Source organism: Duganella flavida (assembly GCF_009857445.1).
In the GTDB taxonomy this organism is placed as follows: domain Bacteria; phylum Pseudomonadota; class Gammaproteobacteria; order Burkholderiales; family Burkholderiaceae_D; genus Rugamonas; species Rugamonas flavida.
In genome coordinates this window covers 173,015-230,454 of the sequence record NZ_WWCN01000001.1, presented here as the reverse complement: position 1 = coordinate 230,454, position 57,440 = coordinate 173,015, and the positions used below count along the sequence as shown (strand labels likewise).

The 57,440-nt window shown below is 61.5% G+C and carries 53 protein-coding genes (2 of these 53 running past the window's edge); 39 read left to right on the top strand and 14 right to left on the bottom strand.

The features are described 5' to 3' along the window. Positions 1-1,086 carry the 5' portion of a threonine ammonia-lyase, biosynthetic gene (gene ilvA, locus GTP46_RS00970; protein WP_161004777.1) on the bottom strand. Its footprint begins 450 nt before the window's first position, so only the first 1,086 of its 1,536 coding nucleotides appear in the window; its start codon is at positions 1,084-1,086; the stop codon falls past the left edge of the window. Between the two features lie 236 nt (positions 1,087-1,322). On the opposite strand from ilvA, the gene GTP46_RS00965 reads away from it, so the two are divergent. From GTP46_RS00965 to GTP46_RS00950, 4 genes are all read left to right on the top strand, one after another. Then, positions 1,323-1,814, top strand: coding sequence for a YqaA family protein (locus tag GTP46_RS00965; protein WP_161004776.1), 492 nt, complete (start codon positions 1,323-1,325; stop codon positions 1,812-1,814). 223 nt (positions 1,815-2,037) lie between these two features. After that, entirely contained in the window at positions 2,038-6,048 is a 4,011-nt protein-coding gene (locus GTP46_RS00960; protein ID WP_161004775.1) for a DUF3683 domain-containing protein, read from the top strand. Positions 6,049-6,050: 2 nt separating this feature from the next. Further along, a complete protein-coding gene (locus GTP46_RS00955) occupies positions 6,051-6,482 on the top strand; it encodes an HIT family protein (protein WP_161004774.1) in 432 nt (143 codons plus the stop codon). Further along, the gene (locus GTP46_RS00950) at positions 6,479-6,922 is read left to right on the top strand and encodes a gamma-butyrobetaine hydroxylase family protein (RefSeq protein WP_161004773.1); all 444 of its coding nucleotides are present in this window, start codon (positions 6,479-6,481) and stop codon (positions 6,920-6,922) included. The genes GTP46_RS00955 and GTP46_RS00950 overlap by 4 nt, the downstream gene beginning before the upstream one ends. Here GTP46_RS00950 and GTP46_RS00945 read toward each other — a convergent pair. The 3 genes from GTP46_RS00945 to GTP46_RS00935 all read right to left on the bottom strand — a co-directional run bounded on the left by GTP46_RS00945 (position 6,919) and on the right by GTP46_RS00935 (position 9,618). Further along, positions 6,919-7,209, bottom strand: a complete 291-nt coding sequence (locus GTP46_RS00945) for a hypothetical protein (protein ID WP_161004772.1) — start codon at positions 7,207-7,209, stop codon at positions 6,919-6,921. The two genes, GTP46_RS00950 and GTP46_RS00945, sit on opposite strands and share 4 nt — an antisense overlap. Positions 7,210-7,651: 442 nt before the next feature. Then, positions 7,652-8,557 carry a sulfonate ABC transporter substrate-binding protein gene (locus GTP46_RS00940; RefSeq protein WP_371869528.1) on the bottom strand — a complete coding sequence of 302 codons (906 nt, stop codon included), beginning with the start codon at positions 8,555-8,557 and terminating at the stop codon, positions 7,652-7,654. An 8-nt stretch (positions 8,558-8,565) separates the two neighbouring features. Continuing rightward, positions 8,566-9,618 carry a LacI family DNA-binding transcriptional regulator gene (locus GTP46_RS00935; RefSeq protein ID WP_161004770.1) on the bottom strand — a complete coding sequence of 351 codons (1,053 nt, stop codon included), beginning with the start codon at positions 9,616-9,618 and terminating at the stop codon, positions 8,566-8,568. Positions 9,619-9,827: 209 nt separating this feature from the next. Between GTP46_RS00935 and GTP46_RS00930 the strand changes: the two genes are divergently transcribed. The 8 genes from GTP46_RS00930 to GTP46_RS00895 all read left to right on the top strand — a co-directional run bounded on the left by GTP46_RS00930 (position 9,828) and on the right by GTP46_RS00895 (position 19,127). Next, positions 9,828-12,053, top strand: coding sequence for a TonB-dependent receptor (locus GTP46_RS00930; RefSeq protein ID WP_161004769.1), 2,226 nt, complete (start codon positions 9,828-9,830; stop codon positions 12,051-12,053). Between the two features lie 3 nt (positions 12,054-12,056). Next, positions 12,057-13,331, top strand: a complete 1,275-nt coding sequence (locus tag GTP46_RS00925; RefSeq protein WP_161004768.1) for an LLM class flavin-dependent oxidoreductase — start codon at positions 12,057-12,059, stop codon at positions 13,329-13,331. A gap of 8 nt (positions 13,332-13,339) precedes the next feature. After that, positions 13,340-14,572: an alpha/beta hydrolase family protein gene (locus tag GTP46_RS00920; protein ID WP_161004767.1), complete on the top strand. Its 1,233-nt coding sequence runs from the start codon at positions 13,340-13,342 to the stop codon at positions 14,570-14,572. A gap of 44 nt (positions 14,573-14,616) precedes the next feature. Then, entirely contained in the window at positions 14,617-15,351 is a 735-nt protein-coding gene (ubiE, locus tag GTP46_RS00915) for a bifunctional demethylmenaquinone methyltransferase/2-methoxy-6-polyprenyl-1,4-benzoquinol methylase UbiE (protein ID WP_092279984.1), read from the top strand. Positions 15,352-15,365: 14 nt separating this feature from the next. After that, positions 15,366-16,283, top strand: coding sequence for a Tim44 domain-containing protein (locus GTP46_RS00910; protein ID WP_161004766.1), 918 nt, complete (start codon positions 15,366-15,368; stop codon positions 16,281-16,283). Positions 16,284-16,357: 74 nt separating this feature from the next. After that, positions 16,358-16,978 carry a ubiquinone biosynthesis accessory factor UbiJ gene (locus GTP46_RS00905; protein WP_161004765.1) on the top strand — a complete coding sequence of 207 codons (621 nt, stop codon included), beginning with the start codon at positions 16,358-16,360 and terminating at the stop codon, positions 16,976-16,978. Beyond that, positions 16,975-18,537, top strand: a complete 1,563-nt coding sequence (ubiB, locus tag GTP46_RS00900; RefSeq protein WP_161004995.1) for a ubiquinone biosynthesis regulatory protein kinase UbiB — start codon at positions 16,975-16,977, stop codon at positions 18,535-18,537. The genes GTP46_RS00905 and ubiB overlap by 4 nt, the downstream gene beginning before the upstream one ends. Then, positions 18,534-19,127 carry a methyltransferase domain-containing protein gene (locus tag GTP46_RS00895; RefSeq protein WP_161004764.1) on the top strand — a complete coding sequence of 198 codons (594 nt, stop codon included), beginning with the start codon at positions 18,534-18,536 and terminating at the stop codon, positions 19,125-19,127. The genes ubiB and GTP46_RS00895 overlap by 4 nt, the downstream gene beginning before the upstream one ends. Here the strand turns inward: GTP46_RS00895 and GTP46_RS00890 are convergent. Then, positions 19,122-19,505: a hypothetical protein gene (locus GTP46_RS00890; RefSeq protein ID WP_161004763.1), complete on the bottom strand. Its 384-nt coding sequence runs from the start codon at positions 19,503-19,505 to the stop codon at positions 19,122-19,124. The two genes, GTP46_RS00895 and GTP46_RS00890, sit on opposite strands and share 6 nt — an antisense overlap. Before the next feature lie 21 nt (positions 19,506-19,526). Then, on the bottom strand, positions 19,527-19,733 hold the full coding sequence (locus GTP46_RS00885; RefSeq protein WP_161004762.1) for a hypothetical protein: 207 nt from the start codon (positions 19,731-19,733) through the stop codon (positions 19,527-19,529). A gap of 241 nt (positions 19,734-19,974) precedes the next feature. On the opposite strand from GTP46_RS00885, the gene GTP46_RS00880 reads away from it, so the two are divergent. The 6 genes from GTP46_RS00880 (at position 19,975) to GTP46_RS00855 (ending at position 26,280) form a co-directional block, all read left to right on the top strand. After that, entirely contained in the window at positions 19,975-20,265 is a 291-nt protein-coding gene (locus GTP46_RS00880) for an FmdB family zinc ribbon protein (RefSeq protein WP_161004761.1), read from the top strand. 28 nt (positions 20,266-20,293) lie between these two features. Continuing rightward, the gene (locus GTP46_RS00875; protein ID WP_161004760.1) at positions 20,294-20,923 is read left to right on the top strand and encodes a DUF502 domain-containing protein; all 630 of its coding nucleotides are present in this window, start codon (positions 20,294-20,296) and stop codon (positions 20,921-20,923) included. A gap of 42 nt (positions 20,924-20,965) precedes the next feature. Then, on the top strand, positions 20,966-22,774 hold the full coding sequence (aspS, locus tag GTP46_RS00870; RefSeq protein WP_161004759.1) for an aspartate--tRNA ligase: 1,809 nt from the start codon (positions 20,966-20,968) through the stop codon (positions 22,772-22,774). 43 nt (positions 22,775-22,817) lie between these two features. Next, the gene (nudB, locus tag GTP46_RS00865) at positions 22,818-23,276 is read left to right on the top strand and encodes a dihydroneopterin triphosphate diphosphatase (RefSeq protein WP_161004994.1); all 459 of its coding nucleotides are present in this window, start codon (positions 22,818-22,820) and stop codon (positions 23,274-23,276) included. 184 nt (positions 23,277-23,460) lie between these two features. Continuing rightward, positions 23,461-25,404 (top strand): M10 family metallopeptidase C-terminal domain-containing protein, encoded by a 1,944-nt coding sequence (locus GTP46_RS00860; protein ID WP_161004758.1) that lies wholly within the window; start codon positions 23,461-23,463, stop codon positions 25,402-25,404. Positions 25,405-25,464: 60 nt separating this feature from the next. Beyond that, the gene (locus GTP46_RS00855; RefSeq protein ID WP_161004757.1) at positions 25,465-26,280 is read left to right on the top strand and encodes an endonuclease/exonuclease/phosphatase family protein; all 816 of its coding nucleotides are present in this window, start codon (positions 25,465-25,467) and stop codon (positions 26,278-26,280) included. On the opposite strand, the gene GTP46_RS00850 is transcribed toward GTP46_RS00855, so the two are convergent. Further along, complete coding sequence (locus GTP46_RS00850) at positions 26,281-27,087, bottom strand: substrate-binding periplasmic protein (RefSeq protein ID WP_161004756.1); 807 nt, start codon at positions 27,085-27,087, stop codon at positions 26,281-26,283. It lies immediately after the preceding gene. An 88-nt stretch (positions 27,088-27,175) separates the two neighbouring features. Here GTP46_RS00850 and clsB point away from each other — a divergent pair, with 88 nt between their 5' ends. The 10 genes from clsB (at position 27,176) to GTP46_RS00800 (ending at position 37,190) form a co-directional block, all read left to right on the top strand. After that, complete coding sequence (gene clsB / locus GTP46_RS00845; protein WP_161004755.1) at positions 27,176-28,339, top strand: cardiolipin synthase ClsB; 1,164 nt, start codon at positions 27,176-27,178, stop codon at positions 28,337-28,339. Continuing rightward, positions 28,336-28,707, top strand: coding sequence for an RNA-binding S4 domain-containing protein (locus tag GTP46_RS00840; RefSeq protein WP_161004754.1), 372 nt, complete (start codon positions 28,336-28,338; stop codon positions 28,705-28,707). The genes clsB and GTP46_RS00840 overlap by 4 nt, the downstream gene beginning before the upstream one ends. Positions 28,708-28,913: 206 nt before the next feature. Further along, complete coding sequence (locus GTP46_RS00835) at positions 28,914-29,537, top strand: TetR/AcrR family transcriptional regulator (protein ID WP_161004753.1); 624 nt, start codon at positions 28,914-28,916, stop codon at positions 29,535-29,537. A gap of 39 nt (positions 29,538-29,576) precedes the next feature. Next, a complete protein-coding gene (locus tag GTP46_RS00830; RefSeq protein WP_161004752.1) occupies positions 29,577-31,367 on the top strand; it encodes an acyl-CoA dehydrogenase C-terminal domain-containing protein in 1,791 nt (596 codons plus the stop codon). Positions 31,368-31,385: 18 nt separating this feature from the next. Next, positions 31,386-33,788, top strand: a complete 2,403-nt coding sequence (locus GTP46_RS00825; RefSeq protein WP_161004751.1) for a 3-hydroxyacyl-CoA dehydrogenase/enoyl-CoA hydratase family protein — start codon at positions 31,386-31,388, stop codon at positions 33,786-33,788. A 60-nt stretch (positions 33,789-33,848) separates the two neighbouring features. Beyond that, positions 33,849-34,295, top strand: a complete 447-nt coding sequence (locus GTP46_RS00820) for a PaaI family thioesterase (RefSeq protein ID WP_371869508.1) — start codon at positions 33,849-33,851, stop codon at positions 34,293-34,295. Positions 34,296-34,337: 42 nt separating this feature from the next. Next, a complete protein-coding gene (locus GTP46_RS00815; RefSeq protein ID WP_161004750.1) occupies positions 34,338-35,534 on the top strand; it encodes an acetyl-CoA C-acyltransferase in 1,197 nt (398 codons plus the stop codon). A gap of 67 nt (positions 35,535-35,601) precedes the next feature. Beyond that, positions 35,602-36,375 (top strand): enoyl-CoA hydratase, encoded by a 774-nt coding sequence (locus tag GTP46_RS00810; protein WP_161004749.1) that lies wholly within the window; start codon positions 35,602-35,604, stop codon positions 36,373-36,375. 193 nt (positions 36,376-36,568) lie between these two features. Next, a complete protein-coding gene (locus GTP46_RS00805; protein WP_161004748.1) occupies positions 36,569-36,847 on the top strand; it encodes a type II toxin-antitoxin system RelE/ParE family toxin in 279 nt (92 codons plus the stop codon). A gap of 13 nt (positions 36,848-36,860) precedes the next feature. Continuing rightward, positions 36,861-37,190: a HigA family addiction module antitoxin gene (locus GTP46_RS00800; protein WP_161004747.1), complete on the top strand. Its 330-nt coding sequence runs from the start codon at positions 36,861-36,863 to the stop codon at positions 37,188-37,190. Here GTP46_RS00800 and GTP46_RS00795 read toward each other — a convergent pair. The 3 genes from GTP46_RS00795 to GTP46_RS00785 all read right to left on the bottom strand — a co-directional run bounded on the left by GTP46_RS00795 (position 37,117) and on the right by GTP46_RS00785 (position 39,198). Beyond that, positions 37,117-37,515 carry a VOC family protein gene (locus tag GTP46_RS00795; protein ID WP_161004746.1) on the bottom strand — a complete coding sequence of 133 codons (399 nt, stop codon included), beginning with the start codon at positions 37,513-37,515 and terminating at the stop codon, positions 37,117-37,119. The genes GTP46_RS00800 and GTP46_RS00795 overlap by 74 nt on opposite strands. A 70-nt stretch (positions 37,516-37,585) precedes the next feature. Beyond that, complete coding sequence (locus GTP46_RS00790; RefSeq protein ID WP_161004745.1) at positions 37,586-38,257, bottom strand: GntR family transcriptional regulator; 672 nt, start codon at positions 38,255-38,257, stop codon at positions 37,586-37,588. Beyond that, on the bottom strand, positions 38,254-39,198 hold the full coding sequence (locus GTP46_RS00785) for a dihydrodipicolinate synthase family protein (RefSeq protein ID WP_161004744.1): 945 nt from the start codon (positions 39,196-39,198) through the stop codon (positions 38,254-38,256). The genes GTP46_RS00790 and GTP46_RS00785 overlap by 4 nt, the downstream gene beginning before the upstream one ends. A 134-nt stretch (positions 39,199-39,332) precedes the next feature. Here GTP46_RS00785 and GTP46_RS00780 point away from each other — a divergent pair, with 134 nt between their 5' ends. Next, the gene (locus GTP46_RS00780) at positions 39,333-40,865 is read left to right on the top strand and encodes a right-handed parallel beta-helix repeat-containing protein (protein WP_161004743.1); all 1,533 of its coding nucleotides are present in this window, start codon (positions 39,333-39,335) and stop codon (positions 40,863-40,865) included. Here the strand turns inward: GTP46_RS00780 and GTP46_RS00775 are convergent. Further along, entirely contained in the window at positions 40,840-42,066 is a 1,227-nt protein-coding gene (locus GTP46_RS00775) for an MFS transporter (RefSeq protein ID WP_161004742.1), read from the bottom strand. The two genes, GTP46_RS00780 and GTP46_RS00775, sit on opposite strands and share 26 nt — an antisense overlap. Positions 42,067-42,226: 160 nt before the next feature. Here GTP46_RS00775 and GTP46_RS00770 point away from each other — a divergent pair, with 160 nt between their 5' ends. The 4 genes from GTP46_RS00770 to GTP46_RS00755 all read left to right on the top strand — a co-directional run bounded on the left by GTP46_RS00770 (position 42,227) and on the right by GTP46_RS00755 (position 47,306). After that, positions 42,227-42,841, top strand: coding sequence for a PEP-CTERM sorting domain-containing protein (locus GTP46_RS00770; RefSeq protein WP_229258748.1), 615 nt, complete (start codon positions 42,227-42,229; stop codon positions 42,839-42,841). Positions 42,842-42,936: 95 nt separating this feature from the next. Further along, complete coding sequence (locus GTP46_RS00765; RefSeq protein ID WP_161004740.1) at positions 42,937-45,054, top strand: DUF3500 domain-containing protein; 2,118 nt, start codon at positions 42,937-42,939, stop codon at positions 45,052-45,054. Next, positions 45,038-46,126 (top strand): HupE/UreJ family protein, encoded by a 1,089-nt coding sequence (locus GTP46_RS00760; RefSeq protein ID WP_161004739.1) that lies wholly within the window; start codon positions 45,038-45,040, stop codon positions 46,124-46,126. Before GTP46_RS00765 ends, GTP46_RS00760 begins: the two co-directional genes overlap by 17 nt. A 70-nt stretch (positions 46,127-46,196) precedes the next feature. Continuing rightward, positions 46,197-47,306 (top strand): catalase family protein, encoded by a 1,110-nt coding sequence (locus GTP46_RS00755; protein WP_161004738.1) that lies wholly within the window; start codon positions 46,197-46,199, stop codon positions 47,304-47,306. 1 nt (position 47,307) lies between these two features. Here the strand turns inward: GTP46_RS00755 and GTP46_RS00750 are convergent, their stop codons facing one another. Continuing rightward, entirely contained in the window at positions 47,308-48,054 is a 747-nt protein-coding gene (locus tag GTP46_RS00750) for a substrate-binding periplasmic protein (protein ID WP_229258747.1), read from the bottom strand. 162 nt (positions 48,055-48,216) lie between these two features. Here GTP46_RS00750 and GTP46_RS00745 point away from each other — a divergent pair, with 162 nt between their 5' ends. The 3 genes from GTP46_RS00745 to pnuC all read left to right on the top strand — a co-directional run bounded on the left by GTP46_RS00745 (position 48,217) and on the right by pnuC (position 52,048). Next, complete coding sequence (locus tag GTP46_RS00745) at positions 48,217-50,184, top strand: hybrid sensor histidine kinase/response regulator (protein WP_161004736.1); 1,968 nt, start codon at positions 48,217-48,219, stop codon at positions 50,182-50,184. Positions 50,185-50,253: 69 nt separating this feature from the next. Next, positions 50,254-51,462 (top strand): M48 family metalloprotease, encoded by a 1,209-nt coding sequence (locus GTP46_RS00740; protein ID WP_161004735.1) that lies wholly within the window; start codon positions 50,254-50,256, stop codon positions 51,460-51,462. 13 nt (positions 51,463-51,475) lie between these two features. Next, positions 51,476-52,048 carry a nicotinamide riboside transporter PnuC gene (pnuC, locus tag GTP46_RS00735; protein WP_161004734.1) on the top strand — a complete coding sequence of 191 codons (573 nt, stop codon included), beginning with the start codon at positions 51,476-51,478 and terminating at the stop codon, positions 52,046-52,048. Here pnuC and GTP46_RS00730 read toward each other — a convergent pair. Further along, entirely contained in the window at positions 52,045-52,833 is a 789-nt protein-coding gene (locus tag GTP46_RS00730; RefSeq protein WP_161004733.1) for a response regulator transcription factor, read from the bottom strand. The genes pnuC and GTP46_RS00730 overlap by 4 nt on opposite strands. A gap of 181 nt (positions 52,834-53,014) precedes the next feature. Between GTP46_RS00730 and GTP46_RS00725 the strand changes: the two genes are divergently transcribed. From GTP46_RS00725 to GTP46_RS00715, 3 genes are all read left to right on the top strand, one after another. Next, positions 53,015-53,743 (top strand): fimbrial biogenesis chaperone, encoded by a 729-nt coding sequence (locus tag GTP46_RS00725; protein WP_161004732.1) that lies wholly within the window; start codon positions 53,015-53,017, stop codon positions 53,741-53,743. Positions 53,744-53,866: 123 nt separating this feature from the next. Next, positions 53,867-56,212, top strand: coding sequence for a fimbria/pilus outer membrane usher protein (locus tag GTP46_RS00720; protein ID WP_229258746.1), 2,346 nt, complete (start codon positions 53,867-53,869; stop codon positions 56,210-56,212). Next, positions 56,209-57,216, top strand: coding sequence for a Csu type fimbrial protein (locus GTP46_RS00715; protein WP_161004730.1), 1,008 nt, complete (start codon positions 56,209-56,211; stop codon positions 57,214-57,216). The genes GTP46_RS00720 and GTP46_RS00715 overlap by 4 nt, the downstream gene beginning before the upstream one ends. Before the next feature lie 10 nt (positions 57,217-57,226). Here GTP46_RS00715 and GTP46_RS00710 read toward each other — a convergent pair whose 3' ends face one another. Continuing rightward, positions 57,227-57,440, bottom strand: partial view of a hypothetical protein gene (locus GTP46_RS00710; RefSeq protein WP_161004729.1) — the 3' portion only. The gene runs 101 nt beyond the window's last position; the window shows 214 of its 315 coding nt (coding positions 102-315); the start codon falls outside the window, past its right edge — the gene reads right to left on this strand; its stop codon occupies positions 57,227-57,229.

Genomic DNA, 57,440 nt, shown 5'->3' with positions numbered 1-57,440 from the left:
GACGTTGCGCCCGCCGACCAGTTGGCACAAGCGCTTGAAGCTGCCGCGCTGCTCCGGCAAGGTGACGGCAAACAGCGCCTCGCGTGCTTCGCCCAGCTCGGCGCGCTCGGCCACAAAGCGCAAGCGATCAAAGTTCATATTGGCGCCGCAGGCGATGGTGATCAAGGTCTCGTTCTTGATCGGTTCCTTGGTCAGCGCGGCACGTTCGACATACGCCTTGGCGCCAGCAATGGCCAGTGCGCCGGCCGGCTCCAGGATGCTGCGTGTATCGGTGAACACATCCTTGATGGCGGCGCTGATGGCGTCGGTGTCGACGATGATGATGTCGTCGACGTACTGCTGCGTCAGACGGAAGGTTTCCTCGCCCACCAGACGCACCGCGGTGCCGTCCGAGAACAGGCCCACATCGGTGAGCGTCACGCGCTCGCCGGCTTTGATACTGCGCGCCATGGCATCCGAGTCGATGGTTTGCACGCCGATGATCTTAATGTCGGGACGGATCGCCTTGACGTAGGCGGCCACACCGGAAATCAGGCCACCGCCGCCGATGGCGACAAAGATAGCGTGGATCGGGCCCGAGTGCTGGCGCAGGATTTCCATGCCGATGGTGCCTTGGCCGGCGATCACGTCGGGATCGTCGAACGGGTGTACGAAGGTCAGCGCCTGTTCCTTTTCCAGCGTCAGCGCGTGGGTATAGGCATCGGTGTACGACTCGCCGTGCAGCACCACTTCGACGTTGGGACCGCCGCGCGCCTTGACGGCGTCGATCTTGACCTGCGGCGTGGTGGTCGGCATGACAATCAGTGCGCGGCAACCGAGTTTGGCAGCCGACAAGGCGACGCCTTGCGCATGGTTGCCGGCCGAGGCGCAAATCACGCCGCGCTTGCGTTGCGCGTCGCTCAAGTGGGCCATCTTGTTATAGGCGCCGCGAATCTTGAAGCTGAACACGCTCTGCATGTCCTCGCGCTTGAAATAAATTCGGTTCTCGAAGCGCTGCGACAGGGTCGGCGCCAGTTCCAGCGGGGTTTCATCAGCCACGTCGTAGACGCGGGCGGTCAGTACTTTCTTCAGATAGTCGGTAGTCATAGTCTGCAAACAAGTTAAACCCGGGGTCAGTTCTGCCAATCGGACACGTTCTCTGCCGTAGCAAACGCTACGGCAGAGAACGTGTCCGATTGGCAGAACTGACCCCGCTGTTAGGAGGGTGCGATGCTAACTAGCCGGCTGGTGACCGGGTGGAGCAGGGAGACACTGATTCTGGCGGGTGTGCCGGATCGGGCTGACTCATTATAATGGCAGCTTTCCTCTTGCGCCCACTTCCGATGATCGAATCCGCAATTAGCTGGTTGCTGCTGGTGCTGGCCGCACCCAAGGTGGGGCTGACCTCGATCTTCATCATCAGCCTGGTGTCGGCCACATTGATCCCGCTCGGCTCGGAGCCGGCGGTGTTTGCCGTGATCAAAGCCAACCCGGCCATGTTCTGGAGCGCCATCGTTGTCGCCACCATCGGCAACACGCTGGGCGGCGTCATCGATTACTACATGGGCTGGCAGGCCAAGCAGAGTTTTTCCAAGGAGCGCCAGAGCCGCTGGTTCCACTGGCTGGAGCGCTACGGCGCCAAGACCATGCTGCTGGCCTGGCTGCCCGGCATCGGCGATCCCTTGTGCACGCTGGGTGGCTGGCTGCGCCTGCCGTTCTGGCCCAGCGTGGCGTATATGGCCATCGGCAAGTGCTTGCGCTACCTCACCATGACCTCGCTGCTGTTGTACGTGCCGGACGGAGTGTGGCATCGGATCGGGGAATTACTGAGCTAATTTGGTGCATTTGATCATATTGCCGCATAAGCTTATGCGTAAATTTCATTCAGTCTGTTGATGATAATTGGCATGAAATTGCCCGGTGGCCGGTGGTTTTTCGAATTTTTGGCGTGTTTTTGGCTTTTGCAGAGTCCCTCGGTCATTTAAGGCTGTTCCCGCGTGGTGCGCCGCAATAGGCTAGAATGACCTCCCCGGGTTCTGTCTACAGTCCAATCGCATAATGAACGCCCCTGCACAAATCCAAGCTTTGCTGGCGGAAACGCCCCACGGTCCGGAGGCCACGCGCCTGCGGGAAATTCCTTATAACTACACGTCGTTTTCCGATCGCGAGATCGTCATCCGGCTGCTAGGCGAGGAATCGTGGTCGCTGCTGGATGCGCTGCGCGGCGCGCGCCAGACCGGCCGTTCGGCGCGCATGCTGTACGAGGTGCTGGGTGATATCTGGGCCGTGCGCCGCAATCCATATTTGCAGGATGACCTGCTGGATAACCCGAAGCGCCGCCAGGAACTGATCAACGCGCTGCATCACCGTCTGGCGGAAGTGGACAAGCGCCGCCTCAGCGTCGACGACGCTGAAAAAGACGAAGCCTCGCGCCAGCGCAGTGCCAACGTGGCCAAGCTGCTGCAAGCGGCCGGCAAGGCTGTGGCCGATTTCGGCGAAGAATTCAAACAGGTGTACGACCTGCGCAAACGCACCTTCAAAGTGCTGGGCCGCTACACCGACAAGCACAACATCTGCTTCGACGGCATGAAGCGCATCAGCCACGTGACCGATGCGACCGACTGGCGCGTCGAGTATCCATTCGTGGTGCTGACGCCGGACAGCGAAGAAGAAATGGCCGGCCTGGTCAAAGGCTGTATCGAACTCGGTCTGACCATCATCCCGCGCGGCGGCGGTACCGGCTACACCGGCGGCGCGATTCCGCTGACGCCGATGTCGGCCGTCATCAACACCGAGAAGCTGCTGAACATGGGCGCGGTAGAGATGAAAGTGCTGCCGGGCCTGGACAAGGAATACGCCACCATCTACACCGGCGCCGGCGTCATCACCAACAAAGTTTCCGAGGCCGCCGAGAAGGCCGGCTTCGTGTTCGCGGTTGACCCGACCTCGGCCCACGCCTCCTGCATCGGCGGCAATATCGCCATGAACGCAGGCGGCAAGAAGGCCGTGCTGTGGGGCACAGCGCTGGACAACCTGGCCTCGTGGCGCATGGTTGACCCGCAGGGCGATTGGCTGGAAGTCACGCGCCTCGATCACAATCTGTCGAAAATCCACGATACGCCACTGGCCCGCTTCAAGCTGGAATGGACCCATCCGACCGCGAAGGGCGAAGCCAAGGGCGCGCCGTTCAAGACTGAGATTCTGGAAATCGCCGGCCGAGTGTTCCGCAAGGAAGGCCTGGGCAAGGACGTGACCGACAAATTCCTGGCCGGCCTGCCGGGCATCCAGAAAGAGGGCACGGACGGCCTGATTACTTCGGGCCGCTGGATCCTGCACAAGATGCCGAAGTTCACCCGTACCGTCTGCCTGGAGTTCTTCGGCCAGGCGCGCGATGCGATTCCGTCGATTGTCGAAATCAAGGATTACCTCGACGGCCTGCCAGCCAAGGGCGAACAGTTCTCGACTTTGCGCCTCGCCGGCCTGGAGCACCTGGACGAGCGCTATCTGCGCGCCGTCGGCTACGCCACCAAATCGAAACGCGGCGTGCTGCCGAAGATGGCGCTGTTCGGCGACATCGTCGGCGATGATGAAAACGCCGTGGCCCAAGCCGCGTCGGAAGTGGTGCGCCTGGCGAACACCCGCGTGGGCGAAGGCTTCATCGCCGTCAGCCCGGAGACCCGCAAGAAATTCTGGCTGGACCGCGCCCGTACCGCCGCCATCGCCAAGCACACCAACGCCTTCAAGATCAACGAAGACGTGGTGATCCCGCTGAACCGCATGGGCGAGTACACCGACGGCATCGAGCGCATCAACATCGAGCTGTCGATCAAGAACAAGCTGCAACTGGTGGAAGAGCTGCGGGACTTCTTCGCCGCCGGCAATCTGCCGATCGGCAAGAGCGACGATGCCGACGACAGCGTCGGTGACGCCGAGATGCTGGGCGACCGCCAGCAGCAAGCGGAAGCGCTGCTGTCGCAAGTGCACGCGCGCTGGACTTATCTGTTGGCCGAGCTGGACAAGCCGCTGGCGTCCATCACCGCCGAGTTGGCCACGCACGGCATGGACCGCCTGTTGCCAGTCTTCGACGAGCGCCTGAAAACCCAGCCGGACGCCACCCTGTTCGACGTGGTTCAGGACCGCACCATCCGCGTCACGTGGAAGCAGGAAATCCGTGCGCAGCTGCGCCAGATTTTCAACGGCGCCGCCTACAAGCTGATCCTCGACGAAGCCACCGCCATCCACAAGCGCGTGCTGCGCGGACGCGTGTTCGTGGCGCTGCACATGCACGCCGGCGATGGCAACGTGCACACCAACTTGCCGGTCAACTCGGATCATTACGAGATGCTGCAACTGGCGCACAAGGCCGTGGCACGCATCATGACTTTGGCCCGTTCGCTGAACGGCGTCATCTCGGGCGAGCACGGCATCGGCATCACCAAGCTGGAGTTCTTGCAGGAAGACGAAATCGCGCCATTCCGCGAGTACAAGCTGCGCGTCGACCCGGAAGGCCGCTTCAACAAGGGCAAGCTGCTGAACCTGGACGGCATGGAAGCCGACCTGCGCAACGCCTACACGCCGTCGTTCGGCCTGATGGGCCACGAATCGCTGATCATGCAGCAGAGCGATATTGGCGAGATTGCCAACAGCGTCAAAGACTGCCTGCGCTGCGGTAAGTGTAAACCTGTGTGCTCGACCCACGTGCCGCGCGCCAACCTGCTGTACTCGCCACGTGACAAGATCCTGGCAACGTCGTCGCTGATCGAAGCCTTCCTGTACGAAGAGCAGACCCGCCGCGGCATCTCGATCAAGCACTGGGAAGAATTTGAAGACGTGGCTGACCACTGCACGGTCTGTCACAAATGCGTGACGCCATGTCCGGTCAATATCGACTTCGGTGATGTGTCGATGAACATGCGCAACCTGCTACGCAAGATGGACAAGAAGACCTTCAATCCGGGCAAGGCGGCGGCCATGTTCTACCTGAACGCCACCGATCCGGCCACCATCAACGCCACCCGCGCGGCGATGATCGGTATCGGCTACAAGGCGCAGCGCCTGGGTAATGACTTGCTGAAGAAATTCGCCAAGAAGCAAACCAAGGCGCCGCCACCGAGCGTCGGCAAGCCAGCGGTGCGCGAGCAGGTGATCCACTTCATCAACAAGAAGATGCCGGGCAACCTGCCGAAGAAAACCGCGCGCGCGTTGCTGGATATTGAGGACGACAAAGTCATCCCGATCATCCGCAATCCGAAAACCACCAATGCCGATACGGAAGCCGTGTTCTACTTCCCGGGCTGTGGTTCGGAGCGCCTGTTCTCGCAAGTGGGCCTGGCAACCCAGGCCATGCTGTGGGAAGTGGGCGTGCAGACCGTGCTGCCGCCGGGCTATCTGTGCTGCGGTTATCCGCAACGCGGCTCGGGCCAGTACGACAAGGCCGACAAGATGATGACCGATAACCGCGTGCTGTTCCACCGCATGGCGAATACGCTCAACTATCTGGACATCAAGACGGTGCTGGTCTCGTGCGGTACTTGCTACGACCAACTGGCGACCTATGAGTTCGACAAGATTTTCCCAGGCTGCCGCATCATGGATATTCACGAATATCTGAATGAGAAGGGCGTCAAGCTGGAAGGCGTGACCGGTACCCGTTATATGTACCACGAGCCTTGCCACACGCCGATGAAGCTGCAGGAGGCGACCAAGACCGTCAACTCGCTGATCCAGACGCACGACAACGTCAAGATCGAGAAGAACGACCGCTGCTGCGGCGACTCGGGCACGCTGATGGTGGCGCGTCCGGACATCTCGACGCAGGTGCGCTTCCGCAAGGAAGAGGAAGTCATCAAGGGCGCGGACAAGCTGCGCGCGGACGGCTTCGACGGCGAAGTGAAGATCCTGACCAGCTGCCCGGCCTGCCTGGGCGGCGTCTCGCGCTACAGCGAAGATGCTGGCACCACCGCTGACTACATCGTGGTGGAAATCGCCAAGCACCTGCTGGGCGAAAACTGGATGCCGGACTATGTGAAGCGCGCCAACGACGGCGGCATTGAACGCGTGCTGGTGTAAGTATGGCCTGCGATCTGTGTAACCTGCTTGCAGCACCAGGGGCTTCATTAGTCTGGGGCAATCACCAGCTGTCGGTGGTCGCTGTGGACGAAGCCGAGTATCCGGGCTTCACGCGCGTGGTGTGGAATGGCCACGTGAAAGAGATGACCGATTTGCCGGTGGCCGACCGGGTGCGCGTGATGGACGTGGTGTGGGCTGTCGAGTCCGCGCAGCGCGAGGTGATGGCGCCGGAAAAAATCAATCTCGCGAGTTTTGGTAATATGACGCCGCACGTGCATTGGCACGTTATCCCGCGTTACCGCGACGATGCGCATTTCCCCAACCCGACCTGGGCTGTGGCACAGCGTGCATCGTCGGCGGAAGTGCTGGCGGCGCGACGAGCGCTGCTGCCGGCACTGCACGCAGCCATCGTCGAGAAAGTGAAAGCATTATGAGCAGCAAACCTGTCCCTACCGGCCTGACGGTACACAACAAATCCCGCGTGCTGGACGTTGAGTTCAACGACGGTGCGTCGTTTTCGATTCCATTTGAATTGCTGCGCGTGTATTCGCCGTCGGCGGAGGTGATGGGGCATGGTCCGGGGCAGGAAGTGCTGCAAGTCGGCAAACGTGAAGTCGGCATTGCCGGCATTGAGCCGGTGGGCAATTACGCCGTGCAGCCGACCTTCAGCGACGGCCACAATACCGGTATCTTCACGTGGGAATACCTGTACAAGCTGGGCAGCCAGAAAGATGCGCTGTGGGCGACCTATATGGATCGCCTGCACGCCTCTGGCTTCGAAGGCGACAGCGGCCGCGAAACCGGTGTCTCCCTGACCGGCCCATCCACGCACCAGCACGGCGGCGGTTGTGGCAGCGGCGGCTGCAAGCACTAATCCGTCAGGTGGTCGCGCCATCCGTACAGAGTCCGCGCCCGGGCCCACGGCGATAGCAGACGCAGTTTTTTCACGTCGAATTTGTATGGTTTATCGGCGTCCGGCGGAAGCGGCGCTGTCTTCATATTTGCGAAGAACCAAGCGAAACGGGGATCCTTACGACGTCGCTCACTTTCCTCGCGCTCACGAATGGTCGACGCGTGCATCTCATCTATCTCCGCCTTGCTTACCGGATCTACTTCGGGTATTTCGATATCGCTGGGAATTTCTACGCCAAAGAGTTTCATAGCTATTCTCCATTAGTCCAAAAGGCGTTGCTAGTTCGGGGAGCAGGTGCTCGCTATCATTCACTAGCATTCGTAGCAGACTCTGCTTTCGAGTATTGGCTATATTGTTGCAGTCCCAAGTTAATAAAACATCGTAATGATAGAAAGCTGCGCAAGCAATATGATTTGCTTGCTGCTTTGCATTGGCGGTTAGACCGCCGCCGCAAATTAAAAGTTCCTGAGAGCTCTCAACTTTTCGGTGCCTAGGCAGGGGAAACAGATGCTGAATGAAATGTAGACGTCGCATGGCACATAGTGGATCTCCGTTTGTGATTTCGTCATGGACGTAGTCGGATACGAACGTGGTGGCGGGATCGCAGCGGGTGTGCCACCAGAGCTGAGTTAGCTGCTGGCCAGCGTAGGCGGCTTAACCAGCGGGGCTTTTAGGTAGATCAATCGTGCTTCACTTGGGCTGCCAGGTCCACACGCGGCTGGCGATGTTGACGGCTTTCGGGATCAGTTTCTGTTGATAGAACAGGTCGGCCACGCGCTGCTGGTTGGCGACGATGTCGGGTGTCACTGGCGTGGCGCCGTAGCGGGTGCGCTGCATCCAGGTGGCGACGATATCGGCTGGCACGCCGGTTTGCTGCGTCAGCAGGGTGCTCACTTCTTTCTGATGCTCGCTGGCCCATTTACCGGTCAGCTTGACCTGCTCCAGCAAAGCCGATACCAGCTGCGGCGATTGCTCCGCGAATTTGCGCGAGGCTAGGTAAAAGCCGTTCGCTTGCGGCAGTGCGGTGTAGTCGCTCAGCACGCGCACCTGATAGGCCTTCTGCGCTGAGGCGAAGTAGGGATCCCACACCACCCACGCGTCAATTCCGCCACCCACAAACGCAGCACGCGCATCCGATGGCGACAGGTAGACCGGCGTGATATCGCTGAACTTCAAGCCTGCTTTCTGCAATGCGGACGCCAGCAGGAAGTGCGAGCCGGAGCCCTTCTGGAACGCCACGCGCTTGCCTTTCAAATCCGCCACGGTGCGAATCGGCGAATCCTTAGGCACGAACAGCGCTTCACTGCTGATCGGCGCCGGCTCCGCGCCGACGTACAGCAAATCCACGCCGCCCGCTTGCGCAAACACCGGCGGCGGTGCACCAGTGCTGCCAAAATCGATGCTGCCCGCGTTCAGCGCCTCCAGCATCTGCGGGCCGGCAGGGAATTCAATCCATTTGATCTGATGGCCCGGCAGCGACAAGCCCTGCGTCTTCATCATGCTGAGCAAGCCCGCGCTCTTTTGAAAGCCGATCTTGATTTCTGCGGCCGACGACAGCAGCGGCACGGCCAGCAACAAGCAAATCCATTTCTTCATCATCTTCCTTATGCGCTCTCGCGCTCTATCAATTCGCAGGCCAGCAGATTCAAACGCGTATCCTGTGTCGATGCGGGCAGCACGCCCAGTTGTTCAAGTATCCGCAGCGCGGCGATCTCGCCGATCTCGCGTCCTGGTGGACGGATGGTGGTCAGGCTAGGCAGCAGCAGTTGCGAAAAAGCGTAGTCGCCAAAGCCCACCATAGCGCACTGCTGCGGAATCTTTAAGCCCGCGCGCTGCCCAGCCAGCAGACCACCCGCCGCCAGGTTGTCGTTAGCGAAGATGATGGCCTCCACCGGCTTGGCACGTTTGGCAGGCGCGATCGCCAGCGACTCAACGGCCTCGCGGCCGGCGTCGAACGGCGCTTCCGCTTTCGGCACGTAGATCAGCGGCTCAAGGCCATGCTCGCGCATCACCGCCTCATAGCCATCGCTGCGATCGACCGCACTCAAGTCGCCGGCAAGGCTGTTCTGCACGAAGGCGATACGGCGATAGCCCTTGGCGTACAAATAGCGCGCCGCCTGCTCGCCGACGGCGTTGTTCGAATAGCCGACCTGTATCGGCTTGCGGCGCGGCTGGTAGTCCCACGTCTCCACCACGGGAATGCCGGCGGTGGACAGCAGCTTCTCGGTGGCGCGATTGTGGAAGCGGCCCACCACTGCCAGCGCCGCAGGTTTCCAGCCGAGGAAGGCGCGCACCGCGCTTTCTTCTTTCGTCGCGGAGAAGTAGCTGGACGCCAGCAGCAGCTGGTAGCCGTGGCGGTTCAAAGTGTCGCTAAAAGTTTGGATGGTGTTGGCGAAAATCGGCCCAGAGATATTCGGAATCACCATGCCCACCACACGTCCGTGTGCGGAAGCGAGGCCGCTGGCGGCGAGGTTGGGTACATAGCCCAGCTCCTTTACCGCCGCTGCAATGCGTGCGCTACGCTCGGCCGCAACTCGTCCCGGCTCAGTGAAATAGCGCGACACTGTAATCGAGCCGACGCCTGCCAGCCGCGCTACATCATGGACGGTGGCGCGGCCTGATCCCCGGCGTTTTCGTGGTGCTGTTGGTTCGCTCATCTACGCATATTCCGAAAAAACACATCGAAGGTTTTTTTAATTCTTTGACTTCAAACCTGCCCGCCGCGACACTAAAAAAAGGGTACCGGTACCACTGAATTGTAGCGAACGACCTGCTGGACACTAAGCTGGTTCTTCGATGATGAAAGTAGGTTTTCCGTATAAAGGCATGCGGCGCTTGGAGCGCTTTCAAATCAAGGGATCAGGAAATGAAGAGTAATGTGAAATTTTTCGGTGCGCTGACCATCGGCGCTTTACTGGTAAACACCGCTTATGCAGAAGCAGAATCGACGCCAATCAAGGAACGCGATGACAGCGCCTCCGTGCCTAGCGTGACCGTTAGCGCCACGCGCCGCAACGCTTCGCTGCAATCCGTGCCAGTCGCTGTATCGGTGCTGGATGGCGAGGCGCTGACGCAGGCCAACCGTACCAGCATCGACACCATCGTGCAGGAAGTGCCAAGCGTGACCTTCCGCCAGCAGGGCGGTAACAAGGATACGACCATCTTTGTGCGTGGTATCGGTACCATCTCCACCTCGCCCGGCGTGGAGCCGACTGTGTCGACCGTGATCGACGGCGTGGTGTATGCGCGTCCCGGCCAGGCCACGCTGGATCTGCTGGATATCGAGCACATTGAAATCCTGCGCGGCCCGCAAGGCACACTGTTTGGCAAGAACGCTTCGTCCGGCGTGTTGAATGTGATTGGCCGCAAATCGTCGCAAGAGACCAGCGGCTTCGTGGACGCTGCTTACTATGAAGGCAACGAGAAGCGCGTGCGTGCCGGCGTGTCGGGCGCAATCCAGCCTGGCGTGGTGGCGGCTTCGATCACCGGCTTGTCTGCGGACTTCAACGGCAATGTCGACAATGTGCACGCCGGCGGCAGTAAGCTGAATGGCTACGATCGCAAAGGCGTGCGCGCCCGCGTCGATATCACGCCGACCAAGGATCTGGATATCGCGTTGATCGCGGATTATCTGCGATCGAATTCCTCGCCGACCTTCACCGCCTACAAATCGACGGCGGCAGCCTTCAACGCCGGCATCGCACCGGTGGTGGCCGGCCCGGAAAACCGCCAGGTCAACGCTGATATCCCGGCTGATATCCACGACAAGAACAAAGGCCTGTCGGCACAAGTCGACTACCGCTTTAATGGCTATACGCTGACCTCCATCACTGCGGTGCGCGATTGGGACAACACCCAGTACACCAGCACCTCGGCCATCGGTAACGCGGCTGAAGTAGCGCGCATCACGTCCGCTTTCCCGGCCACGCGCGACATCGGCACGGTGGACTTCAGTCAGGCGTCGCAAGAACTGCGCCTCGCCTCGCCAAAAGGTGAGTTTGCAGAGTACGTGGTGGGCGGCTTTTACCTGCACGGCAAGGACCGTGAAACCTACCAGCGCATCGTCAACAACGGCGCAGCCATCAACTCCGGCCGCGCGGACTACGGCGTGAAGAGCGATAGCTACTCGCTGTTCGGCGAGAGCACGCTGAACTTCTCGCCAGTGTGGCGCGCCATCGCCGGTGCACGCTGGACCAAGGATGACCTGTCCTACGACCATGCGCGTACTTCCACGCAGACCGTGGCTTTCGCCGGCGTGCAGCCTGCCGTGCAAAACACCGGCTCCACCAGCGAAGACGGCTACTCGGGCCGCGTCGGTCTGCAATACGACATCTCGCGGGACGTGAATACTTACGCCACTTACTCGCGCGGCTACAAGGGCCCGGCCTACAACGTGTTCTTCAACATGCTGAATCGCGACACGCTGGCGCTGAAGCCTGAGACCTCGGATTCGTTTGAACTGGGCCTGAAAGCCAGTGCCTTCGATCGCAAGCTGACCGCCAACCTGGCCGTGTTCAACACCAAGTACAAGAACTACCAGGCCAACTTCTACGACACCGTAGCCGGCGCCGTGGTTACGCGCCTGATCAACGCGGGTGATGTATCGACCAAAGGTGTGGAGCTGGACCTGAATGCGCGTCCAACCCGCGAACTGACGTTGACCGCATCGCTGGCTTACACCGATGCCACCATCGACAACTTCAACTGCCCACCGGCTGCTGCCGCGTCGTGCAACCTGAATGGCAAGCCGCTGCCGTTCTCGCCGAAGTGGAAGTCCTTCACCCGCGCCAACTACGCGCTGCCGCTGCAGAACGGCTTGATCGTCGACCTGTCGGCCGACTACAGCTGGCAGGCCAAAACCCAGTTCGACTTGTTCCAGTCGGCTGATGCGATTCAAGGTGCATATGGCGTAATCAATGCGGGCATTGCGCTGTCGTCGCCGGTGGCTGGCTGGCGTATTGCGCTGGTGGGCAAGAACCTGGCCAACAAGTCCTACGCCACCAACCTGGTCGCTTCGACCGGTTACGTCACCCGCGCCGTGCCGCGTGATGATGAGCGCTACTTCGGTATCACCGCACGCAAGGAGTTCTGACGCATGGGATCAAACCCGAAGCAGTTGAGTATCGCCGCATTCATGATGCGTTATGGCCACCACGTTGCGGCGTGGCGGCATCCGGAGACGGACTTGTTGTCGAATCCTTTCAAGGTGTTTCGCGATCAGGTGCGTAGTGCGGAACGTGCGTGTCTGGATGCGGTGTTCTTTGCCGATAGCGTGGCGCTGACTGGTGCGCCGTCGCTGGAGCCTCTGACTTTGCTGTCGGCGTTGGCTGCGTCGACCGAGCGGATAGGCCTGATCGGCACCGCCACCACGACCTACAACGAGCCATACACGGTGGCACGGCAGTTTGCCTCGCTGGATCTGTTGTCGGATGGGCGGGCAGGTTGGAACCTGGTCACCTCGGACAACGCCGCAGAAGCGGCCAACTTCGGCCGCGACCAGCACGTGGCGCATGCGGACCGCTACGCGCGGGCGCGCGAATTTCATCAAGTTGTCACAGGACTGTGGAATAGTTGGGACCCCGATGCACTGGAGGTCGAGAAGAGCGGCGCGCTGCCTTACGATCCGGCCAAGCTGCGCAAGCTGAATCACCGCGGTGAGCATTTCGCGGTGGCTGGCCCGTTGAATGTGGCGCGCAGTCCGCAGGGACGTCCGGTGGTGGTGCAGGCCGGCGGTTCTGAGACCGGGCGCGATCTGGCGGCGGGTACGGCGGAAGTGGTATTCACCGCGCAGCCTGCGCTGGCCAAGGCGCAGGCCTTCTACAGCGATATCAAGCGGCGCGTGGTGGAGAAGGGCCGCAAGCCGGAATCGGTGAAGGTGATGCCCGGATTGTTTGCGGTGGTTGGACGTACGCAGGAGGAGGCGGATGCCAAATTCGCCCAACTGCAAGCGCTGATAGAGCCAAAGGCCGGCCTGGCGCTGTTGGGCCGCATGATCGGCAACTTCGATTTGTCGGGCTATCCGCTGGATGGCCCGCTGCCGGAACTGCCGCCGACGCAGGACGGCCAGCGCAGTCGCCAGCAATTGCTGACCGATCTGGCGCAGGGCGAGAATTTGACGATACGCCAGCTCTATGAGCGCATCGCCGGTGGCCGTGGTCACTTCACGGTGGTCGGTACGGCGGAGAAGGTGGCGGATCAGATGCAGGAATGGTTCGAGCAGGGCGCGGCGGATGGTTTCAACTTCATGTCGCCAGCGCTGCCGGGCGGTTTGGATGATTTCCTCGCGCTGGTGATTCCTGAGTTGCAGCGTCGTGGCTTGTTCCGCACGTCGTACACGGGCAGCACCTTGCGCGAGCACTTGGGCTTATAGGAGAAGGTATGTTAGGCAGGATGTTGGTATTGGTTGCGGCGTTGACCGTGGCGCAGGTTGGTGGCGCGCAGGAGTATTTTGGTGATACGCGTCCGGATGCGCCGGAGCTGTCGGCGCGTGGCACGTTGCAGGTGGGCGTGCGCACGCTGGTGGTGGAGCACAAGGACCAATTCGATATCCTGCACTACAGCGCCGAGCAGCAAGATCCGCGCTACAGCCGCAAGCTGAAGCTGGAGGTGTGGTATCCAGCCAAACTGGCGGCGGACCAGAAAGAACATACTGTTTATACCGATGTCCTGGGATCCGGCCCGAATGATCCGAAGCGTCCCAATACGCCTTTCCAGTTCAATGGCCGCGCCGCCCGCGACGCCGCGCCAACGAGCGGCCGCTATCCGCTGGTGATCGTCTCGCATGGCTATCCTGGCTCGCGGCTGCAAATGTCCTACCTGACCGAGAACCTCGCATCGAAAGGTTATGTCGTAGTCGCCATCGACCATCTCGAATCCACGCGCGCCGACAAGGCGGCCTTCCCCAGCACACTGCTGAATCGCCGCCTTGACGACTTGTTCGTGCTGAACACCGTTGCCGCGTGGGCCAAGCCCGGCAGCGGCAACTTCCTCGCCGGCGTGGTCGATGCAGACAACACCGCGCTAGTCGGCTATTCGATGGGCGGCTACGGCGCGTTGAACACGGTCGGTGCAGGCATCAGTGCGGCGGCGGTGGCTTACGTCCCTGGCGGTAAGCTGGCCGTCAACCAGCAGGGCAACGCACAATACGAATCGGCACGGGACCCGCGCATCAAGGCCGTGGTGGCGTTCGCACCGTGGGGCGGTGCGCATCACGTATGGGACGATGCCGGACTGGCCAGCGTACGCACGCCGCTGCTGTTTATCTCTGGCGATCAGGATGACGTGGCCGGCTATCAGGATGGCGTAAAGCAGCTGTTCGAGAAAACCACCCACGCTGACCGCTACCTGTTGACCTACGTCGGCGGCCGCCACAACTCGGCCCCCAATCCGCCATCGCCAGCCCACTGGAGCAACCCGGACGACTTCCAGTCCTACTCCGAGCCGGTGTGGGATAGCCGCCGCATCAACAACATCAATCAGCACTTCGTGACGGCCTTCCTTGGAATCAAGCTCAAATCCCAGCCGCTGCAAGATTACCTGGAAGGCAACTGGAAGGGTTTTCCCGAGCGCGCCCAGTTGGGACTCGAGTGGCGACACCTTAAGGAACTATAAAGAGTGTCTTGTATAATGCTGGCAAATTAACAGGCCTGCATATCATGACCAACACCACTCACTTCGGTTACAAGACTGTCGCGGAAGAAGATAAAGTCCGCGAGGTTGCCAAGGTTTTCCACTCCGTCGCCGCCAAGTACGACATCATGAACGACGTTATGTCGGCTGGCCTGCACCGTTTGTGGAAGACTTTCACCATCGCCAACGCGGCCGTACGTCCGGGCTTCAAGTGCCTCGACATCGCCGGCGGCACGGGCGATCTGGCCAAGGTGTTTGCCAAGCAGGCTGGCCCGACCGGCGAGGTCTGGCTGACCGACATCAACGAATCCATGCTGCGCGTGGGCCGCGACCGCCTCTTGAATCGCGGCCTGCTGACCCCCACCTTATTGTGTGATGCAGAAAAGCTGCCATTCCCGGACAACTACTTCGACCGCGTCAGCGTGGCTTTCGGCTTGCGTAACATGACCCACAAGGACCAGGCGCTGAAAGAAATGCGCCGCGTGCTGAAGCCGGGCGGCAAGCTGCTGGTGCTGGAATTCTCGAAAGTGGCGGCGCCGCTGCAAAAGCCGTACGACATTTATTCGTTCAAGATTTTGCCGTGGATGGGCGAGAAGATCGCCAACGACGCCGAGAGCTACCGCTATCTGGCCGAATCGATCCGCATGCACCCGGACCAGGAAACGCTGAAAACCATGATGGAAGAAGCGGGCCTGGAACGTGTCACGTACTACAACCTGACGGCAGGTGTGGCCGCTTTGCACACCGGTATCAAAATGTAATGACTGGAATGACGATGAACCTGAAGAAAATCCTGGTCGGCGCAGTAATCGCCGTTTCCGCCCTGTCGATGTTAACGGAGGCGATTGCGCGTCCTGCCGGCGGTGGCCGTTCGTTTGGCCGCCAGTCGCAAAACGTCAGCCGCATGCCGGCTCAGCCAGCGCCGCAACCGGCGCCGCGCCAGGCTGCGCCAGCACCGGCTCCTGCGCCGATGCCGCCGGCTGCCGCACCGAAAAAGCCTAGCATGTGGAAGGGCATCCTCGGCGGCGCGCTGCTGGGCCTTGGCCTGGGCGCACTGTTCTCGCACTTCGGCATGGGCGGCGCGCTGGCTAGCGCACTGGGCTCGATCCTGATGCTGGTGCTGCTGGCTGGTGTGGTGTTCTTCATCATTCGTCTGATCCGTGGCAAATCGCAGCCTGCGGCACAGCCAGCTGCGTTCGGTGGCAACAATGTGTACTCGATGCCGCAATCTTCGCCAGTTTCGGTGACGCCGGAAATCGGTTCGGGCCTGCAGCCTGCCGCAGCTCCGGCTCCGGCGCCAGCAGCGCACACCCAGTGGGGCGTGCCGGCTGACTTCGAGCAGTCCAGCTTCCTGCGCGTAGCCAAGAGTAACTTCATCCGTCTGCAAGCCGCTTGGGACAAGGGCGATGTGGCCGATATCCGCGAATTCACCACGCCGGAAGTGTTTGCCGAGATGAAGATGCAGATCAGCGAGCGCACCGTAGCCGACTTCACCGACGTGGTCGAAATCGACGCCGCGCTGCTGGGCATTGAAACCAGCGACAGCGATTACCTGGCGAGCGTCAAGTTCACCGGCATGATCAAGCCGGCGCCAGACGCACTGGCCGAGCCGTTCCATGAAGTGTGGAACCTGGTCAAGCCGGTCAACGGTTCCAGCGGCTGGCTGCTGGCGGGTATCCAGCAACTGGCGTAACCATGCCAAGCAAGCAAAGCTGGTAAGATCAAGGCCGCCCGTCATCGGGCGGTTTTGTTTTGAGCGACAGGAATATGATTTCATTCAATCCAGGCAGTTTCTCCGCGGCGCCGGCCAGCGCCGCCATCAATCACTTGCTGGCGCAGGAACCGTGGGCGCGCCAGGAGTTGCTGCGCCACGCCGGCAAGATCGCCTGCATCGACGCCGGCTCGGTCGCGCTGCGCCTGCGCGTGACGGCCGATGGCTATCTGGAAGCCGCGCCGGCTGAGGAAGCAGCGCGCGTCACCATCCGCGTCAAACTGTCGGACCTGCCGCTGATCGCACAAAACCGCGAACGCGCCTTCTCCTACGTGCAGATTGAAGGCGACGCTGAATTCGCCAACGCCATTTCCAGCCTCAGCAAAACGCTGCGCTGGGAAGCTGAGCACGACCTTGAAAAAGTGATCGGCCTGATTGCTGCTGTGCGCGCCGTGTCGGGCGCCAAGTCAGTTTTTGAGGCCATCAAAACCGGCCATCAGAAACTGGCCGAAAACGTCGCCGAATTCCTGCTCGATGAGAAGCAGGTGCTGGTGCGGCCGCAAACGGTGGAAGCTTACTCGGCCGAAGTCACGCGCCTGCGCGACGACGTTGAGCGCGCTGCCAAGCGCCTCGTGAAGTTGGAACAAAAGCTGGAACAGAAACTGGGATCCCAATAATGCTGAAATTCTTGCGCCTGCTGAAAATCCTGCGGGTCTCGGTGCGCTACGGCCTCGATGAAATTGCCATCTCCGGTTTGAAGAAACCGCGCATCGCCAAGCTGATTGACACGGTATTTTTCTGGCGCGACCTGTCCGCGCCGCGCGGCGAGCGCCTGCGCATGGCGTTGGAAGAGCTGGGCCCGATCTTCGTCAAATTCGGCCAGGTGCTGTCGACCCGGCGCGACCTGATTCCGGGCGATCTGGTGGAAGAGCTGGCGCGCCTGCAGGACCGCGTGCCGCCGTTCGATACTGAGCTGGCCATCAAACAAATCCGCAAATCGCTGGGTGCGCATCCGGACGAATTGTTTGCCACCTTTGAGCGCACGCCGGTAGCCTCGGCCTCGATCGCGCAGGTGCACTTTGCCACCTTGCGCGATGGCCGCCAGGTCGCCGTCAAAGTGCTGCGCCCTGGCATGAAGAAATCCATCGATGACGACGTCGCGCTGATGCACGTCGCGGCCGAATGGATCGGCAATTTGTGGGCCGACAGCAAGCGCCTGAAACCGAAAGAGGTGGTTGCCGAATTCGACAAATACCTGCACGACGAACTGGACCTGATGCGCGAGGCCGCCAACGCCAGCCAGCTGCGCCGCAACTTCGCCGATTCGCACCTGCTGCTGGTGCCTGAAATGCACTGGGATTACTGCTCGTCCAGCGTGATCGTGATGGAACGCATGCACGGCATTCCGGTATCGCAGATCGATCGCCTGGAGCAGGCTGGCGTGGACTTGAAAAAGTTGTCCAGCGATGGCGTGGAAATCTTCTTCACGCAGGTGTTCCGCGATGGCTTCTTCCATGCTGATATGCACCCAGGGAATATCCTGGTGTCGGTCGAGCCGGAGACCTTTGGCCGCTACATCGCGCTGGACTTCGGCATCGTCGGCACGCTCAACGATTTCGACAAGGACTACTTGTCGCAGAACTTCCTGGCCTTTTTCCGCCGCGACTACAAGCGCGTGGCCGAGGCCCACATCGAGTCCGGCTGGGCGCCGAAAGAAACCCGCGTCGATGAGCTGGAATCGGCGGTGCGCGCCTGCTGCGAGCCGATCTTCGACCGTCCGCTGAAAGACATCTCGTTCGGCCAGATCCTGCTGCGCCTGTTCCAGACTTCGCGCCGCTTCAACGTCGAAGTGCAGCCGCAATTGGTGCTGCTGCAGAAGACGCTGCTGAATATCGAAGGCCTGGGCCGCCAGCTTGATCCCGACCTCGACCTGTGGAAGACCGCCAAGCCCTATCTGGAAAACTGGATGGCCGAGCAGGTCGGCGTGAAGGGCTTCATGCAGCGCCTGAAAGCTGAAGCGCCGCGCTACGCCCATTTGTTCCCGCAACTGCCGCGCCTGGTGCATCAGGCCTTGGAGCGGCACGCTGAGAAGCCGTCCGATAACACCGAGCTGATCAAGGTGCTGATCAACGAACAGCAGCGCACCAATCGCCTGCTGAGTCTGGTCATCTACTTTGCCGGCGCGTTTGCGCTGGGCGTGGCCGGCTTCCAGTGCTACCTGCGCTGGCATCCGTGACCGATTTCCAGCAACGCGATCCCAGCTCGCCCGCGTTCTGGGATGAGCGCTTCGAGCGCAATTTTACGCCGTGGGACAAGGGCGGCGTGCCGCAAGCCTTGCGCGATTTCGCTGCCGCCAACGGGCCGCTGGTCACACTGATACCCGGCTGCGGTTCGGCCTACGAACTGGCCTTGCTGGCCGAACTGGGCTGGAACGCCACCGCCATCGACTTTTCCCCCGCCGCCGTGGCGCAGGGGAAGGCGGCCGCCGGCCCGCATGCTGCGCGTGTGGTGGAGGCGGACTTCTTTCACTGGCAGCCGGCCGCGCCGCTGCAACTGATCTATGAACGGGCGTTTTTGTGCGCCATGCCGCGCGCCATGTGGCCGCAGGTGGCGGCGCGCTGGGCGCAGCTGCTGGCGCCGGGAGCGCTGCTGGCAGGATTTTTCTTCTTTGACGATGCGCCGAAAGGGCCGCCGTTCGGCATCAGCCGCGCGCAGCTGGACAGCCTGCTGCAAGCTGATTTTGCCTGCATCGTGGATGACGCGGTCGGCGACTCGATCCCGGTGTTTGCGGGCAAGGAGCGCTGGATGGTGTGGCGCCGGTTATAGGCTGGAGTCGGGGCGCTCGGTCAGTTCCGGCATGATTTTGTCGTCATCGTCACGGCCGTAGGGCGCGAACAGCAGCAATAGCGCGCCGCAAGCCAGCATGGTCAGACCGGACGGCTCCGGCACGGCACTAACCACTGGCGTTTCCGCGCTGGCCTTGGCTTGTTGTTCCGGCGTCGGCAATTGTGCTTCGTCGCCGGCGGCCGGGGCGGCACGGGCATCCAGCGCCTGCGGCACGATGACCGCCGCCGGTGGCAGTTCCGACGCCAGCGTGATTTTGCCGCGCTGGCCGGCATCGACAATATCGTGGGCCCGCATGGCCGATGCTGGACCGGCGCCCAGCGCAGCAGACAGGAGAACGAGGGAAGTAAGCCGTTTCATGGCAACCCCGCTAAGTGTTGGTTAATCGTGATAGGTTGGCAAGTCGCGGCGCGGCAGGCGCGGTCGGCGCTTGTAGGCCTCTAAACCTACGACTACCACCATGCACAGGAAAACGGCGCGGCGGTGCAACGGTTCTTCTGGTGATTGTGGGACAAGTTTGTTCGCGGCAGCAAATGCCGGGGCGGCGAGGCAAGCGGTCAAGAGTCCTGCATACAGATATTTCTTCATGATTTTTCCCTAAGAATCAAAGAGTTGGAGCGTCGTCGTTCGGGGACAGCTAACGAGGCGGCGATTCAGGGATTGGGAAATCTGCGCTTGTTGGATAGTATTAAATCATGCCCGTGAACAATGTGCGAATAGATTTTCTCAATGAAATCGATTACTGCGACGCCTTGGTCGCAGGAAACAGGCTAGCGCGGTGCAAAAAGCTTTATAATTCAGGGTTTTGATGATTTTTGCGGAGTAAGTAATGCCGATCTACGCGTATCGCTGCGAGTCATGCGGTTTTGCCAAGGACGTCTTGCAGAAGATGTCTGACCCGCAGCTGACTGTTTGCCCGGAATGTGGCAAGGAGTCGTTTAAGAAGCAGCTGACCGCCGCCGGGTTCCAGCTTAAAGGCTCGGGCTGGTATGTGACCGATTTCCGTGGCGGCACGCCGCCAGCCACTGGCACGGCCACCGGGCCGGCCAAGACGGAGGCGGCCCCTGCAGCGACGCCGACGCCGACGCCAACCCCGTCGGGCGGCTCCAGCGACAACTGAAGCGATCCATCCACCACCAAGGACTTCGATGCGTAAATACTTCATTACCGGCCTGCTGATCCTGGTGCCGCTGGCGATTACCGCCTGGGTGCTGAACCTGGTGATCAGCACCATGGACCAGTCGCTGCTGTTTGTGCCGGAGCGCTGGCAGCCACGGACCCTGATCGGTTTTGACATTCCCGGCCTGGGCACTTTGCTGACCATCGTCATCGTGTTCCTGACCGGCCTGCTGACCAACAACCTGGTCGGCAATTACGTGGTCAAGCTGTGGGAAAAACTGCTGACCCGGATTCCGGTGGTCAGCTCGCTGTATTCAAGCGTCAAGCAAGTGTCGGACACGCTGTTCTCGTCGTCCGGCAATGCCTTCCGCAAAGCGGTGCTGATCCCGTATCCGCACCAGAATTCGTGGACCATCGCCTTCCTGACCGGCACGCCGGGCGGGGATGTGAAGAACCACCTGGTCGGTGATTACGTCAGCGTATATATCCCGACCACGCCAAATCCAACCTCGGGCTTTTTCCTGATGATGGCGAAAAAGGATGTGGTCGAGCTCGACATGTCGGTCGATGCGGCCCTGAAGTACATTGTGTCGATGGGTGTGGTGGCGCCGGAAGATGCGCCCAAAGCCATCATCGTCGACGAAGCAAAGCTGAACTAAGCAAGATTAACTGAGTAACCTAACCTGAACCGAGAAATAAACATGTCCTCAATGCGTACTCACTACTGCGGCCTCACCACTGAAGCGCTGCTTGGCCAAACCGTCAGCCTGTGCGGCTGGGTGCATCGTCGCCGCGACCACGGTGGCGTGATCTTCATCGACCTGCGCGACCGCGAAGGCCTGGTGCAGGTGGTGTGCAATCCGGAACAGGCGGAAGTGTTCAAAGTCGCCGAAGCCGTGCGTAACGAGTTCTGCCTGCGCGTGACCGGTGTGGTGAAAGACCGTCTGGCCGGCACCGTCAACAACAACCTGAAATCGGGCAAGATCGAAGTGGTCTGCTCGGAACTGGAAGTGCTGAACGCCTCGGTGGCCGTACCGTTCCAGCTGGATGACGACAACCTGTCGGAAACCACCCGTCTGACCCACCGCGTGCTGGACCTGCGTCGTCCACAGATGCAGAACAACCTGCGCCTGCGCTACAAAGTGACGATGGAAGTGCGTAAGTACCTGGACGAACTGGGCTTCATCGACATCGAAACCCCGATGCTGACCAAGTCGACCCCGGAAGGCGCGCGCGACTATCTGGTGCCATCACGTGTCAACGCCGGTAGCTTCTTCGCGCTGCCGCAATCGCCACAGCTGTTCAAACAGCTGCTGATGGTGGCTAACTTCGACCGTTACTACCAAATCACCAAGTGCTTCCGCGACGAAGACTTGCGCGCTGACCGTCAGCCGGAATTCACCCAGATCGACTGCGAAACCTCGTTCCTGAACGAGCAGGAAATCCGCGATCTGTTCGAAGACATGATCCGCAAAACGTTCAAGAACACCATGGACGTTGACCTGCCTAACCCCTTCCCGGTGATGGACTTCGCCGAAGCCATGGGCAGCTACGGTTCGGACAAGCCGGACATGCGCGTCAAGCTGCAGTTCACCGAACTGACCGAAGTCATGAAAGACGTCGACTTCAAAGTATTCTCGGGCGCCGCCAACCTGCCTAACGGCCGTGTTGTGGGCCTGCGCGTACCGAAGGGCGCCGACATGCCGCGTTCGGAAATCGACGCCTACACCCAGTTCGTTGCCATTTACGGCGCCAAGGGCCTGGCTTACATCAAGGTCAACGAGAAAGCCAAAGGCCGTGATGGCCTGCAGTCGCCGATCGTGAAAAACCTGCACGACGCCGCCCTGGCCAAAGTGCTGGAACTGACCGGCGCAGAAGACGGCGACCTGATCTTCTTCGGCGCAGACAAAGCCAAGGTAGTGAACGATGCCATCGGCGCGCTGCGCGTGAAGATCGGCCACTCGGAGTTCGGCAAAGCCGCCGGCCTGTTCGACGACGTCTGGGCGCCGCTGTGGGTGATCGACTTCCCGATGTTCGAATACGACGAAGAAGGCGACCGCTGGACCGCGACCCACCACCCGTTCACCGCGCCAAAAGACGGCCACGAAGACTGGCTGGAAACCAATCCGGGCGCCTGCATCGCCAAGGCCTACGACATGGTGCTGAACGGCTGGGAACTGGGCGGCGGTTCGATCCGTATCCACCGCGAAGAAGTGCAGTCGAAAGTGTTCCGCGCGCTGAAGATCGACGCTGACGAAGCCCGCCTGAAGTTCGGCTTCCTGCTGGACGCGCTGCAATATGGCGCGCCTCCGCACGGTGGCCTGGCATTCGGCCTGGACCGTATCGTGACCCTGATGACCAAGTCCGATTCGATCCGTGACGTGATCGCCTTCCCGAAAACCCAGCGTGCCCAGGATCTGCTCACCCACGCGCCGTCGGAAGTGGACGAGAAGCAGCTGAAAGAACTGCACATCCGTCTGCGTGCAGCCGAGCCAAAAGTAGCTGGCTAAGTAATATCGTAAAAGGGCGCTTCGGCGCCCTTTTTTTATGCCTATGAAGCCTTACAAGATTCCTGAATCGGTGCTGGTGGTGATCCATACCGCCGACCTGCAAGTGCTGCTGATCGAGCGTGCCGACAAGCCAGGCTTCTGGCAGTCGGTGACCGGCTCGCTGGACGCGGTCGACGAGCCCTTGCTGCAAACCGCCGCCCGCGAGCTGTTCGAAGAAACCGGCATCGTTGCCGATGGCGAGCACATCGTGCTGCGCGACTGGCATTTGTCCAATATCTACACCATCTATCCGGTGTGGCGTCATCGCTACGCGCCGGGCGTGACGGAAAACACCGAGCACGTCTTCAGCGTCGAAGTTCCGCGCGACATCGCCATCACCCTGAGCCCGCGCGAGCACCTCAACCACGCCTGGCTGCCGCACCTGGAAGCGGCAGACAAATGCTTCTCTTCCTCCAACGCCGAAGCCATCCTCCAGCTGCCGGCGCAGCTTTCTGCTATTTAATGGATTGATAATTACTTTTCTGGTAATGTTTCGTTTCACCAGCTACATTGGCTTTCGCTCAAAAGGGCATGGCTACACCCGCTTTTAGGGTGGCAGCAGCCAAAGATTTATTGAATGCAGTCAACCAGGATACGAGTATCATCAGCGATGAAGTCAGCCTGATTGTTTTTGATGGAGTTTTGATATGCCTAGTCCCAGCACCACCAGCCATGCCAGCGACGTCAGCAATACTGGCCAGCAGACCATAGACGCGCTGCTGGGCGGCACCAAGTGGGGTGGTGCGGCCGGCACCGGCGTCTCCATCTCCTATAGCTTCCCGTGGACCACCAGCAGCAACGCCGTGTACACTGGTCCCGGCGGCGTCTACTCGGATCTCGACGAAGCCAATGCGGCCCAGCATTACGGCCTGAATGCGGTCCAGCAGACGGCGGCGCAAAGTGCGCTGCAAGCCTGGGCCAATGTCGCCAATATCACGCCGCAGCAGGTGCAGGACACCCCCACCTCGGTGGGCGATATCCGTCTGGCCTTTACCTCGGCCTCGAATAGCGTCAGCGACGGCGGCGCGGCCTGGGGCTGGGCTTCGTTCCCGGATAGTTATTACCCGTCCGGCGGTGATGTCTGGATCAGCACGGCGGTGACCAGTACCGACTGGGCGTCGGGTTCGTACAATTACATGTCGCTGATCCATGAACTGGGCCATGCGCTTGGCCTCAAGCACCCGTTCGAGGATGGCACAGTGGACATGGCGCACGCCAACCGCCAGTACTCGATCATGGCCTACGACGATGCGCCCAACAGTAAGTACGTCAGCATCACCGACACCGGGCATGGCTATTCCTGGGAGGCGTACTACATCGTGCCAGATACGCCGATGGTGTACGACATCGCCGCCATCCAGTACCTGTACGGCGTCAACACCAGCTACAACAGCGGCAACAACACCTATACCTTCGATCCGCACACGCCGTTCCTGCGCACCATCTGGGATGCGGGCGGCAACGACACCATCTCGGTGGCCAATTTCAGCAATGGCTGCGTGATCGACCTGACGCCCGGCCATTATTCGTCCATCCACATCCCGTCGGATGTGCGCACCGATATTGACTGGGGCTCGACCCCGCCGCCGGTCGGCACCTACGACGGCACCAACGACCTCGGTATCGCGTTTGGCGTGGTGATTGAAAACGCCATCGGCGGCAGCGGCAACGATACGCTGCTCGGCAACGGCGTCGCCAACCACCTGCAGGGCAATGGCGGCAGCAATGTGCTGGATGGCGGCGGTGGCATCGACACTGCGGTCTACACCGGCAATTTCAGCGCCTACAGTATTGCCGCCACCAGCACCGGCTACACCGTCACGCTGAACAGCAATCCAGCGCAGAAGGATACCCTGACCAGTATCGAGCGCCTGGCGTTTGCCGACGGCACGATGGCGCTTAACGTCAACAGCTTGGCCGAGGACCCGACGCAGGCGCAGTATGTGCAACTGGCACAGAAGTTCTATGTGGCCTACTTTGGCCGGCCGGCCGACGCCAACGGCCTGGCCAATATGGTGGCCCAGCTCAGCGCGGCCGGCGCGCCCACTACCGCCGATGGCATCGTGGTGGCCTACCAGACCAATACCGCCGTTAAGCAGCTGGTCGACAGTTTCGGCAACAGCGAGGAATCGGCGGTGCTGTACAAGGGCACCAGCAATCATGATTTTGTGGTCTCCATTTTCGTCCACCTGCTGGGCCGCACGCCGCCTGAAGGCGATGGCCTGAACTTCTGGGTCAACGCGCTGGACAGCGGCGGCGTGCCGCGCAGCCTGGCGGCGATGAACATCGTCGGCGGCGCCGAGGCCAACACCTCCGACCAGGGCAAGATCGACGCCGCGCTGGTGGCCAACCGGGTGACGGTGGCGGCCAATTTCACCGCACTGCTGGACCAGCCGGCCGAGATCGCCGGCTACTCCGGTTTCGCGGCGGCGGCGACTGCGCGCGCCATGCTTGATGTGGTGACGCAGAGCACCAGCCTGCTGACCTACGAAAGCACGGTGTACAGCACCGTCTCTCAAATGGTCAGCGCTACCCATGCGGAAATCGTCGGCGTCAGCCATGCCAGCGGTCACGGCGTCATGTTGGGATAAGCCGCGCTTACGTGCGAGGCCGCACACCGCATTGGCGGTCTCGGGATTAAAATAGCCCTCATGAAACTCCGTGTCGCTACCTACAACATCCACAAGGGCGTTTCCGCCATCCGCGCCGAGCCGCGCGTGCTGGCGCTGAAACAGGCCATCGGCATGTTCGATGCCGATGTGGTTTTTTTGCAAGAGGTGCAGGGCAAGCACGACCTTAAAGCCGCCAAGTACGGCGCTGAGCAGCTCGGCCACAAGCATTGGCCTGCTGCGGCGCAGCATGAGTTTTTCGCCGGCGAGTCGCGCCACCTGCACGCGGCCTACGGCATGAACGCAATTTATGACCACGGCCACCATGGCAACGCGCTGCTGAGCGCTTTCCCCATCGCCAACCAGGCCAACCACGATGTCTCCGATCACGCCTACGAACAGCGCGGCATCCTGCACTGTGTGCTGCACACGCCGAGCGGGCCGGTGCATTGTTATGTGGTCCATCTGGGCCTGTTCGAGGGCAGCCGCCGGCGCCAGACGCAAGCGCTGATCGCGGCCGTGCGCGAGTCCGCGCCCAATGGCGAGCCGGTGGTCATCGCCGGCGATTTCAACGACTGGCGCAACACCCTCAGCGAAGAATTGCGCAATGCGCTGGGCGTGGTGGAAGCCTTCGATGAACTCGGCGGCAATTCGGCACTGGATGACATCCTGCGCAAGCTGCGCCGCAACAGCGGCATGGCGCCGGCGCGCACCTTCCCGGCTGGCCTGCCGTTCTTCCGCCTTGATCGCATCTACGTGCGCGGTTTCAAGGTCGAAACGGCAGAGGTGATGCATGGCAGCCTGTGGGCCAAGCTGTCCGACCATGCGCCGATTGTAGCCAGCCTGACGCTGGCGTAATTACTTGCGGCTCAAGGTTGTGCTATCGAGCTTGATGTCGAAGCCTTGCAGACTGGCGCCCAGCATGGCGATATTGGTCTTGTTGGCCACCAGCTCTTTAAGCCTGGCCTCGAAGGCATCGTGGTATTTGGCGCAGGGACTGGCCTTGGTGAAGGCAAAATAATTTTTGTCTTCCGTCAGGAAGGGGCGCATCGCCATGAAGCGGGTGCCGAGTTTGTGGCGCGTTAGATAGCTTTCGCCGGTGAACAGGCCGACCACGAAATAATCAATCCGGCCCAGGCCCAGCTTGCGAAAATTGGTATCGGCGGTGCCGGCTTCTTCCAGTTGCAAATGGCTGGCGGCGTACTGCGCGAACTCCGCGCCGAAGGTATTGCCGAGCGAGATGCCACCACGGTGCTGGGCCAGGTCGCCCCAGCTGTTGAAGATGAAGGCGCGTTCGCGATCGACGAACACCGCCACTGGATTGGGAAACGCCGGCGTGCGCACGAACTCCAGGTAACGCTCGCGCTCGGGTTGGATTTTCAGGGTGGCGACCAGATCGATTTTGCCGGCGGCGGCATTGGCCAGCACCCGTTTCCACGGGCCGACGTAGCGCACTTCGTAGGGGATTTGCAGGTCGCTGAGAATGCGGGTGGCCAGTTCAATGCTGGGACCGCGCAGCTCCTTGCCGTCGTACCAGTGCAGGGGCGGGTAGTCGGGATCGGCGGACAGCACCACCTTAGGGCAGCCAGCCGGTTCGGCCGCCGCCAGCAGGCTGGGCGCCAGCGATGCCATCATCAGGCAGCAGGACAGGAATCGTAATCCCATGCGTAGCGCTCCGAGCAGAGTTGCTTTTAATTATAGACTTGTTTCCTAGGATGCGCCTTATTTCACCACCCGAGGTTAAAATCAGGTAATGCGTACTGTTAATTTTTTAGCCGATAACGACGTCAAGCTGCTGCATACCGGCACCGATTACTTTCCGGCGCTGATCACCGCTATCGACGGCGCGCAGTATGAAGTCTATTTCGAAACCTACATCTTTGCCGGCGACGACACTGGCCAGAAAGTGCTGGCTGCCTTGATCAATGCGGCCCAGCGCGGCGTGCAGGTGCGCATGATTACCGACTGGTGGGGCACCGGCCGCCGCCAGGTCAACGCCATGCACGAGCAGCTGGTGGCTGGCGGCGTCGAGCACCGCATGTTCAATCCGTGGTTCAAGCGCGGCGTCACGCGCACGCACCGCAAGATTTGCGTGGTTGACCGCAATGTGGCTTACGTCGGCGGCATCAACATCAACGACGATATGTTCTGCGATTATGATCACAGCCGGGCGCTGTCGGCGCCGCGCTGGGATTTCGCGGTGCAAGTGCGCGGTCCGTTGGTGGCCGATATCCAGCTAGAAGCAGTGACGCAGTGGCGTCGCCTCGGCAAGCTCAGCCTGATCAAGCGGATCGGCCTGTACCGCGACATGCGCAAGGTGGAGAGGATCGCCGCCCAGCATGCCGTGCAGGCTGGCTTTGTGGTGCGCGATAACCTGCGCAATCGCCGCACCATCCAGCGCGCCTACCTGCAAGCGCTGGGCCGCGCGCGCAAGACTGTGCTGCTGGCTAATCCTTACTTTGCACCCGGCCGCAAGTTCCGCCGCGCGCTGGCGGCGGCGGCCGAGCGTGGCATCGAGGTGGTGTTGCTGATCGGCGTAGGCGAGATCTGGCTGCAGGATGCGGTGGCGCATTCGTTCTACCCCAAGCTGCTTGCAGCCGGCGTCAAAGTGGTGGAATATCACAAGACGCAATTGCACGCCAAGGTGGCGGTAATCGATGACGACTGGGCCACGGTCGGCTCCAGCAATGTGGACGGCCTGAGCCTGTTCCTCAACCAGGAAGCCAATGTGGTGATCAAGGACGCGGCCTTTGCGCAAAGCCTGCGCCGCCACATCGAGGACGCCATCGCTGATGGCAAGGTCATCACCTACGACGACTTCGAGCACGTGGGCTACGTGAAGCGTATCGGCTACGAGATTGCGTTTGTGTTTTACAAATTATTGATACGGGTGTTCGCAGTGGAGAAATACGCGTGAGCGAAGGTGTACGACTGGATAAATGGCTGTGGGCAGCACGCTTCTTCAAGACCCGTTCGCTGGCTACCGAGGCGGTGGACCGTGGCCGCGTCACCGTCAATGGCGATCGCGTAAAACCTGCGCGCAACGTCAAGATTGGTGATACGCTGGAGGTCGACAACGGCTCCGACCAGTGGGAAGTGGATGTGATGGGTTTGTCTGATGTGCGCGCCGCCGCGCCCATCGCCCGCAACCTCTACGAAGAGACCGATGTGAGCGTGGCTCGCCGCGCTGCGGTAGCGGAAAACCGCCGCCTGTTCCGTGAGCCAAGTGCTGATTTCAAGGGCCGTCCGACCAAACGTGACCGCCGTCAATTGGGCAAACTCTAACTTAGTTTCCCATCTGCATTGCTGCTGCGCAGCAATAGAACGCCACCTCTAACAGTACTGTTTGACATTCACCCCCAAGTGGATAATAGTACGAGCGTTCGCAATTCTTTTCACACAGAGTAAATTTAAGTGGAGCAGAATATTCCTTTCTCCTTCAACGACTATTTACCCTGGGATGTCATCTTATTAATACTTCAACTAAATTTATGCGTAAAGGCGAGTTAACCCGCGCTGCAATCCTGGATGTGGCCCTCGACCTGGCCAGCCGCGACGGCCTGGAAGGCCTGACTATCGGATTGCTCGCAGATAAGATGAACATGAGCAAATCCGGCGTGTTTGCGCACTTCGGGTCGCGTGAAGATTTGCAGTTGGAAGTACTGAAGCTGTATCACCACCGTTTCGAGCAGGAAGTGTTTTTCCCCAGCGTGAAAGAGCCGCGCGGCATCCAGCGTCTCAAAGCGATGTTTGCGCGCTGGGTCAAACGGGTCAGCGTGGAAGTGGCCTCGGGCTGCATCTACATCAGCGGCGCCGTGGAATATGACGACCGTCCCGGTCCGATCCGCGAAGAGCTGATGGCGATGGTCGGCGCGTGGCAAGGCGCGCTGCTGCGCTGCGCGAAGCAGTGCATCGAGTCCGGCGACCTCAAAGCCGACACCGACCCGCAGCAGCTGGTGTACGAGATGTACGGCCTGATCCTGGCCCTGCACCACGATGCGCGTTTCCTGCGCATTCCGGGCAGCCTGGAACGGGCAGGCAAGGGCTTTGAGCGCCTGGTCGAAACGTATCGCAATCCGCAATCGCCGGCAGCGGTGGTAGCACAAGCTAGTTAATTAATTCAAACACTCAAAAGTAGTCATCAGGAGAAAATCATGGGTCAATACGTCGCGCCAATCCGGGATATGCAATTCGTTCTGCACGAGCTGTTGAAAGTGGAAGACGAACTGAAGGCGCTGCCAAAGCACGCGGAAATCGATGCTGACATCATCAACCAGGTGCTGGAAGAGGGCGGCAAGTTCACCTCGGAAGTGCTGTTCCCGCTGAACCATTCGGGCGACCGCGAAGGCTGCAAGCACGACGCCGCCACCCACACTGTGACCACTCCAAAAGGCTTCAAAGAAGCTTACAAACAATACGTTGAAGGCGGCTGGGCTGCGCTGGCTTGCGATCCTGAATACGGCGGCCAAGGCCTGCCAGTGGTGATGAACAACTCGTTCTACGAGATGCTGAACTCGGCCAACCAGGCATGGACCATGTACCCAGGCCTGTCGCACGGCGCCTACGAGTGCCTGAAAGAACACGGCACCCCGCATCAAAAAGAAGTCTACCTGCCGAAACTGGTGTCGGGCGAGTGGACCGGCACCATGTGCCTGACCGAACCACACTGCGGTACCGACCTGGGCATGCTGCGCTCGAAAGCGCTGCCACAGGACGACGGCTCGTGGCTGATCACCGGTAACAAGATCTTCATCTCGGCCGGCGAACACGACATGTCGGAAAACATCCTGCACCTGGTGCTGGCACGTGTTCCAGATGCACCAGAAGGCTCGAAAGGCATCTCGCTGTTCCTGGTGCCTAAGTACCTGCCAAAAGCAGACGGCACTCCAGGCGAACGCAACCCGATCACCTGCGGCGCGATCGAAGAAAAAATGGGCATCCACGGTAACTCGACCTGCCAGATGAATCTGGACGGCGCCCGTGGCTGGATCATCGGCCAGCCGAACAAAGGCCTGAATGCCATGTTCGTGTTCATGAACGCAGCCCGTCTGGGCGTAGGCATGCAGTCGCTGGGTCTGACCGAAATCGCTTATCAGAACGCACTGATCTACGCTAAAGACCGCATCCAAATGCGCTCGCTGACCGGTCCTAAATTCCCAGAGAAACAAGCTGACCCGATCATCGTTCACCCAGACGTACGCCGCATGCTGTTGACCGGCAAAGCTTACGCTGAAGGCGCACGCGCATTCACCTCGTACGTGGCACTACAGATCGACCGCGAACTGAACCACCCGGACGAAGAAGTACGTAAAGAAGCCGCCGACGAAGTCGCGCTGCTGACCCCGATCATCAAGGCCTTTATCACCGACAACGCCTGGATCGCTACCTCGGAAGCCATGCAAGTGTTCGGCGGCCACGGCTACATCTCGGAGTGGGGCATGGAGCAGTACGTGCGTGACGCGCGTATCAACCTGATCTACGAAGGCACCAACACCATCCAGTCGCTGGACCTGCTGGGTCGTAAGATCCTGGGCGACAACGGCGCCAAGCTGCGTAAATTCGGCGAGAAAATCAAATCCTACGTGGAAGAGAACGGCCTGGACGAAAAAATGTCCGAGTTCATCACCCCACTGGGCGAGCTGGGCGACAAAGTCACCAAGCTGACCATGGAAATCGGCATGAAAGCCTTCCAGAACGCCGACGAAGTTGGCGCAGCAGCCGTACCGTACCTGCGCGTTGTAGGCCACCTGGTGTACTCCTACTTCTTCGCCCGCATGGCACAAATCGCCCTGGAAAAAGAAGACAGCAGCGACACCTTCTACAAATCGAAACTGGCCACCGCGCGCTTCTACTTCGCCCGCCTGCAACCAGAAACCGCAACCCTGATCCGTCAGGCACGCTCGGGCTCCGCCAACCTGATGGCACTCGACGCCGACCTGTTCTAAGCAACCAGAGGAAACGACATGACCAATTTCATCGTTAAAAAAGTAGCCGTGCTGGGCGCCGGCGTGATGGGCGCGCAAATCGCGGCCCACTGCGTCAACGCCAAAGTGCCAGTGGTGCTGTTCGACCTGCCTGGCAAAGAAGGCACGCCTAAGAACGGCATCGTTCTGAAGGCCATCGAGAACCTGAAAAAACTGTCGCCTGCACCACTGGGCAACAAAGAACACGCAGCGCTGATCGAAGTCGCCAACTACGAAGACGACCTGGCCAAGCTGGCCGAGTGCGACCTGATCATCGAAGCCATCGCCGAGCGCATGGACTGGAAACACGACCTGTACAAAAAGGTCGCGCCACACATTGCACCAAACGCGATCTTCGCCTCGAACACCTCGGGCCTGTCGATCACCAAGCTGTCGGAAGGCTTCGACGCGGATCTGAAATCGCGCTACTGCGGCGTGCACTTCTTCAACCCACCGCGCTATATGCACCTGGTTGAAATCATCCCGACCGAGTTCACCAAGCCAGAAATCAGCGACCAGCTGGAAGGCTTCCTGACTTCGACCCTGGGCAAAGGCGTAGTGCGCGCCAAGGACACCCCGAACTTCATCGCTAACCGCGTTGGCGTGTTCGGCATCCTGGCGATCGTCCACGAAGCTGAAAAATTCGGCCTGTCGGTGGACGTCGTTGACGATCTGACCGGCGCCAAGCTGGGCCGCGCCAAGTCGGGTACCTTCCGTACCGCCGACGTGGTTGGTCTGGATACCATGGGTCACGTGATCAAGACCATGCAAGACTACCTGCCGAACGATCCGTTCGCAGCCGTCTACAAAACCCCAGCCGTACTGGCTGGCCTGGTAGAGAAGGGCGCGCTGGGCCAGAAATCGGGCGCCGGCTTCTACAAAAAAGTAGGCAAAGAGATTCAACGCCTGGACTTCGCTACCGGTGAATACGTACCGGGCGGCGCCAAGGCAGCCGACATCGTGGCACGCATCCTGAAAGAAAAGGATCCGGTCAAGAAGATGAAGGCCATGCGCGAATCGACCAACCCACAAGCGCAGTTCCTGTGGGCGATCTTCCGCGATGCGTTCCACTACATCGCCGTGCACCTGGACACCGTGGCAGACAACGCCCGTGACATCGACTTCGCCATGCGTTGGGGCTTCGGCTGGAACGTCGGTCCGTTCGAGACCTGGCAAGCATCCGGCTGGACCCAAGTGGCCCAGTGGGTGAAAGAAGACATCGACGCTGGCCACGCACTGTGCAACGCACCGCTGCCAGCCTGGGTATTCGAAGGTCCTGTCGCTGAAAAAGGCGGCGTCCACACCCCTGAAGGTTCGTGGTCGGCAGTATCGAAATCGTTCGTGCCACGTTCGGACCTGGCCGTGTACAAGCGCCAGGAATTCCGCGCCCCAGTACTGGGCTCGGGCGAACTGGATGGCCGCAAAGCCGGCACCACCGTGCATGAAGACGACGACGTACGCCTGTGGCACTCGGGCGACGACATCCTCGTCATCTCGCTGAAAACCAAGCTGCACGTGATCAGCCCAGGCGTTATCGCCGGCTTCCGTAAAGCACTGGCCGAAGCTGAGAAAAACTTCAAAGGCCTGGTGATCTGGAGCGCGGACGCAGCGGACGGCGGCGCCTTCTCGGCCGGCGCCGACCTGCAATCGGCACTGCCAGCCTTCATGAGCGGCGGCGCCAAAGCAGTTGATCCGATCATCAAGGAACTGCAAGACACCTTCATGGCACTGAAATACTCGAACGTGCCAGTGGTAGCTGCTGTTGCCGGCATCGCCCTGGGCGGTGGCTGCGAAATGGCCCTGCACGCATCGAAGCGTGTAGCGTCGATCGAGTCGTACATCGGCCTGGTGGAAGTGGGCGTAGGCTTGATCCCAGCCGGCGGCGGCCTGAAAGAAGCGGCGCAGCGCGCTGCCAAGGAAGCCAAGGGCAACGACATCCTGCAATTCCTGAAAGCTGGCTTCACCAACGCGGCTACCGCGAACGTGTCGAAATCGGCCCTGGAAGCGCAAGCGATGGGTTACCTGAAAGAAGACGACGTGATCGTGTTCAACCCTTACGAACTGCTGCACGTTGCTAAAGTTGAAGCGCTCGCCATGTTCGACCGCGGCTACCGCGCTCCGCTGAAAGCGCCAGTGCAAGTGACTGGCCGCTACGGCTGGGCCACCATCAAGGCGCAACTGGTCAACATGCGCGACGGCGGTTTCATCTCCGCACACGACTTCAAGCTGGGCGACATGATCGCGCAGATCGTCAGCGGTGGTGATATCGACCAGGGTTCGTTCGTGAGCGAGCAGTGGCTGCTGGACATGGAGCGTAAAGCCTTCCTGGAGCTGCTGAACCATCCGAAGACCCAGGAACGCATCATGGGCATGCTGCAGACCGGTAAACCAGTCCGCAACTAATCGGCCATGTCGATCCTGAAACTAGCGTTCAAAGTTTTACTTTTTGTGAGGCCGAGCATCGTGTACGAACGTATCAAGCAGCAAATGATGGACACCCTGCCGCTGGTCCGCACGCTGGGAATCAGGATCGACGACATCGGCAACGGCACTTCCAAAGTGTCGATGCCGGATGACCCGAAGCTGCACAATCACTTGGGCACGCCGCATGCCGGCGCCTTGTTCACGCTGGCCGAAACGGCTTCCGGCGCGGCCATGGCAGGCGGCTTTGCGGACCTGATCCTGGGCCTGCGCCCGGTCGCCAAGGAATCGCGCATCCAGTACCATAAAGTGGCTCATGGCGCGACCCGCGCCGAAGGACGCGTCCCTGGCGATCTGGCTGCGTTGAAGGCAGAACTGAAACAGCAAGGCAAGGTGGCGTTCCCGGTGGAAGTCGATATCTTCGACGCCGTCGGCACGCTGGCCGCACAGGTTCAAGTGGATTGGTATTTATCTGAGAAGCGCAGCTAAGTTAGCGCCTAGTCTTCGATCAAAAATTTTTGGAAGAACAAAATGAGCAAACAAATTCAAGAAGCGTACATCGTCGCCGCGACCCGCACCCCGATCGGTAAAGCACCGCGCGGCATGTTCAACAAAACCCGCCCGGACGACCTGCTGGTGCGCGTGATTCAATCGGCACTGGCACAGGCGCCTGGCCTGGACCCAGCGCTGATCACCGACGCCATCATCGGCTGCTCGTTCCCTGAAGCGGAACAGGGCTTCAACATCGCCCGTCAATCGGTGCTGCTGGCAGGCCTGCCACGCACCGTCGGCGGCGTGACCATCAACCGCTACTGCGCATCGGGCATCACCGCGCTGGCCATGGCTGCTGACCGCATCCGCGTGGGCGAAGCCGACGTCATGCTGGCCGGCGGCGTTGAGTCGATGTCGATGGTGCCGATGATGGGCATCAAGCCATCGATGAACATGAACATGTTCACCGACGACAACGTTGGTATGGCATACGGCATGGGCCTGACCGCTGAGAAAGTGGCCGAGCAATGGAAAGTATCGCGCGAAGACCAGGATGCGTTCGCAGTTGAATCGCACCGCCGCGCTATCGCTGCGCAGCAAGCTGGCTTCTTCAAAGACGAAACTACTCCAGTTGAAATCATCACCCGCACGCCAGATCTGGCCAGCGGCGAAATCAAAGTGAAAACCCGCACCGTCGATACCGACGAAGGCGCGCGTCCAGAAACCACGATGGAAAGCCTGGGTAAGTTGAAGCCAGTGTTCGCCGCCAAAGGCTCCGTGACCGCAGGTAACAGCTCGCAGATGTCGGACGGCGCTGGCGCGCTGCTGGTGGTTTCGGAACGCATCCTGAAAGAACACAACCTGACTCCGCTGGCCAAGTTCTCGTCGTTCGCGGTTAAAGGCGTGCCACCAGAAATCATGGGCATCGGTCCTAAGTTCGCGATTCCAGATGCTTGCAAAGCAGCCGGCATCACCCAGGACCAACTGGACTGGATCGAACTGAACGAAGCGTTTGCAGCACAGGCTCTGGCCGTGGTGCGCGATCTGGGCCTGGACCCAGCCAAGGTCAACCCAATGGGCGGCGCAATCGCCTTGGGCCACCCGCTGGGCGCAACTGGCGCAATCCGCGCTGCGACCGTGGTGCACGCACTGCGCCGCAACAACCTGAAGTACGGCATGGTCACCATGTGCGTCGGCGCAGGTATGGGCGCTGCAGGCATCATCGAGCGCGTGTAATCACTACATCGCGGTAGAAAAGGGCGCTGAGGTTTAACCCAGCGCCCTTTCATTTTTGGAGAGACATATGGATATTCTGAGCAGCATTAACGACGGCATCCTGACACTGGAATTCAACCGTCCGGAACGCAAGAACGCGATCACCGCCGAGATGTACCAGTTGATGGCCGATGCCCTCAACGACGCCGAAGGCAACGCCGACGTGCGCGCCATTCTGATCGTCGGCAAGCCGGAGATTTTCACCGCAGGTAACGACCTAGAAGACTTCATGAAAAACGCGCCATCGAGCGGTGCGATTGAAGACCGCGCGGTCTACAAATACATGATGGCGCTGAGCGGTTCGACCAAGCCTATCGTGGCGGCGGTATCGGGCAACGCAGTCGGCATCGGCACCACGCTGCTGATGCACTGTGATCTGGTGTACGCAGCCGACAACGCCAAGTTCTCGATGCCGTTCGTGCAGCTGGGCCTGTGCCCAGAGTTTGGTTCCAGCCTGCTGCTGACCCAAATCGCCGGCTACCCGCGCGCTGCTGAAAAGCTGATGCTGGGCGAAGCGTTTGGTGCACAAGAAGCGCTGGAGATGGGCTTGGTATCGAAAGTAGTGCCGGTAGCAGAGCTGCTTGCATTCGCAGAAGGCCAGGCCACCAAACTGGTAGCACTGCCAGCGAGCTCGATTCGCGTGACGAAAGAACTGATGAAAGCCGCCCGTAAAGCGCCAGTGAGCGAAGCCATCGCCGCGGAAAACATCCACTTCGGCAAAATGCTGTCCGCCCCAGAAGCCCGCGAAGCTTTCATGGCCTTCTTCCAGAAGCGCAAGCCAGACTTCAAGCAGTTCTCCTGAGTTTCGCCGAAGTGCGTAGTAGAGGCCATCCATGCGGATGGCTTTTTTTTTTTTGCGCAAATGAGGTGCCTCAATAACACCGGCTGAAGGCCGTTGCACTATCACTTTTTATCTGTCTGCAGAGGAGATGAAAAGTGATTGAGCGAGATACAGTAGCGCTTGCTTGCATGACGTATCGACGAGGGATACGATCATGATTAAAAGCTTTCGCCATAAGGGACTGCAGCACTTCTTTGAAACGGGAAGTCTGGCTGGAATTCAGCCTGCGCACGCCGAGCGTCTGAGTTCGCAACTTGTTATGCTTCACAAAGCAAAGAAGCCTGAAGATTTAGCGTCCTTGGCTTGGCATCTACACGCGCTGACAGGGCGATTGAAAGGTCACTGGGCTATCTCTGTTAGCGGAAACTGGCGTTTGACCTTTGCATTTGATGGTGAAGATGTGATTCTGGTTAATTATTGTGACTATCACTGAAGAGGGGCGACATATGACCCGCATGTACAATCCACCTCATCCGGGAGTGGTGCTCAAAGAGTATCTCGGTAGTCTGACTGTAGCGGATGTTGCCGCTCATATCGGTGTGAATCATGTCATTTTGCAGCGTATCCTGGATGGCGCTGAAGGAATTTCCGCTGATATGGCTTACCGGTTGAGTGATGCGTTGGGAACTAGTCCGGACGTTTGGGCTGGCATTCAGCTGGAATACGATTTGTATCAGGCCAGTGGATTAGAGCGGCCTAAGATCAAACGCCTGTCTCCGCCCACACCAGATTCCATAGGTGGCCGTCGAGGTCTTCGAAGCCTTGGTCGTACATGAAGCCGTGGTCTTCGGGTGGGTGGGGGATGCGGGCGCCGGCGGCGGTGGCTTTGGCGATCAGGCTGTCGACTTCTGCGCGGCTCTCGCAGCTCAGGCAGATGATGACTTCGTTGCCTTCTTTGGCGTTCACCACCGGTTTGTTGATGAGGGAATTGAAGAAGGTTTCGGTCATCAGCATGGCGCGGATGTCGTCGCCCACAATGTGCATGAAGGCCGCCTGGTCATTGCTGAATTTTTGACTGAAGGTGAAGCCCACCGCAGTAAAGAAGGCCTTGGATTTTTCCAGGTCCTTGACCGGCAGGTTGAAGATGATCTGTTTGTGCATGACGCCTCCTCGTTGGAAAGATAGGGTACTACTATCTCACGACGAACGGAGGCGTCTGAAATCGACAAATTTATTTCGCCGGCTTCCGTTGCGCCAAAATGAATTGCTCAAGATCCTTGCTGGCATGCTCGATATGGCGTTTCAGCAGGGACGCCGCGCCGCGTACATCACCGTTACGGCATAGCTGTACCAGTTCTTCATGCTCCTGCTGTGCCTGGCGGATACTGTCAGCACTCAACGATAACTGCATGCGCGTGTAGCGATCCGTTTGCTGCAGCAGCGTGGCCACAATCGCCGCCGTGCGCGGCTGCTCGGCGCGCGATAGCAGCACATCGTGCAGACGGGTATTGAGTTCACCCCATCGCGTGGTGTGCTGAGCATGCAACTCCACTTTGTATTCGGCCAGGATGGCGTCGAGCTCGGCGTAGTCCTCGGCTGTCAGGCGCGGAGCCGATTTCTTCAGCAGCACCGGCTCCAGCAAGCTGCGTAACATGAACAGCTCGCTGATTTCATCGATCGACAGCCCGGACACCACCGCGCCTTTGTGCGGGACGATTTTCACCAATCCCTCACCCTCCAGCTGCACCAGTGCCTCCCGCACCGGAATCCGGCTGATGCCAAACTCGGCCGCGAGCGCATCCTGCCGCAGCGACATGCCTTCCGGCAGCTCGCCCGACATGATCTTGCGGCGCAGGGCGTCAGCCGCCTGCTCCGCTACGGTGGTGACGGCGAGTCCCTTCACGCAGCCACTTCTTTCGACCAGGCCGCGTACCAGCTGCGGAACAGCGCGTATTGCGTTTCAGCGTAGCGGCGCTGGCTGGCGCTCAGTTCGTCGGTTTCGTTGAAGTGCAGGGTGTATTCCTTGTCGCCGTTCAGCACCAGCAGGTATTTGTAGAACAGCACCAGGTCGGTGCCTTCGTCGAACGAGGACAGCACCAGCAGCGCAGCTTCCAGTTCGCGTGCCTGGCGGCGTGCGACGGCATCGCCAGCCGCAGCCTTACGCGACAAGGACACCAGCTGCAGTACTTCGCGCGGCAGCGCATTGCCGATGCCGGTGATGGCACCAGTCGCGCCGCAGTTGACGAAGCCATGGAACACTTGCGTATCCACGCCCACCATCAGGGTGACGTTGTCGTCCTGGCTGGTGATGTGCTCGGCCGCATAACGCAGGTCGGCAGCGCCGCCGAATTCCTTGAAGCCGATCAGGTTAGGGTGCTTGGCGCGCAGTTCAAAGAACAGGTCGGCGCGGGTGGCGAAGCCGTAGTACGGGCTGTTGTAGATCACGGCTGGCAGCTTCGGCGCGGCTTCCAGGATGGCCGAAAAGTGTGCCTTCTGCGCTGCAGGCGATGAGCCGCGCGACAGCAGGCGTGGAATCACCATCAGGCCTTGAGCGCCGACTTTGGCGGCGTGCGCCGCGTGGGACACGGCTTCTTTCGAGTTGACCGCGCCGGTGCCGACGATGGTCGGTACGCCGGCCGCGACCAGGCGCGCGACGCCTTCCTGGCGCTGCGCTTCGGTCAGCAGCGGCCAGTCGCCCATCGAGCCGCAATACACCACCGCGCTCATGCCGGCATTGATCAGTTCTCGGCCTTTTTTGACCAACGCGTCAAAGTCGGGCGTGCGATCGGCTTTGCAAGGCGTCATCAGGGCCGGGATGGTGCCGGTGAAAATATTGTCGCTCATGGTGTTTCCTTCAGGCTGCGTTAGAGGGTCCAAATATCATACCTATTTTGGATATTTTATACAATCTGAAAATTACGACGCTCTAAAGCTTGGTTGTGGTATCGTTAACTCATTGCCTAAAATGAGCCGATGCCATGACCAAGATGAGCTGGGTAGTTCTGATCGCTGCGTTGATTACCGGCGCCGCCCGCGCCGCTGAGGTGAGGGTAGATTGCTCGGGCGCCAGCCCGGCGCCGGTGGTGGCCAGCTTGTCGGCTTTGAACACCTTGCACTTTGCGGCGGGTACGCGGATTTTGTTCAAGCGCGGTGTGACCTGCCACGGTAGTTTCGTCCCGCAGGCCGGCAGTTCAGGCAAGCCCGGCATGCCGATTGTGGCGAGCAGCTATGGCGATCCAGCGGCGGGCAGGGCGGTGATTGCAGCCGGCAGCAGCGAGGATGCGACGGGCGCGCGGGCAGCGGTTCATCTCTACAACCTCCAGCACTGGGAGCTTGAAGGACTGGAGCTGACCAACGACGGCCCGGGCGAAGGCGCGCGCGCCGGTTTGCTGGTGCAGCTGGAAGACTTTGGCGTCGGCAGCCACTATCACGTGCGCGATGTGTATGTGCACCACGTGCGCGGCTACTTGAAAGATGTACCGGGCAGCGAGCTTGTCTACAAGGAGACCGGCGGCATCCTGTTCAACATCACGCGCCACGGCGCCAACCAGCGCAAGACGCGCTTTGATGATGTGCTGGTGGAGAACAGCGAAATCTTCCATGTGGACGCCATCGGCCTGTCGACGCGCTCGGCGTGGATGTGCCGCGTTGGCGGTGCGCCGTGCGGCGACTATCTGCCCTACAAGGACAAAAGTGTCCCACTGAGCGCAGCGGCGGCGGATGATTACACGCCATCCACCAACATCGTATTCCGCAATAACCACATCCACGACATCGGCGGCGATGGCATCGTGGTGCGTACTGCGGCGCAGCCGTTAGTCGAAGCCAACCTGCTGCACGATATCTGGATGCGGGTAGCGGGCAACAGCGCCGGCGCATGGGCCATCAACACCGACGGCGCGCGCTTCCAGTACAACGAGATCCACCACGTGCGCTACCAGCCGCCGTGGGAGCCAGGCGACGGCATGGCCTTCGATGCCGATCTCGGCACGCGCGACACGCACATCGTCGCTAACTACAGCCACGACAACGAGGGCGGCTTCATGCTGTTCTGCGGTTGTGGCGATGATGGGCTCGGCCATCCGGCGCAAGCGTCCGGCACGCTGGTGGAGAACAACCTCAGCATCAACGATGGCCGGCGTGTGATCGTGTTTGCCGGTTCGCACAGCGCGACGGTGCGCGGTAACCTGGTGCTGAACACGCAGCCGGGCTTGCTATCGCCTGCAGCCGAGAACACTGGCATGGGCAGCCGCAACGCTGGCGACATCCACGACAATATCTTTTACCATGGCGCCAACGCTGGCACACTGTTCCGTGCGTTGAATCCAGCGCTGCGCTACGAAGACATCCGCTGGAGCGGCAACCGCTTCTACGGCTACCAGCTCAGCGGTCCATTCTTCGAAGGCGACCGCCCGAACAGCAACCAGCCCGCCGCCAGCTTTGACCCCGAGGCCGCCGCCCGTAACTGGTTCGCGTCTACCAAATTCAAGGAGCGTAGCTACCGGCGCTGACCATGCGTCCGGTTGGGCGCTGTTCCAGCAGTACCGAAATGCCCAGCACGGCGATGCCGCCCAGGGCCAGCAGGGCGCCGACCGGGCCGGTTGATTGCAGGCTCATGCCATGGGCAATGGCCAGGCCGCCGCACCAGGCGCCGGCGGCGTTGGCGCAGTTGAAGGCGGAGTGATTCAACGCTGCTGCGACAGTCTGGGCATCGCCCGCCACGTCCATCAAACGCGTTTGCACCGCTGGGCAGACGGCAATGCCGCAGCCGATGGCGAACAGGTTCAGCGCCACGCTCCACAAGTGCGCGCTCGAGTAGTAGAAGGTCGACAGCGCCACCGCATTCCACACCAGTGCGCCGAAGATGGTCCACAGGCGCGAGCGGTCGGCAAACCAGCCGCCCACTAAATTCCCCACCGTCATGCCGACGCCCATCATGGCCAGCAGCACCGGCAGCGCGGCCGGCGAGACCTTGGTCACTTCCAGCAGCGTCGGCGTGACGTAGGTGTAGACCGCGAACAGGCCGCCAAAGCCTACCGATACCATCAGCAGCGTGACCCATACTTGCAGGCGTCGGAACACGCCCAGCTCGCGGCGTGGGCTGGCGTCGCCGGCGGCGATGAAGGGCACGTAGCGGCTCACCATCACCGCCGTGGTCAGGCCCAGCAGGCCGACCACCAGGAAGGTCGAGCGCCAGCCGAAGCCCTGGCTCAGCCAGGTCGCCAGCGGCACGCCGAAAACGTTGGCGATGGTCAGCCCCAGCAGCACGCGCGAGACGGCCTGCGCCCGCTTGTCCGGCGTCGCCATCGTTGCCGCCACCAGCGCCGCGACGCCGAAGTAGGCGCCGTGCGGAATGCCGGCGATAAAGCGGGCCACGAGCAGTCCTCCGTAGCCGGGCGCGACTGCACTGAGCAGGTTGCCGGCCGCATACAGCGACATCAGCATGATCAGCATGGCGCGGCGCGGCATGCGCGCCAAAAAGATGGTGATCAGCGGCGCGCCGAACACCACGCCCAGCGCATAGGCGCTGATCATGTGGCCCATGTCGGGCAGGGTGGCGTGGAGGTCGTTGGCTACCACGGGCAGGATGCTCATCGAGGCGAATTCGCCGGTGCCGATGGCCAAGCCGCCGATGGCCAGGGCCAGGTTGGCCAGTCCGGCGCCGTGCGGCGCGGTGATGAGAGGGGTGTCGGGAATGTGTTCGTGCTGCATAGGAATTGACGCAAAACTGCGGGCAAAAAGGGTCAACCATAGCATGTTTGGCCTATCGCCGCAGGCTGCGGTCAAACCTCGCTATCGTGCGCCGCAGCGCTCTGGTGCTGAGTTAAACTAGTTAAACGTTATTATTTTTATATCAAAAAAGGGGATAATGATGAAAAAACTCGCAATCGCATTGGCTTTCATGGGGCTGGCAGGCGGCGCGCTGGCGGATAGCAACGTGGCGCTGAATGGCGCTGTCACCTTGTCGGCCACCGCCGGCTTTGGCGACAGCGCTGGCTGGGGCGGCGCCGCCTTCGCGGACCCGTCGACAGTGACCGATGGCATTTACCTGCCGGTCGGCACGCAGTGGAATACCGGTTCGGTGTTCTGGAGCGGCAACTACGGCGTCGATACCATCACAGTGACGCTGGCCCAGAAATCGCAGGTGAACGAGCTGCGCATCCAGGCCGATAACGACAATAATTATCTGGTCGAGTACCTTGACAGCGCCCACGTCTGGCAGAGCGCCGCGACGCTGTCGCCAAATCGCAGCTGGGGGTTGGACAACGGCAGTAGCAGCCTGGCGACGCCGATCGTGACCACCGCCTTCCGCATCAGCGGTGCGTCGGGCGCGGGCGACTTCCAGTTCTCGGTATCGGAATTCCAGGCCATCGGCACGGTGGTGGCGGTGCCGGAGCCGGCGACCTACGCCATGCTGGGCATGGGACTCGGCTTGCTGGGTGTGATTGCGCGCCGCAAGTCGCGTAACGGCAACGCGGGCTGTTAAAGGGCGTAAATCTGGGCAAAACGGCAATAAAGGGCCGGATTGTGACTTGATGGGTCGCTAGAGTTTGCTTTCCTCAACATCGGAGAAAGCAAACTATGCACATCTCGAGCCGGGCGCTTGCCGTCTATGCCACTTCCTTGTCGCTGCTGCTGTCCGGCTGCAGCGGCAGTTCGGATTCATCCTCTGCGACGACTGCGTCCACCAGCACGAGCGGGCCAGCGATCAGCCTGCAGCCAGCCTCCGCCATTATTCCTGCCGGGTCCAACAGCGTGCTGTCGGTGGTCGCTACCGGTAGCGGCCTGACCTACCAGTGGTACTTGGGTGGCGCCTCCATCATTGGCGCGACTTCCTCGATTTACACGGCCACCGAGGCTGGCACCTTCTACGTGGTGGTGACGTCGTCCGCCGGCTCCGTCACCAGCGTCAACGCGGTGATCACGGTCAGCAGCGCGCCGGTCATCACGGCGCAGCCGTCGGGTGCGACCATCCTCACCGGCACCAGCCAGGCCTTGTCCGTCACGGCAGATGGCTTGGAGATGGGCTACCAGTGGTACAAGGATGGCGCGGCCATCGACGGCGCTACCCATCCAAGCTACACAGCCTCGGCGGCGGGCAGCTACAAGGTGGCGATTACCAACACTGCCGGTACCACCACCAGTTCGGCGGCGGTGATTGCGGTGTCGTCGTCGGTGACGGCGCCGGCGATTAACGTACAGCCGGTGGCGCAGACCGTCAACGCTGGCGCCAGCGCCACCTTGTGGGTGACGGTGAACGGCGTCAGCCCTGCCTACCAGTGGTATCGCAACGATGTGGCGATTGCCGGTGCGACTGAGCGCATCTACAAAATCAACACCGTCAACGCCAGCAGCGCGGGCAATTACAAGTTGGTGGTCAGCAACACCGCCGGCACGGTGACTAGCTCCAGCGTGGCGCTGACGGTGAATGTGGTGAACCCCGGCGCCAACACGCCGGGCGTGGTGAATGCGGCCAATGCCTTCCTCGCCACCTTGTCGACGGACCAGAAGACGGTGGCGACCTCGGCCACTTCGGCGACCACGGTGCTGTTCGATTACGCGCTGGCGAACGCCAACCAGTGGACCAATCTGCCAGGCGCACGCCACGGCCTGCGCCTGAACACCACCACGCTCAGCGCGGCGCAACTGGCGGCGGCCAATGTGGTGATCGCGAAAGCGCTGAGCGCCAACGGCATCACACTGCTGAACGAATTGCGCGCGGCTGATCAGGTGCTGGCTGGCGGCATGGCGGCAGGAGGTGGTGCAGGTGCTGGTGGCGGAACGGGCGGCGGCACCATGCCGGGCGGTACACCGCCAACCGATGGCACGGGTACTGGCATGCCGCCTACCGACGGCACTTTCACGCCGCCGACAGATGGCACGGGCACCGCGCCGGGCGGCATGGTCGGTACGGGGGGCACCGGCCTGGCGCTGGACTACGGCACTGACTTGTATTCGATTGCCTTTGTCGGCACGCCATCGAACACCACGCCGTGGATCTTGCAGATCGCCGGCCACCACCTCGCGTACAACATCACCTACAACACCGGCAAGGTCAGCGCGACGCCAAACTTCGTCGGCGTCGAGCCGCCTAACTGGACCGTCGGTGCCGACGGCACGGTGAACGTGACGGCCAACGCCAGTAGCGCCGGCAAGCAGCACGCGCCGATGGAGAAGCAGCGCGCCGCCGTCTACAACCTGGCGGAAGCGATTTACGTTGACAGCGCCGCATCGGCAGCGGCCAAGCTGTCGAGCACTTTCACCGATGTGATCATGGGCGCATCCGGCAACAGCGATGGCAATTTCAAGACGCTGGTGTACCCGACCAGCGGCCGCGGCCTGCAGTACTCGGCGATGAGCGCCAAGCAGCAAAGCTATGTGCGCGCAGCGATTGAGGCCTGGGTGAATACGCAAGCTTCGGACGTGGCGGCCACCTTGCTCGGTGCTTATCTCGCGGACGATGCGCTGGCCAGCACCTACGTTGCTTACGCAGTCGGCCAGAACGGCGTGAAGGCCGACTTCAGCGCCTACCCGAATTCGGCTGCTTCGCCGCTGGAGGCGCAGCGGTCCTACATCCGCATCGATGGTCCGCGCGTGTGGATTGAGTTCGTGGTGCAGCAGGGCGTGGTGTACGGTACCGATATCCACTATCACACCATCTGGCGCGACAAGACCAACGACTATGGCGGCAGTTTCTAAGCGCCTGCTGGCGCTGTGCCTGCTGTTGTGGGCGACGGCGGTGGGGGCGCATCCGTCGCCGCAGTCGGAGGTCCTGCTGGAGAGCCGGCAGGACAGCATCCACGCCGAGCTGGTGCTGCCGCTGGATGAGCTGAAACTGGCCATCCCGCTGGACGGCGTCAGCGACGCCGCGCTGGCGCAATACCTGGCCGCCCACGTCCGTCCGCTCGCGCCGGACGGGCGTGCCTGGCTGGTGAAGGTGGAGCGCCTGCGCTGGCAGCGTACACAGCAGCCGTTCGACCTGCTGGCCGACATGACGCTGCGGCCGCCACCGGGCGCGCCGCTGGACCGCTTCAGCTTCGGCGACGACGCCATCGCGCATCAAGTGCCGAGCCACCTGACCGTGGTGGCTTTGCGCAGCGGCCCCGACGCGCCGTCGCGTGTGCTCGGTACGCTGCACTACGGCCAGCGCAGCCTGGAAGTGCAGTGCGCCGATCCGCGCTGGTGGGCCGGTTTTGCCGACTTGTTCCAGCTTGGCATGCAGCATATCGCCGAGGGTACAGACCACCTGCTGTTCTTGCTCACGCTGCTGCTGCCCGCAGCGCTGCTGGCGCAGGACGGCAAGTGGCAGGGCTACGGCGGCACGCGCCACCTGCTGGCGTACTTGCTGAAGGTAGTGACCGCCTTCACGCTGGGCCACTCGGTGACGCTGATGCTGGGCGCGCTGGGCACGCTCAGCTTGCCGGAACAACCGGTGGAGTTTGCCATCGCGCTGTCCATCCTGTTCTCGGCAGTGCACGCGTGGCGGCCGATCTTCCCACGCCGCGAAGCGTGGGTGGCATTCGGTTTCGGGCTGGTGCATGGGCTGGCGTTTGCCTCGGCCATCCGCGCGCTGCAACTGAGCGGCGCGCGACTGGTGGCGGGCGTGCTGGCCTTCAACCTCGGCATCGAAGTGATGCAGGCGCTGGTGATTGCGCTGGCCGCGCCGTTGTTGATCTGGCTGGCGCGTCGTCCGTCCTACCGGCGCGTGCGGCAAGCGGCGGCATTGCTGGCGGCGGCAATGGCCGTGATCTGGATGGCACAGCGGGTGTGAGTGCGCCACACCACAGACACCCGTGGCGGGTAGGGCGAAGATGGTGTGAGTCACCCGATAAGGATGCATCATGGACTTTCCTACCCGCCATTCACACCAGCCGCTGCCTTACGATCCTTCCTACGAAGTGCCGGAAGAAAACGAGGCCGCCACCATCGCCGGCCTGACCGAGGCCATGCACCACATTGCCGCCACCGTCGATGCCGATACCGGTCATGCCCATCGCAGTGTGCATGCCAAAAGCCACGGCTTGCTGCGCGGCACCTTGCGCGTGCTGGACGTGCTGCCGCCCGATTATGCACAAGGCTTGTTCAGTCACTTGGGCGCGTCCTGGCCGGTGGTGCTGAGGTTGTCGAGCACGCCGGGCGATATGCTGGACGATAAAGTGTCGACGCCGCGCGGCTTGGCAGTCAAGGTGGTCGGCGTGCCGGGCGAGCGCCTGCCGGATGGCGTCGGCGAGGTCACGCAGGATTTCGTCATGATCAACGGTCCCACTTTCCTGTCCCCCACGGCCAAGCAGTTCCTTGGCAGCGTCAAATTATTGGCAGCCACCACCGACAAAGCGCCGGGGCTGAAGAAGGCTTTATCTGCCGCGCTGCGCGGCGCAGAAAAAGTGCTGGAGGCGGTGGGCGGCGAGAGTGCGACCCTGAAGGGCTTGGGCGGCCATCCAGAAACGCACCCACTGGGCGAAACTTACTTTACCGCCGCACCGATTTTATTTGGGCCCTACATGGCCAAGCTGTCGCTGGCGCCGGTCTCGCCGCAACTGATGGCGTTGAAGGACCAGCCGGTTGACCTGGACCATAAACCTAACGGCCTGCGCGGCGCTGTAGTCGATTTCATGAGCAGCCACAGCGTCGAGTGGGAGCTGCGGGTGCAGCTATGTACCGATCTGGCGGCAATGCCGATTGAAGATGCCTCGGTCGAGTGGACCAGCCCGTGGGTCGCGGTTGCCCGCCTCAGCGCCCCTGCGCAGGCTGGCTGGACGCATGGTTTGTCGCTGTTGGTCGACGACGGCATGCAATTCAATCCATGGCACTGTCTTGCCGCGCACCGTCCCATTGGTTCCATCATGCGCGTACGGCGCGCCGTTTATGCCGCCTCGGCCCGCTTCCGCGCTGAGCGCAACCGCACCGTGATCACCGAGCCGCACAATCTCGATCACTGGCGCGAACACTAAATTACGGTTCGCCGTAGCGGCTGCGGATCGCGCCCAGCACGCCTTGCTGTTCCAGCCGCGTGATGGCAGCGTTGATGTGGTCGAGGTCGGCCTGTGAGGTGCTGGCCTTGTTGAGCATGAAGTGCACCGGTGCGCGTAACACCACCAGCGGTAGTGCGCTGATGGCGATGCCTTGCGTCCTGGCCTCATGACGCAGCGCCAGCGTGTCGCCGAGGATCAAATCGGCGCGTCCGGCGTCCAGCATGCGCAAGCCCTGCGCGAAATTGTTGAAGGTGCTGAGCTTGCCTGCCGCCGTCAGCGTCGGCTGCGCGCGCGCATAGGCCTTGCCGTACCAGCCGACCTTGGGCGCTAGCAGCGCGACGTTGTCCTGCACCAGCGCGTCCAGGCTGCTGAGGTGCTGGTAGTGGCGCTGCACGCTGCTGCGCGCGAAAACGCCCACCGTCTCATGCCGGTAGGCGATGCTGAAGCGCGCATAGCGCCGCCGTTCCGGCGTATTCGAGGCCGACAGGATCAGGTCCAACTGGCCCTGTTCGAACAGGCGTTGGCGGCGCGAGGTGGGCAGCTCTGCTTGCACCTTGAGCTTGCAGCCGGCTTCCTTGAGGATGGCTTGCGCCAGCTCCCAGTCGAGCCCGGTCGGGGCAGCGTTGGGCGGGCTGTAAAGATAGGGCGGCCACTGCTCCAGGGCCATGCTGAGCTCACACGCCGTAGCCTGCGCGGCCAGCCCCAGCAGGGCGATGGCGGATAACATGTGACGCGCTTGCATGGCGCAACCTTTTCTTGTTCGATGGCTACAATTTGCCAGAGTTGGGGCGAATGTCAAGCGTGAGCGATTTTTGCACGGCAACCACCTATTGTGCGACACCGTACGATACAGTTGCTAGTATTGCTGTTTAACCTTTTGGACATCGTCATGTTGGCTCAGCCGCTCACGCCTGTTCCCGGACCGCTCGACGATCTGCCGCGCTTCATCGGGCGCGGCACGCCCATGCGCGCGCTGGTGCAGGCGCATCCGTGGGACCTCACGCCGCTGGGCGCCATCGCCGACTGGCCGGCCTCGCTGCGTACTGCTGTCGGCCTGGTCATGCATTCGGTGCACCCGATGTTCCTGTGGTGGGGCGAGCAGCTGACGCAAATTTATAACGACGCCTATGTGCCATGCTTTGGCGTGGGCAAGCACCCGGCCGCGCTGGGGCAGGGCGGGCGCGAATGCTGGCCCGAGATCTGGTCCATCATCGGTCCGCAAATCGACGAGGTGCGCAACGGCCGCGAGGCGCGCTGGTATGCCGACAACCTGGTGCCGATCTGGCGCAATGGCCGCATCGAAGATGTCTACTGGAGCTACACCTACACGCCGGTGTTCGATGAGCAGGACACCGTTGCGGGCGTGTTGGTGGTGTGCACCGAAACCACGGCGCAGGTGCTAGCCGAACGCCGCCGCCATACGCTGGACCTGCTCGGCTGCCGCAGCGAGCCGGCGGTGCAGGCTGCCATCGCGCAGTCATGCATCGACAACCCGGCCGACTTGCTGGGCATCAGCTTGTTCAGTGGTGACGAGGCGCCGGCGGTGGTATCCAGCGGCGTGCTGCTGATCCGCGGCGCCGAGCTGCAGCTGTGCGCGCGGCTGGCGCTGGCGTTCACGGCCTCGCCGCGCTTGCCGATGGATGGCGCTTATCGCCAGTTTCTCGAACAATACACGGCTGCCGTGTGCGGCACGGTGAGCCGCCTGCAAAGCGACCTCGCGCTGGCCGCTGCCATGGCCGAGAGCGAACGGCTCAACGTCGATCTCCACTTGAGCGCGCGCGCCAAGGACGAATTCCTCGCCATGCTGGGCCACGAGCTGCGCAATCCGCTGGCGCCCATCGTCACCGCGCTGCGGCTGATGAAGTTGCGCGAGTCAGACACCAGCCGCGAGCAAGCCGTGATCCAGCGCCAGGTCGACCATCTGGTACGGCTGGTGGATGATTTGCTGGATGTGTCGCGGATTGCCAGCGGCAAGGTCGAGCTGCGCAAGGAAACCGTGCTGCTGGCCGATGTGCTCAACAAGGCGGTCGAGATGGCCAGTCCGCTGATCGAGCAAAAGCAGCATCGCCTGCAGGCCGACCTGCCGGGCGTGCACTGGCATGGAGATCCGGCGCGGCTGGCGCAAGTGGTGTCCAACCTGCTGAGCAATGCGGCGCGCTACACCCCGGCCGGCGGCCACATTGCGCTGGCTACCCGGGTCGAGGGCAGCAACCTGCAGATCCAGGTCACCGACAATGGCAGCGGCATCGCGCCCACGTTATTGCCGCACATCTTTGATTTATTTGTGCAAGGTAACCGCCAGCTGGACCGCGCCAAGGGTGGGCTCGGCATCGGGCTGGCGCTGGTGCGCAACCTGGTGCAAATGCACGGTGGCGTAGCCAGCGCCTACAGCGCCGGCGAAGGGTTGGGTAGCACCTTCACCATCACTTTGCCCGGTTCGGTGGTGACCAGCGCCGCGCTGCCGGAGGCGGCCAGCCATGCCGCGCCGTCACTGGCGCAGGGGAGCGGACCACGGGTGCTGGTGGTGGACGACAACCAGGATGCCGCCGATTCGCTGGGCGAGCTGCTGGGCGCGCTTGGCTACCGGACTACCGTGGCCTACGATCCGGCCCACGCGATAGCACTGGCAGAGGAGGGCATGCCGGATGTGGCCATCCTCGATATCGGCCTGCCCGGCATGGATGGTTTCGCATTGGCTGAGCACCTGCGCCTGCTCCCGGCCGGCGCTGGACTGAGGCTGGTGGCGCTGTCCGGCTATGGCCAGGCGCACGACAAGTTGCGTAGCCGTGCGGCCGGCTTCGACGCCCATCTGGTGAAACCAATCAATATCGCGGAGTTACAAATTTCGTTGTCATAAATAGTTGCCAATTTCGTAAATCAGCGATTAAAATAGCCCCGGAGAAACTTTTTTCGCGCCGGGAGCCGCATGAACCTGATTTACAAGAACGAAAAAAACCTGTTCGGCATCATGCTGGCGTTGTCGCTGCTGATATGGGCGCTGCTGGTGGTCGGTACGGTGGGCATGGCGCTGGTGTACTTGCTGCTGTTCTTTATCGGCTACTGTTTTGCGCAATCGGCGCTGGTGTCCTACCTCAAAGGCACGGCGGTCCAGATCACGCCGGCGCAATTCCCCGACCTGCACCAGCGCATCGAAGCCTGCTGCGAGCGCCTCGGGCTGGACCAGGTGCCGGAAGCCTACCTGCTGCAAATGGGCGGCGCCTTCAACGCTTTTGCCACCCGCTTCCTCGGCAATAATTTCATCGTGCTGTATTCCGACGTGGTCGATGCGCTGGAAGAACGGCCGGACGCGATCAACTTCTATATCGGCCACGAGATCGGCCACATCAAGCGCAACCACCTGCGCTGGTCGGCGCTGCTGGCGCCGGCGGCCTTGCTGCCGTTGCTGGGCGCGGCATATGCGCGGGCCCGCGAATACACCTGCGACCGCCATGGCTTCCACGCCTGCGATGATTTGAAAAGCGCCCAAGTCGGCCTGGCTGCGCTGGCGGCGGGCGGCAAGCGCTGGCGCCAGATGAGCATCAGCAATTACACGGCGCAGGCGCAGCAGAGTAGCGGCTTCTGGATGTCGTTCCATGAGCTGGTGGGTGACTACCCGTGGCTGGTCAAGCGCATGGCGGTGGTGCGCGGGCTGGCGCAGGGCACTGAAGTGTCGCCGCCGGGCCGTCACGGCCTGGCTTACTTGCTGGCCTTGTTTGTGCCGCGCCTGGGCGTTGGCGGCGCCGGTTCGGTGCTGGGCGTGATCGCGCTGATCGGCGTGCTGTCCGCCGTTGCCATCCCGGCCTACAGCGACTACACGGCCAAGGCGCGCATGGCGCAGGCGGTGGTGGTGGGGCACGAAGCGACGGCGGCGGTGGAACGCTATTTCTACGCCAACGGCCGCGGCCCGGCCACGCTGGAGCAGGCTGGCTACGCGATGGATGATCCCGGCCATGCGGTGCAGGACATCACGGTCGATGCCGGCAATGGCATGGTGCGGGTGTTCCCGTCCGACCTGAACTATCGCGGCAAGGCTATTGCGTTCACTCCGCGCGTGGATGAGAATAAGCGGGTCGTCTGGCAATGCGCCAGCGACGATATCCCGGTGCGCGTGTTGCCGCTGGAGTGCCATCACTAAACGAGGAGCGCTGTTGATCTCACCGCTGGAAATCGCCGCCAATGCCGTCATGACGGTTTCCATCGTGCTCTCGGGGCGCAACAATGTGCACTCGTGGTGGCTGGGCGTGGTGGGCTGCTCGATGTTTGCCGCGCTGTTTTACAGCGTCAACCTGTATGCCGACGTGGCGCTGCAGGCTTTCTTCATCATCACCTGTTTGATCGGCTGGCTGCAATGGGTACGTGGCGCCGGCGGTGCAGCGTTGCCGATTTCGCGCGCCCGCCTGCAGGCGCTGCTGTGGATGGCCGGCATCGGCGTGGTGGCGACCGCCGCTTACGGGCTGATGCTGCAGGCCTACACCAATGCCTATGCTCCCTTTATTGATTCCGCTGTGCTGATGTTCAGCATCGTTGCCCAGTTGCTGCTGATGGGACGGCGGCTGGAAACCTGGCCGTTCTGGCTGCTGGTGAATTCGGTCTCGGTGCCGCTGTACGCCAGCCGCGGCCTCTACCTGACGGCCGTGCTGTACGGGGCTTATTGGCTGAACGCGCTGGCCTCGTGGTTTTTCTGGCGCCGCCAGATGCAGGCGCAAGCGCTGCCTGCCTAGGCTTTTTTGTGGATGGCCTGACGGTAGGCGGAAGGCGTGACGCCCATGCGTTCGCGGAAGGCGGTGGCGAAATTGCCAGCGTTGTTAAAACCGATCAGCAGGGCGATGTCTTGCACGTCGATATCGGTGTCCTTCAATAATTCTTCGCCGCGGCGGATGCGCTCCTCGCGGATAAAGCCGAACACCGTCATGCCGGTCTGCTCGCGGAATACCTGCGACAGCTTTTCGCGGTAGGTGCCGACGTTGCGGGCGATTTCCGCCAATCCCGGTAGTGCGGCCAGGTTGTCGCTGATCAGGCGCTTGACGGCGTTGACCAGCACTGCGTCCGGATCGCTCTCGGCTTCCATGTGTTCTTCGTCTTCGGCCTCGATCGGCGGTGCCTGTTGCTGGCGCTTGGCCAAATTCAGGTGGACCTGGATGCGCGCGGTCAGCTCGCCCGGCGAGAACGGTTTGGAGACGTAGTCGACACCGCCGATCGACAGGCCGAGGATGCGGTCGTCGTCGGCGTCGGCCCCACTGAGGAAAATCACGGGAATATCCTGCGTGACCGGATTGGCTTTCAGCAGGCGGCAGGCGGTATAACCGTCCATATTCGGCATGCGCACGTCGAGCAGGATCAGGTCGGGCCGGTTGGCCAGCGCCAGTTGGTAGCCCTGCAGGCCATTGAAGGCGACCGAGACTTTATACGGCATCTCGCTCAGCAAATCCGCCAGCATGCGCTGCTCAAACGCGGAATCGTCCACGATGAGGATCTTGGAACGGCTACTTTCAAGGGTGGTCGGCATAGCAACCCCTTAATGGTTGATAATTTTTTATCACTCCCTGTTGCGTATTATGCCTATCTTTTGAATATTTTTGATAGTTTTCTACGCTTGCAAAATAGTTGTCTCTTCCGCCAAAAGCATGTTTTTTTTAGATCATTAATAATGGCACTGAGTGTTGAGTAACAGCAACGTCGGAGGCTGGATGATTGGCGCACGCGCAAAGATCGCAGGGCTGATAACCGCACAAATGCTGGCGTGGCCGGTGGCGGCCGCCAATTTACAAATCTCGCCGGTGATGATCAGCCTGCGTGCCGGACAGGGCGCCAGTGGCATCAGCATGCAGAATTTAGGTGAAGCGCCGGTGTACGGCCAGGTGCGCATTTACCAGTGGGAACAGAAGGATGGCGACGACGTACTGACACCTACCCAGGAGATCGTCGCCAGCCCGCCGATCATCCAGATCGCCCCCAAGGCGAGCCAGATGATACGGCTGGTGCGGCGTAGCGAGCAGCTGCCTACCAGCGAGCTGTGCTACCGCATCCTGATCGATGAAATTCCGAAGGACGAGAACGGCCCCGCCAGCGGGGTCGATATCCGCCTGCGCTATTCCGTGCCGATGTTTGTGCTGCCGGCCGATGAGCGCGCCTCGCCGTTGCTGGCGTGGTCGGTCTTCAAAAAAGAAGGTAATTGGATGTTGCGGGTCCGCAACAGCGGCACCCAGCGCGCACAGATCGGCGCGCTGGAGCTGAGCAACGCCTCCGGCCAGCAGTTTGTCATCGCCCCGGGCTTGTTTGGCTATGTGCTGGCAGGAAGGGTGCGCGAATGGCGCTTGCCCACGTCTGGCGATGCCGATCTGAACGGGACCTTGGCGGTGAAAGCCAATATCAACTCCCGGCCGTTAAGCGCCAGTACCGTGGCCAAGGTTGAATAGCCCGGCATGGGGCGGCGCTGGCTCTGGGTGTGGTGTTGGGCATGGCTGGTCATGAGTGGTGTGCTTGCGCAGACGCCGCCCGCACCACCCCCGCAAGAGGAAGAGCTTTTTCTGGAGGTAACCTTGAACGGCGAAGCGACCGGCCTGATCTTGCGTTTTACCCGTGGCACGAGTTCGGGCTTGCGCAGCAGCGTACAGAATTTGCGCGACCTGGAGCTCGATCCCAAGCTGTTCGGCCTGGAGGGGCAGCAGGAGTTCGATCTCGACCAGGTCAAGGGCCTGAGCTACACCTATGATGCGACGCGCCAGAGCATCGTGCTGCGGGTGGACGATGCGCTGCGGGCGCCGGTCACACTGTCCGGGCGTACCGTGCGCAAGCCGGGTGTCGCCACCGTGACGCCGGGCGCGGTGCTCAATTACGACGTCTACAGCCTGCTGGGCCAGAATCGCGCCACCTCGATCAGCAACGAGCTGCGCTACTTCAACGATAGCGGCGTGTTGACCAGCACCGGCGTTGCCAATTCCAACAGCCAGGGCCGCCAGTTCGTGCGCTTCGATACGGCTTGGGTGCATGCCGATCCTGACACCATGGAAACCTGGACCGTGGGCGATTTCATTTCGTCCTCGCTTAACTGGTCGCGTTCGCTGCGCATGGGCGGCGTGCAGTGGAAGCGCAGCTTTGATTTACGGCCGGATTTGCTGACCTTCCCCGCCGCCGCGCTCGGTGGCTCGGCGGTGGTGCCGAGTGCCGTCAGCCTGTACATCAACGGTGTGCGGCAGGTGGAAACGGCGGTGCCGTCGGGGCCATTCATCATCAATCAGGTGGCCGGCATTAACGGCGCCGGGCAGGCCACGCTGGTGACGCGTGATGCGGCCGGACGCGCCGTCAGCACGACCTTGCCGCTATATGTCGATACCCGCATGCTGGCCGAGGGCCTGACTGATTACTCGTTCGAGCTGGGTGTGCTGCGGCGGCGCTATACCGTCGATTCGTTCGGCTATGCACGCACGCCTTCTGCCAGCGGCTCGCTGCGGCGCGGCCTGAGCGACAGCCTGACGCTGGAAGCGCATGCCGAGGGCGGCCGCGGTGTGCTGAACGGCGGCGGTGGCATGTTGTGGCGACTGGGGCAGGTTGGCGTGGTTAGCGCCTCGCTATCCGCCAGTGCCGGCAATGGCAGCAGCAATGTGAGCAACACCGGCGTCATAGGCGGCATCAACGGCACCGGCGGCGCCTGCACGGGCATCGGCGGCGCTGGCGTTGGCACGGGCATCGGCGGCATCGGCGATTGCAGCACGCCAGGCAGCATCACCAGCGGCGCCAGCGATAACAGCCGGCGCGGCGTTCAGGCCACGCTCGGCTATCAGTACCTGAGTCCGCGCTTTAGCGTCGATCTGCAATCGCAGCGCGCCAGCGTCGGCTACAGCGACCTCGGCACGCTGGAGGGCGCCGCTGGCGTGCGCGCCAATGACCGTATCAATCTCAACTTGTCGCTATTTGCCGGCCAGGGTCTGGGCCTGAGCGCGATCAGCCAGCGCACGCCGCTGGCGCCGACGGCGCGGGTGGTGGCGCTGTCGTATTCGGCGTCGCTGTTCAAGGGCTTTTTCCTCAGCGTGAGCGCGTTCCGCGACTACCGCGATGCCAAGGCGCGCGGCGTGTTCTTCAGCATCAGCGGCACGCTGGGCGACCGCATCTCGGCCAGCGTCAGCCGCAACCGCCAGAACGATGTCCGCAGCACCACCACCACGCTGGCGCGTTCGGCCGACTACAGCGGAGGCTTCGGCTGGGGACTGCAGTCGGTCAACAACAACGGCTCATCGCTGCGCCAGGCGCAGGGCGTCTACCTCGGCAACTATGGCCAGGCCAGCGCGCTGATGATCGACAACGGCGGCCGGCGCACCACCTCGGTCGATGTGGCCGGCGCGCTGGTGCTGATGGATGGCAGTGTGCACCCTGCGCGCCAGGTCGGGGCCGGCTTTGCGCTGGTGTCCACCGACGGTGTGGGCGGGGTGCCGGTGCTGCAGGAAAACCAGGTGATCGGCAAGACCAGCAGCAGCGGCTATTTGCTGGTGCCGAATTTGAATCCGTATTTCACCAACCAGGTCGGCATCGACCCGAGCAAGCTGCCGCTGGACGCGCGCATTTCCAGCACCGGGCGCGGCGTGGTGCCGGCCCGCCTGTCTGGCGTGTTGGTGCGCTTCCCGGTCGAGACCTACGAAGCGGCCAGCGTGATTCTGCAGGACGCGGATGGCAAGCCGCTGGGCACCGGCATCGAGGTGCTGCATGTGGAAAGCGGTAACAGCACTGTGGTCGGCTACGACGGCATGGCTTTCATCGACCACTTGCAGCCGCTCAACCACCTGCGCCTGACCGTCGATGGCAAGCCCTGCGTGGTCGAGTTCCACTACGAGCCGGTCAAGGGCAACGCCATGCCGACCGTCGGGCCATTCCGTTGCCAGGGAGTGCAATGATGGCGCGCCGCTGGCTTATCCTGCTGGGCTTGCTGCTGGCGCTGCTGGGCGGGCAGGCGCGCGCCGACAGCTGCACCCTGACGGCCAGCGATATCGTGTTCCCCAGCGTCAGCTCGATTTCCAGCAGCGATGCCTTCACCAGCTCCACCAGCTGGAACGTGACCTGCAACTGGACTGCCTTCACCACCGCGCTGGTGGCGCCGAATGTGACGGTGTGCTTGTACCTGGGCGCCGGCACCAATTCCTCCGCCAGTGTGACGGCGCCGCGCCAGATGGCCAACGGCGCGGTCAAGGCCAACTACAACCTGTATTCGGACACCAGCTATGCGGCGTCCAAGATCTGGGGCGGCTGGGCCGGCACGACCACCTCGACCACGCCCATCATCCTGACCATGACCAAGACTGGTGGCACCGGCAGCCTGTCGCAGTCGTTCACGGTGTACGGCAAGCTGACCGCCGACGCCACGCTGGCGGCCAACAGCGTCGGCGCCAGCGACATTACCGTGACCTCGGATTTCGGCAGCGGCAGCGCGTTGGTGCAGTACTTGTTCACCCTGCTTGGTTCGGCGGTTTGCACCCTGGGGCCGACGGCGGCGATTCCATTCCAGGTGCGCGCCAATGTGATTAACGATTGCAATATCAACGTCGGCAATATTGCCTTCCCAAATAGCAGCCTGTTGAGCAGCACGGTGCGCTCGACTTCCAGCATGAGTATCCGCTGCAGCGCCGGCACGGCCTACCGGGTCTTGCTGTCCTACGGCGGCAATGGCAGCGGTACGGCGCGCAATATGAAAAAGATCGCGGGGACGGAACTGGTGTCTTACCAGCTCTCCAACACGCTGGACGGTACGACCTGGGCTGATGGCGCCAGCGGCACGCTGGTGGTAGGCGGGACGGGGGATGGGACTACAGTGTCACAGACGGTGTTTGGCAGGGTACCGGTGCAGTCGACGCCGTCGCCGGGGGATTACAAGGACACGATTACGGCAACCGTGCAGTTTTGAGCGCGGCGGCTTAGAAGTAGACGGTCCATTCGCCGCTGGCGGCGTCCTGGCGGGTGGCGCTGGCTTTGCTGTCGCTGCTGGTCGCGGCGGCTGGCTGGGCGGCGGTGCGGGTGGCCAGGAATGGGGTTTTCAGCTGGCAGGCGACGGCCGGCGCGGCTTTGGCGTTCTTGTCGGTGGTGGCGGTGATGTCGCTGACCTGGACGGTGCAGGATTCCTTGATTTCA

Coding starts and splice junctions, on each gene's coding strand:
- GTP46_RS00965 (WP_161004776.1), top strand. CDS start 1,323: ATGATCGAATCCGCAATTAGCTGGTTGCTGCTGGTGCTGGCCGCACCC.
- GTP46_RS00960 (WP_161004775.1), top strand. CDS start 2,038: ATGAACGCCCCTGCACAAATCCAAGCTTTGCTGGCGGAAACGCCCCAC.
- GTP46_RS00955 (WP_161004774.1), top strand. CDS start 6,051: ATGGCCTGCGATCTGTGTAACCTGCTTGCAGCACCAGGGGCTTCATTA.
- GTP46_RS00950 (WP_161004773.1), top strand. CDS start 6,479: ATGAGCAGCAAACCTGTCCCTACCGGCCTGACGGTACACAACAAATCC.
- GTP46_RS00945 (WP_161004772.1), bottom strand. CDS start 7,209: ATGAAACTCTTTGGCGTAGAAATTCCCAGCGATATCGAAATACCCGAA.
- GTP46_RS00940 (WP_371869528.1), bottom strand. CDS start 8,557: ATGAAGAAATGGATTTGCTTGTTGCTGGCCGTGCCGCTGCTGTCGTCG.
- GTP46_RS00935 (WP_161004770.1), bottom strand. CDS start 9,618: ATGAGCGAACCAACAGCACCACGAAAACGCCGGGGATCAGGCCGCGCC.
- GTP46_RS00930 (WP_161004769.1), top strand. CDS start 9,828: ATGAAGAGTAATGTGAAATTTTTCGGTGCGCTGACCATCGGCGCTTTA.
- GTP46_RS00925 (WP_161004768.1), top strand. CDS start 12,057: ATGGGATCAAACCCGAAGCAGTTGAGTATCGCCGCATTCATGATGCGT.
- GTP46_RS00920 (WP_161004767.1), top strand. CDS start 13,340: ATGTTAGGCAGGATGTTGGTATTGGTTGCGGCGTTGACCGTGGCGCAG.
- ubiE (WP_092279984.1), top strand. CDS start 14,617: ATGACCAACACCACTCACTTCGGTTACAAGACTGTCGCGGAAGAAGAT.
- GTP46_RS00910 (WP_161004766.1), top strand. CDS start 15,366: ATGAACCTGAAGAAAATCCTGGTCGGCGCAGTAATCGCCGTTTCCGCC.
- GTP46_RS00905 (WP_161004765.1), top strand. CDS start 16,358: ATGATTTCATTCAATCCAGGCAGTTTCTCCGCGGCGCCGGCCAGCGCC.
- GTP46_RS00890 (WP_161004763.1), bottom strand. CDS start 19,505: ATGAAACGGCTTACTTCCCTCGTTCTCCTGTCTGCTGCGCTGGGCGCC.
- GTP46_RS00885 (WP_161004762.1), bottom strand. CDS start 19,733: ATGAAGAAATATCTGTATGCAGGACTCTTGACCGCTTGCCTCGCCGCC.
- GTP46_RS00880 (WP_161004761.1), top strand. CDS start 19,975: ATGCCGATCTACGCGTATCGCTGCGAGTCATGCGGTTTTGCCAAGGAC.
- GTP46_RS00875 (WP_161004760.1), top strand. CDS start 20,294: ATGCGTAAATACTTCATTACCGGCCTGCTGATCCTGGTGCCGCTGGCG.
- aspS (WP_161004759.1), top strand. CDS start 20,966: ATGTCCTCAATGCGTACTCACTACTGCGGCCTCACCACTGAAGCGCTG.
- nudB (WP_161004994.1), top strand. CDS start 22,818: ATGAAGCCTTACAAGATTCCTGAATCGGTGCTGGTGGTGATCCATACC.
- GTP46_RS00860 (WP_161004758.1), top strand. CDS start 23,461: ATGCCTAGTCCCAGCACCACCAGCCATGCCAGCGACGTCAGCAATACT.
- GTP46_RS00855 (WP_161004757.1), top strand. CDS start 25,465: ATGAAACTCCGTGTCGCTACCTACAACATCCACAAGGGCGTTTCCGCC.
- GTP46_RS00850 (WP_161004756.1), bottom strand. CDS start 27,087: ATGGGATTACGATTCCTGTCCTGCTGCCTGATGATGGCATCGCTGGCG.
- clsB (WP_161004755.1), top strand. CDS start 27,176: ATGCGTACTGTTAATTTTTTAGCCGATAACGACGTCAAGCTGCTGCAT.
- GTP46_RS00835 (WP_161004753.1), top strand. CDS start 28,914: ATGCGTAAAGGCGAGTTAACCCGCGCTGCAATCCTGGATGTGGCCCTC.
- GTP46_RS00830 (WP_161004752.1), top strand. CDS start 29,577: ATGGGTCAATACGTCGCGCCAATCCGGGATATGCAATTCGTTCTGCAC.
- GTP46_RS00825 (WP_161004751.1), top strand. CDS start 31,386: ATGACCAATTTCATCGTTAAAAAAGTAGCCGTGCTGGGCGCCGGCGTG.
- GTP46_RS00815 (WP_161004750.1), top strand. CDS start 34,338: ATGAGCAAACAAATTCAAGAAGCGTACATCGTCGCCGCGACCCGCACC.
- GTP46_RS00810 (WP_161004749.1), top strand. CDS start 35,602: ATGGATATTCTGAGCAGCATTAACGACGGCATCCTGACACTGGAATTC.
- GTP46_RS00805 (WP_161004748.1), top strand. CDS start 36,569: ATGATTAAAAGCTTTCGCCATAAGGGACTGCAGCACTTCTTTGAAACG.
- GTP46_RS00800 (WP_161004747.1), top strand. CDS start 36,861: ATGACCCGCATGTACAATCCACCTCATCCGGGAGTGGTGCTCAAAGAG.
- GTP46_RS00795 (WP_161004746.1), bottom strand. CDS start 37,515: ATGCACAAACAGATCATCTTCAACCTGCCGGTCAAGGACCTGGAAAAA.
- GTP46_RS00785 (WP_161004744.1), bottom strand. CDS start 39,198: ATGAGCGACAATATTTTCACCGGCACCATCCCGGCCCTGATGACGCCT.
- GTP46_RS00780 (WP_161004743.1), top strand. CDS start 39,333: ATGACCAAGATGAGCTGGGTAGTTCTGATCGCTGCGTTGATTACCGGC.
- GTP46_RS00775 (WP_161004742.1), bottom strand. CDS start 42,066: ATGCAGCACGAACACATTCCCGACACCCCTCTCATCACCGCGCCGCAC.
- GTP46_RS00770 (WP_229258748.1), top strand. CDS start 42,227: ATGAAAAAACTCGCAATCGCATTGGCTTTCATGGGGCTGGCAGGCGGC.
- GTP46_RS00765 (WP_161004740.1), top strand. CDS start 42,937: ATGCACATCTCGAGCCGGGCGCTTGCCGTCTATGCCACTTCCTTGTCG.
- GTP46_RS00760 (WP_161004739.1), top strand. CDS start 45,038: ATGGCGGCAGTTTCTAAGCGCCTGCTGGCGCTGTGCCTGCTGTTGTGG.
- GTP46_RS00755 (WP_161004738.1), top strand. CDS start 46,197: ATGGACTTTCCTACCCGCCATTCACACCAGCCGCTGCCTTACGATCCT.
- GTP46_RS00750 (WP_229258747.1), bottom strand. CDS start 48,054: ATGTTATCCGCCATCGCCCTGCTGGGGCTGGCCGCGCAGGCTACGGCG.
- GTP46_RS00745 (WP_161004736.1), top strand. CDS start 48,217: ATGTTGGCTCAGCCGCTCACGCCTGTTCCCGGACCGCTCGACGATCTG.
- GTP46_RS00740 (WP_161004735.1), top strand. CDS start 50,254: ATGAACCTGATTTACAAGAACGAAAAAAACCTGTTCGGCATCATGCTG.
- GTP46_RS00730 (WP_161004733.1), bottom strand. CDS start 52,833: ATGCCGACCACCCTTGAAAGTAGCCGTTCCAAGATCCTCATCGTGGAC.
- GTP46_RS00725 (WP_161004732.1), top strand. CDS start 53,015: ATGATTGGCGCACGCGCAAAGATCGCAGGGCTGATAACCGCACAAATG.
- GTP46_RS00715 (WP_161004730.1), top strand. CDS start 56,209: ATGATGGCGCGCCGCTGGCTTATCCTGCTGGGCTTGCTGCTGGCGCTG.